Below are 52986 nucleotides of genomic sequence, written 5' to 3'. Positions count from 1 at the left end.
GCGAGGTTGCGCAGCGTGCCGATCCACGACGCCATGTGCGTGTCGTGCCCGCAGGCGTGCATCACCCCGGTTTCCTGCCCCTCGTCGGTGGTGGCGCGGACCTTCGAGGCGAAGGACAGCCCGGTATCCTCGGTGACCGGCAGCCCATCCATGTCGGCGCGGATCAGCAGGATCGGGCCGGTGCCGTTTCTGAGCACCGCGACGACGCCGGTGCCGCCAACCTTCTCGGTAACCTCGAACCCGGCCTTGCGCGCCTCGGCGGCGAGCTTGGCGGCGGTGTTGACCTCGTGGAGGCTGAGCTCGGGATTGGCGTGGAAATCGCGGTAGAAGTCGAGCAGCTGGGGCAGCGCCGCCTGCGTGGCCTGGTGGACCGGATCGGCAGCTTGGACAGGCGTGGCGAGAGTCATGGCGAGGGCTGCCGTCAGATGGATGCGCATGGGAGGGAGGCTAGCAGCGGCGGGGGCGTTGTCGAGGCTTCTATTCCTCCCTCGCGCAGCGGGGGAGGTGGCGCGCGCAGCGCGACGGAGGGGGCACCTCGACGGGCGACATCGCTTGGGGAGAGGCCCCCTCCACCACCGCCTGCGGCGGCGGTCCCCCTCCCCCGCTGCGCGAGGGAGGAATTTGCAGTACGCTAATGTAACGTGGAGGGCGGCGATGAAGCTGAAAGGCTGGGGCTCGACAAAGCGCGCGGCGAGGGCGGACCGCAAGGCGCTCAGCCTGCCGGAGGCGCTGCTCTGGCAGGAGCTGCGGAAGGAACCCGGCGGCTATCACTTCCGTCGCCAGCACGGCGCGGGGCCGTACCGGCTCGACTTCTACTGCGCGAAGGCTCGATTGTGCATCGAAGTAGATGGCGAGGCGCACGGCTTTGGCGATCGGTCGGACCGGGACGCCGAACGAGATCGCTGGCTCGCGGAACGGGGTGTTGCGACGCTGCGGGTTCCGGCAGCCGAAGTGTTGGGCAATCTGGAAGGCGTGCTGGCGCATATTGTCGACGTCGTCGCACGCCGATAGGCCCCCTCCGTCGTGCTTCGCATGCCACCTCCCCCGCTGCGCGAGGGAGGAGTTTACTCAAGATGCCGGCACCAGCTCCATCACGTCGAGCATGCTTTCGAAGCGCGGCTCGGGGAACACCAGCCGCCAGCGCTTCGGGGCGATGCGCTCGACATAGCCGATCATGTCGCGATTGGCGTCGACGCCGTAGCGCAGCGGCGCGGTCTCGTCGCCGAGGACCAGCGTGCCGAGAAAGATCTGGCGGGTGTCGCTGTCGGGGAAGACCAGCCCGGTCGGGCGCTGCGAGCCGGTGAGCTTGTGGAGGCTGCGCACCTCGCCCTCATCGGCGACGGCGCAGTCGAACCACGGATAGGCGGTGAAATCGCGCGTCGCGGTGCCGCGGGCGCCGAGCTTGAAGGTGCGGCAGCGATATTTGCCCTGCGGCAGCGCCGCGTCGGCGAGCGCGCGATCGGGATCGAACAGCAGCGGCTCGGCCGCGATCGCCTGGGGCTCGGCCGCGCGGGCGCGCGGCAGCGCCGCGTCCCACGCCTTGCGCCAATCGCGCAGCCGGTCGCGATCGTCGCTGGTGGCGACGCGTTGCCAGCGGACATTGGTGGGCGGGGAAGAGGCCGTCGCCTCGCGATAGACGCTGCAGCCCCCAAGGCCCAGCGCAAGGGCAACGGTGACCGGCAACATCCATTTCATCATGCGTCCCCTTTGCCCCGGCTTACGCCGCCGTCCAGCCGCCATCCATCGAATAATTGGCGCCGGTGATCGCCGCGGCGTCGTCCCTGCAGAGGAATAGCGCGAGGGCGGCAACTTGTTCCGGCTGGACGAATTGCTTGGTCGGCTGGGCGTCGAGCAGCACGTCGTTGATCACCTGCTCGCGGGTGAGCCCGCGGGTCTTCATCGTGTCGGGGATCTGATTCTCGACGAGCGGGGTCCAGACATAGCCCGGCGAGATGCAATTGACCGTGATGCCGTGGGTGGCGACCTCGAGCGCGGCGGTCTTGGTCAGCCCGGCGATGCCGTGCTTGGCGGCGACATAGGCGGCCTTGTTGGGGCTGGCGACGAGGCTGTGCGCGCTCGCGGTGGTGATGATCCGGCCCCAGTTCCTCGCCTTCATCAACGGGATCGCGGCGCGCATCAGATGGAAGGTCGACGACAGGTTGATCGCGAGGATCGCGTCCCATTTCTCGATCGGGAATTCGTCGATCGGCGCGACATGCTGGATGCCGGCGTTCGAGATCAGGATGTCGACGCCGCCCAGCTCCTGCGCGGCGCGGGCGACCATCGCCGCGATCTGATCGGGCTTCGACATGTCGGCGGCATCGTAGAGCGCCTTCGCGCCGGTGGTCGCCTCCAGCGCGGCGCGCTCGGTCTCGATCGCAGCTGCGTCGCCGAAGCCGTTGATCATCACCGATGCGCCCTCGGCGGCGAGCGCCTTGGCATAGGCAAGGCCGATGCCCGAGGTGGAGCCGGTGACGATCGCGGACTTGCCTTTGAGGAACATGCGAAACTCCTGACTAGCGATGCGTGAGGTCGAAGGCGGCGGTCTTGCCGTCGAGGATGTTCTGCGCGACGAGCTGCGCGCTCGCCATCGTCTCGGCGACCGCGGCGCGGCCGGCCTGCCAATGCTCGTGCATCGAGCGGGCGGAGAATTCGAAATCGCGGCTGCCGCCTTCCCACGCATTGGCGCGGTAGATCAGCTGGACGAGGCTGAGCGGCTTCTCGTCGGCGAGGATGCGCAGCGCGGCGACGTCGGGATCGTCGGCAAGGCTTTCGGGCAGCTTGGCGAGGACGCGGCGGATCGCCTCGCGCTCCTTGCGCAGCCGGAGCCGTTCGTCCGAGACCTGGCGGGTGCGGCTCGAGAAGCGGATCTCCTTCTCGCGGGCGATGACGTCGGTGATCGTGCGCGGCAGATCGGCGGCGGCGGGGAAGAGATCGACCTGGAAGACGAGGGTGTCCTCGCACTGGCGGTCGAGGATGTGCGTGAGCGGCGTGTTCGAGACGAGCCCGCCGTCCCAAAACTGGCGCCCGTCGATCTCGATCGGCGGCAACCCCGGCGGGAGCGCGCCCGAGGCCATGATGTGGCGCGCGTCGAGCCGCTCGTCGGCGGTGTCGAAATAGCGGAAATTGCCGCTGGCGATATCGACCGCGCCGACCGAGAGGCGCACCGGGCCGTTGTTGAGCAAATCCCAGTCGATATGCGCGTCGAGCGTCTCGCGCAGCGGCGCGCTGTCGTAGAAGCTGAGCGCGGCCGGGCTGCCCGGCGTCGCGAAGGCGGGCGGGATCGGGCGCGGGCGGAAGAAGCCCGGGACGCCGCCGATCAGCACCGTGGCGGCGGCCCATTCGTGCGCGAACTCGCGCGCGGTGTCGCTCAGCGGAATCGCGAAATCGGGGAGCGCGCCGGTGACGCCGTCCCAGAATGCCCTGATCGCGGGCAGGCGCTTCTCGGGCGGGTTGCCGGCGAACAATGCGGCGTTGACTGCACCGATCGAGATGCCCGCGACCCAGTCGACTTCGATCCGCGCCTCGCCGAGCGCCTCGATCACCCCGGCCTGGAAGCTGCCGAGCGCCCCGCCGCCCTGCAGCACCAGCGCGACGCACTCCGGCAGCGGCAGTCCGGCGACGCGGCGGCGCGGGCGGGGTTCGGCGTCGGCCATGGAGGGGCATGTGGCTTATCTGCGTGAGGTCTGCAATCCTCCCCGGAACGGGGAGGGGGACCGCCGCGAAGCGGTGGTGGAGGGGGCGTGCCGCCGCCGATTCCCCATGAGGAGAGCCCCCTCCACCAGCCTGCGGCTGGTCCCCCTCCCCGTGCCGGGGAGGAATGGTGCAACGCTCGGCCTTTTCGCGCATTGTTGCGGCGAGCGAACGACGAAAGGGTTTCCATGCGGCTCGACGATCTCGATCCCACCGACAATGCGCGCGACTTCGGGTCGGGCGGCGGCGGGGGCGGCGGCGGCTTCGGGCTGCTCGGGCTGCTGCCGTTGCTGCTCGGGCGCGGCATGGGCTGCGGCGGTGTCGCGCTGATCGGTATCGTCGCTCTGGTCTTCTTCTCGATGGGCGGCGGTGGCCTGCTCGGCGGTGGCGGCACCCAGACCCAGCAGGGCCAGACCCAGGGCGCGCCTAACGTACCGAAGGCATGCGACACCGAGGACGAGCTGTTCGCCTGCCGGGTGATGACGAGCACCGAGCAGGTGTGGGGCGAGATCTTCGCCGAGCATGGCCAGCGCTACAAGCCGGCGACGATCAACTTCTTCCAGAACGCGGTCCAGTCGGCGTGCGGCCAGGCCTCGTCGGCGGTCGGGCCCTTTTATTGCCCGGGCGACAATGGCGTGTTCCTCGATACCGGCTTCTTCGACGAGCTCGACAAGCGCTTCGGCGCGAAGGGCGATTTCGCCCGCGCCTATGTCGTCGGGCACGAGGTGGGGCATCATATCCAGAATCTCGAAGGCACCTCGACCAAGGTCAGCCAGGCGCAGGGCCGGGCCTCGCGCGCCGAGGGTAATCACCTGTCGGTGCTGCTCGAGCTGCAGGCGGATTGCTATGCCGGCGTCTGGGCGAAGCGCAGCGGCCGGCTCGAGCCTGGCGACATCGAGGAAGGTATGGTCGCGGCGAACGCGATCGGCGACGACACGCTCCAGCGTCAGGGGCAGGGCGAGGTGGTGCCCGACAGCTTCACCCACGGCACCTCGGCGCAACGCAAGCAATGGCTCCAGCGCGGGCTCGACAGCGGCGACCCCGCGGCGTGCGACACCTTCAATGCCCAGATTTGAGAAAGATCGGCGCGAAACCCGCGTAAAGCCATGCGGATAGCGGCTTGACGAAATCCCCCTGCCCGGCTCCATTCCCGGCAAGGGGGATTTTCACATGGATCAGGAAACCACGAACGCGCGCGCGTTCGAATTCGACGGCAACTGGCGCGAGTTCGCGCCGATCGCCTTCACCAATCTGCTGCTGACGATCGTCACGCTGGGCATCTACACTTTCTGGGCGCGCACCCGCGAACGGCAATATCTGTGGAGCCACACGCGCTTCATCGACGATCGGCTCGAATGGACCGGCACCGGGCTCGAGCTGTTCATCGGCTATGTCGCCGCGTTCGTGATCTTCATCATCCCGCTCGGCCTGCTCAACTTCACTTTGCAGGCGCTGGCGATGCGCGGCGAGGACGGGCTGGCGGCCTTGCTCTTCGTCGGGATCTATTGCGTCTTCCTCTATCTGGTCGGCTTCGCGGTCTATCGCGCGATGCGCTACCGGCTGAGCCGGACCTATTGGCACGGCATCCGCGGCGGCAGCAACGACCAGGGCTTCGGCTATGGCGTCTCGCATTTGTGGAAGACGATCGTCGGTTCGGTGGTGTTCGGGCTGCTGGTGCCGTGGTCGATGGTCAGCCTGTGGAACGAGCGCTGGAACAAGATGAGCTTCGGGCCGCACGAATTCCATTCGAACGCGAGCGTCACCGGATCGCTGATGGGGCGCTATCTGCTCGCCTATCTGCTGCCGATCGTGCTCTTCGTCGGCGTCGCGATCGTCGCGGTGCTCTTCGGGGCCTCGTTCAGCGGCAACACGCCGCAGGAAATGCAGATCGCCGCGATCCTCACGCTGGTGCTCGGCTATATCGGCTTCTTCGTCGTGCTCGGGCTGATCGCGCTGACCTTCTACGCGGCCTATTTCCGCGAAGTGGTCAGCGGGCTGTCGCTCGGCGGGCTCGATTTCGAGTTCAGCGCGCGGACCACCGACTGGCTCAAGCTGTTCATCGTCAACTTCCTGCTGGTGGTGGGCACGCTGGGGATCGGCATGATCTTCCTCGGCTATCGCAACTGGTCGTTCTTCGTGCGCCACATGCAGGCCTATGGCACGCTGAACCTCGACGATTTCACTCAATCGTCGACGCGCGCCCCGCGGCAGGGCGAGGGGCTGCTGGACGCATTCGATGTCGGCGCCTTCTGAGAACGCGGTCCGCGTCTGGCATTATGACGGGGCGAGCGGGATCCGGCGCGAGCCGCTGATGACGCTCGCCGGCCAGGGCTTCGTGCTGGTCGAGAACGGCTTCGAGCACGGGCCCCATGCCTTCGAGGACCTGATTGCGCAGGGCAACGTCAACGGCCACGCCCGGTACGGCCTCAAGAACCGGCCGGGATGGAGCGTAACGCTGATCGAGGGCGCGCCGTCCGCGCTGGCCGAGCGCCTGCCGGGCTCGCGGCGTTATGGCGGGGTGATCGACCGGATCGGGCTATGGCCCGCGGTGGGCGCGTTCGCCGCGGTATCCGTGGTGGTGCTGATCGGGCTGAGCATGCTCCCCTCGGTCGTGGCGCGGATGATCCCGCGCTCGGTCGAGGCGCGGATGGGGTCGCTGATGGTCGGCGATTTCGGCGAGCGGGCGTGCAACGCGCCGGCCGGATCGGCGGCGCTTCAGACGCTGGCGACGCGGATGGGCATGGCGAAGGACGTCGATCTGCGCGTGGTCGACGTGCCGATGGTCAACGCGGTGACGCTGCCCGGCGGCCATGTCGTGCTGTTCAGCGGGCTACTGCAACAGGCTTCCTCCCCGGACGAGGTCGCGGGCGTGCTCGCGCACGAGCTCGGCCATGTCGAGAATCGCGACGTGCTCGAATCGCTGGTGCGCCAGCTGGGATTGAGCGTGGTGCTCGGCGGGCTCGACGGCAATGTCGGCGGCTATACCAACGCACTGCTCTCGGCGAGCTATTCGCGCGGTGCCGAGGCGCGCGCCGACGGTTTCGCGATCGATGCGCTGGCGCGGGCGCAGGTCTCGCCCAAGCCGACCGCGGCGTTCTTCCAGCGGCTGTCGAAGACCGAGATCAAGACGGAGGGCGCCGGGGCGCTGCTCGGCTATCTGGCGAGCCACCCGATCTCGTCCGACCGCGAACGGCGTTTCGCGGCGAGCGCGGGCAAGGCCGCCTATGCGCCGGCGCTCGACGACGCGCAGTGGAAGGCGTTGCGCGAGATTTGCGGATCGGGCTCGGGCAAATGGAAGCGCAGCCGGATGGGGTTCTGAAGCGCCGAAAATCCTCCCTCGCGAAGCGGGGGAGGTGGCATGCGAAGCATGACGGAGGGGGCGTTTCCGCAAGCGAGGTCGCTCGTGGCGATGCCCCCTCCACCGCTTCGCGGTCCCCCTCCCCCGGTTCCCGGGGGACGATTTTTTTCGTAGTCGCTTCCCTATGACTCAATCCCTCGACACCCCCGGGCTTCCGCGCCTCGCCTATTACTACACCCCGGGGCGCGGGCCGGCGGTGGTGTTCCTGTGCGGCTATGCTTCGGACATGAACGGCACCAAGGCGCTGGCGCTCGAGCAATGGGCGCGGGCGCGGGGGCAGGCGTTCCTGCGCTTCGACTATGCCGGATGCGGCGAGAGCGCGGGTGCGTTCGAGGAGCAGAATCTGGCATCGTGGCGCGACGATGCGCTGCGGGTGATCGACGCGGTGGTCGACGGGCCGGTGGTGCTGGTCGGCTCGTCGATGGGCGGGTGGGTGATGCTGCTCGTCGCCGGGGCGCGGCCGGCGCGGGTCAAAGGGCTGGTCGGGATCGCGGCGGCGCCCGACTTCACCGGCTGGGGCTATAGCGACGCCGACAAGGCAGTGATCCGCGCCGAGGGGCGGATCGAACAGCCCAACGACTATGGCGACCAGCCGACGGTCACCACCCGCGGCTTCTGGGAATCGGGCGAGGCGAACCGGGTGATGGACGCGGCGATCGATTTCGACGGGCCGGTGCGGCTGCTCCAGGGGCAGCGCGACGCCGAGGTGCCGTGGGAGCGCGCGCCGATGCTCGCCGGGCTGCTCCGTTCAGACGCGGTGCAGACTTGGCTGGTCAAGGACGGCGACCATCGGCTCTCGCGCGATGCCGACATCGCGTTGATCCTGCGGGCCGTCGAGGACGTTCTGATTCTATGCTCTTCTTCCTGCTGAGCCTCCAGGCCGCGACCGCCGCGGCGCCGCCGCCGGGCAAGGAACCGCCGCGCTATGCCGAGTGCATGGATCTCGCCACCGGCGATCCCTCGCAGGGGGTGACCGCGGCGGCGAAATGGAAGGTCGAGGGCGGCGGGATGCTCGCGCGCCAGTGCCTCGGCGTCGCCTATGCCAATCAGAAGCGATGGCCATCGGCGGCGGCCGCTTTCGAGGAAGCCGCGCACGACGCCGAGAGCGCGCATGACGTGCGATCGTCCAACTACTGGGCGCAGGCCGGCAATGCGTGGCTTGCCGCCGGTGATCCGGTCAAGGCGCGCGCCGCGCTCGATGCAGCGCTGGCCAGCGGCAATCTGAGCGGGCTGGCGCTCGGCGAGGCGCGGCTCGATCGCGCGCGGGTGCTCGTCGCCGCGGGTGACATGGCGGGGGCGCGAAGCGATCTCGATCGCGCGCTCGCCGACGCCAAGGCCGATCCGCTGGCGTGGCTGCTCTCGGCGACGCTGGCGCGGCGGCAGGGCGACCTGCCGCGCGCGAAGACCGACATCGCCGAGGCGCTCAAGCGCGCCGCGGACGATCCGCAGGTCCAGCTGGAGGCGGGCAACATCGCCGCGGTCGATGGCGACGAGGCGGCCGCGCGCGCGGCGTGGGGGCAGGTGCTGACGCTGGCGCCGGGCAGCGCCACCGCCGAGGCGGCGCGCAAGGCGCTCGCGCAATTCGGGGCCAGCGAGAAGTAGCGGCTGTTCATTCCTCCCTCGCGAAGCGGGGGAGGGGGACCAGCGAAGCTGGTGGAGGGGGAGTGTGGGGTCGAACATGCCCCGCATGTTCGAGGATCGTCCGGGGGACGATCCGACCCCGCACTCCACGAGCGACGTCGCTTGCGGAGGAGCCCCCTCCGTCATGCTTCGCATGCCACCTCCCCCGCTTCGCGAGGGAGGATTTGGGTTGGCGACGCGGCTGGCGCTGCCTATCTCGCGGACGAATGGCCACAAGGACTCCCCATGCGCTATCTCCACACCATGATCCGCGTCACCGATCCGCAAGCGACGGTGCGGTTCTTCGCGCTGCTCGGGCTCGAGGAAGTGCGGCGGATGGAGAGCGAGAAGGGGCGGTTCACACTGATCTTCCTCGCCGCGCCCGAGGATTCGAACGGCCCGGGCAAGCGCGCCGATGCCGAGGTCGAGCTGACGTATAATTGGCCGGCCGAGGACGGCAGCGCGCCCGAGCAATATGGCGGCGGGCGCAATTTCGGGCATCTCGCCTATCGCGTCGACGACATCTACGCGACCTGCCAGCGGCTGGCGGACGGCGGGGTGACGATCAACCGGCCGCCGCGCGACGGGCACATGGCGTTCGTGCGCACCCCCGACAATATCTCGATCGAATTGCTCCAGGCCGGCGAGCCGCTGGCACCGGCCGAGCCCTGGGCATCGATGCCCAACACCGGCGTGTGGTGACGCCCGCAGCCGCGCGTTTCCTCGCGCTGACCGGAGCACGCCTGCCCGTGGTGCAGGCGTCGATGGCGGGGGCGGGCGGCGTCGCGCTGGCGGTCGCGGCAATCCGCGGCGGCGCGCTGGGATCCTTGCCCTGCGCGCTGCTTTCGGCCGATCAGGTCCGCGCGCAAGTCGCCGAGGTGCGCGCGGCGGTGCACGGGCCGCTCAACCTCAACTTCTTCTGCCACAGCCTGCCCGTGCCGCCCGACGAAAGCGCGTGGCGGGCATTGCTCGCACCTTATTATGCCGAAGAGGACGCGGTGGCCGGCGATCCGCCGCCGCTGCGCCGGCCGTTCGACGACGCGATGTGCGCGGTGGTCGAGGCAGTGCGGCCAGAGGTGGTGAGCTTCCATTTCGGATTGCCGGCACCGGCATTGCGCGCGCGGGTCAAGGCAGTCGCGCGCATGTTCGGCAACGCGACCACGCCCGAGGAGGCCGCGTGGCTCGCGGCGCAGGGCTGCGACGCGATCATCGCGCAGGGCGAAGAGGCGGGCGGCCATGCCGGCTGGTTTCTCAATGGGCACCGGCCGACACCGCTGGCCGCGCTGCTGCCCGCGGCCGTAGCCACGGGACTGCCGGCGATCGCTGCCGGCGGGATCGCCGATGCGCGCGATGCCGCCGCCGTCTTCGATGCGGGCGCGGCGGCGGTGCAGGTCGGCACCGCCTATCTCGCCAGCCCCGAAAGCCGGATTTCGGCGCCGCATCGCGCGCTGCTCGGCACCGATGCGGCGGGCGATGCGGCTTTCACCAATCTGCTCTCGGGCCGCGAAGCGCGCGGGATCCGCAACCGGCTGATGCGCGAGCTGGGGCCGATCAACGACGTAGCGCCCGCCTTTCCCTATGCCTCGAACGCGCTGGCCCCGCTGCGGGCGAAAGCCGAGGCGGAAGGCCGGGGCGACTATTCGCCGCTCTGGGCCGGCGCCGGCGCGGCACGGGTGCGCGCGCTGCCCGCCGAGGCGCTGACCCGCGCGCTGATCGAGGAGAAGGACTGATGGCCGAGCTCGAGATCGTGCGGATTCCCGCGCTGAGCGACAATTATATCTGGCTCGTCCATGACTCCGCCTCGGGCGAGACGATGGTGGTCGATCCCGCGCAGGCCGAGCCGGTGCTCGCCGAAGCCGACAGGCGCGGCTGGAGGATCGGGGCGATCTGGAACACGCACTGGCATCCCGACCACACCGGCGGCAACGCGGCGATCAAGCAAGCGACCGGCGCGACGGTGATCGCGCCCGCGGCCGAGGCGGCGCGGATCCCGACCGCCGATCGGCTGGTCGGCGAAGGCGACGAAGTGCGGCTGGGCGCGCACATCGCCACCGTGATGGAAGTCCCGGCGCACACCGCGGGGCACATCGCCTATCATTTCGCGCAGGATCGCGCGGTGTTCGTCGGCGACACGCTGTTCGCGATGGGGTGCGGACGGCTGTTCGAGGGGACCGCGGCGCAGATGTTCGCCAATATGCAGCGGTTGCGGGAATTGCCCGGCGAGACCGTCGTCTATTGCGCGCATGAATATACCCAGTCGAACGGCCGCTATGCGCTGGTCGCCGAGCCCGACAATGCGGCGATCGCCGCGCGCATGATCGACGTGGATCGTGCGCGTGCGGCGGGCGAGTCGACGGTGCCGACGACGATTGCGCTGGAGGCAGCGACCAATCCCTTCCTGCGCGCCGCCAGTGTCGAGATCCTCGCCGAGCGGCGCGCGGCGAAGGATGCATTTCGCGGGTGAAACATGTAGGATGCGCGCCGGGGCATTGAGGAGTATTCGATGATCCGCGTCGCCATCCCGCTCCTGCCGCTGCTCGCGGGCTGCACCACCACCGCCGGCACCGAGCAAAACAATGCACGTGAGCAGGCGCGGCTCGAACGCACGCTCGCGGGCCTCACGCCGGGCGAGCCGGTCAGCTGCATCCGGCGCGACCAGTTCAACGAGATCCGCACTTTCGACGGCACGATCCTCTATGTCGCCGGCCGCAATCGGCTGTGGCGCAACGACGTGGTCGGCGGATGCCCGGGCCTGCGCCGCGGCGACATCGTCGTGACGCGCAGCTTCGGCAGCCAGGTGTGCGACGGCGACATCATCCAGACGCGCGCGCCGACAGGCGGCTTCCTCTCGGGAAGCTGCTCGCTCGGCAAGTTCACGCCCTATACGCGCCAGAACTAGAGGAGACGGACATGCGATCGATGATCATGCTCGGGGCGCTCGCGCTGGCGGGATGCACGACCAGCGCCGAGCTTCAGGCCTCGCGCGAGGCGACCGCGGCGCGCGATCTCGCCGAGGCGCTCGACGGGCGCGTTCCCGGCCGGCCGCAGAACTGCATCTCGTCGACCGGCGTCAACGGCCCGCAGATCATCGATTCGAGCACGCTGCTCTATCGCGAGGGCGGCCGGGTGTGGCGCACCGACCTGCCGGGCAGCTGCCCGTCGCTCAATCGCTTCTCGATCATCGTCGCCGAGCTGCACGGATCGCAGATCTGCCGCAACGACCTGTTCCGCGCGGTCGATCCGGGCAGCCGGATTCCGGGGCCGCACTGCCGCTTCGGGCAATTCGTGCCGTACACGCGGAAATAGTCGAAATCCTCCCTCGCGTAGCGGGGGAGGTGGCGCCGAAGGCGACGGAGGGGGCTTCTCCGCAAGTGAAATCGCCCGCGGAGGCGCCCCCTCCACCAGCTTCGCTGGTCCCCCTCCCCCGCTTCGCGAGGGAGGATCATTCGAGACTTACAGCACGTAGCGGCTGAGATCGGTGTTCCGCGCCACCGCGGCGAGCTGCTTGTCGACATAGCCGGCATCGATCACCAGCGTGCTCCCCGCGCGGTCCTCGGCGTCGAAGCTGACTTCCTCGAGCAGCTTCTCCATCACCGTCTGCAGCCGGCGCGCGCCGATATTCTCGATCTCGCCGTTAACCTCTGCGGCGATTTTCGCGACCGCTCGGATACCATCATCGGTGAAATCGATCTGCACGCCCTCGGTGCCGAGCAGCGCCGCATATTGCTGGACGAGGCTCGCCTTGGTGTCCGACAGGATCGCGACGAAATCCTCCTCGGTGAGCGCCTTCAGCTCGACGCGGATCGGCAGACGGCCCTGAAGCTCGGGGAGCAGGTCCGACGGCTTGGCGACGTGGAACGCGCCCGAGGCGATGAAGAGGATGTGATCGGTCTTCATCGGGCCGTACTTCGTCGCGACGGTGGTGCCTTCGATCAGCGGCAGCAAGTCGCGCTGGACGCCTTCGCGGCTGACCGAGCCGCCGCGCACGTCGCTCACCGCGATCTTGTCGATCTCGTCGAGGAAGACGATGCCGTTGGCCTCGGCGTCGGCGAGCGCCTGGCGGCTGACCTCATCCTGGTCGAGCCGCTTGTCGGCCTCCTCCTCGACGAGCTTGTCCCAGGCCGCGCGGACATTGAGCTTGCGCCGCTTGAGCGGGGTGCCGGCGAGCCCCTTCATCATCTCGCCGAGATTGATCATCTGCGCGCCGCCGCCGGGAATGTCGAACGGCATCTGCGGCGCCTGCTCGATTTCGATCTCGATCTCGGTCTGGTCGAGCACGCCGTCGTGGAAGCGCTGCTTGAACGCCTCGCGCGTTGCGGTGCTGGCGTCCTTGCCGGTCAAGGCATCGAGGAGGCGGCCCATCGCCGCGTCCTCGGCCTTGTCCTTGACCGCGGCGCGGCGGCGCTCCTTCTCGAGCCGGATCGCTTCCTCGACGAGATCGCGGGCGATCTGCTCGACGTCGCGGCCGACATAGCCGACCTCGGTGAACTTGGTCGCCTCGACCTTGACGAACGGCGCGTCGGCGAGCTTGGCGAGGCGGCGGCTGATCTCGGTCTTGCCGCAGCCGGTCGGCCCGATCATCAGGATGTTCTTCGGCGTCACCTCGTCGCGCAGCTCGGGGGCGAGCTGCTGGCGGCGCCAGCGGTTGCGGAGCGCGACGGCGACGGCCTTTTTGGCGTCCTTCTGGCCGATGATGTGCGAATCGAGCGCGGCGACGATCGCCTTGGGCGTGAGAGTCTCGTTCATGTGGGGGAGTGTTTTCCGTGGTTCGTTTCGCCCTAGATGTGGGGGCGAGGCCGCGGCTTCAAGCGGTGCAGCGGAAGCCGGCGAAGAAGGCCTGCTGCTTCGCGATGATCCGGGCGATGGCCTGCGGGTCCGGCGTGGCGTCCCATTCGCCATGTTCGAAGGTGCCGCCGCAGATGATGCCGTCGCCGCGCGGGAACATATAGCCCATCCGGCCGGCAAAGGCGTAGTCGAGCCCGGGCTGGGGCAGCACCACCGCGAGCTGGCCGCGCACCGGCTCGATCTGGCTGTCGCCGAACAGCTTGCCCGCGCCGAGCCCGGTGCAATTGAAGATCAGCGGCTCGGGCAGCGTGGCGAGCTCGGCGGGGCTGGCGAAAGCGCGGACCGCGAACTTGCCGCCGGCGAGCTGGACGTCGCGCATCAGCTGGCGGAGCAGATGGCCTGTCTCGGCATACATGGTGGTGAAGCGCCGCACCCGCGCGACCGGGAAGGGATGCGCGCCGGGGCCGAGGATCGTGACATCGGTCTCGTAGCGATTGGCGAGATCGGGCCCGGGGTCTTCCGCCGGATCGTCGCGCATCTGCAGATAGGTTGGCAGCCAGCGGATGCCATATTCGTCGCCGGTCATGATCTGAAAGCGGCGCCAGCTATAGTCCATCGCCGCCTCGAACTGGGCGATCCATTCGGGCGTGACCTGATCGGGGTCGTAGAGGCTGGCGGGGTGCCATTGGCCGCCAGCGATGTTCGAGGTGGTGTGCGGCGGGAGCTGGGCGGCGTAGAGCGTGACCGCGAAGCCCGCTTCCTGCACCAGCCGCGCCGTGGTGAGCCCGACGATGCCCGATCCGATCACCGCGACCGGGCCGCCATGGCCGGGCAGGCCGAGATCGACGGCGAGGCGCGAAGTGCCCCAGCTCAGCGTGATGCCGGCGCCGCCATGGCCGTAGTTATGGACGAGGCGCTTCCCCCCGAACGGCTCGGCGCGGACGACGAAGCCCGCCGCGCGATAGGGGCGCAGGCCGGCGAGGGTGCGGATCACCCGGGAAGCGGAGATGTTCGCCGGCGGCAGGCAGGCGGGCCTCGCCGCGATCGTCTGCGGCCGGGGCGGCTGGCACGCCGGCAGCGCGAGCACGGGGGCGGCGGCGATCAGCTGGCGGCGGGCAAGGTGCATGCCGGCAGGGTAAGGTCCCGGCCCCTGCGCGCAACCTCGATTGCTTTGTGGGAGCGATGAGCAAAGCTCATGGCTCGCAGGGCGTCTTTACGCGGTGCCCGGATCGGCCTAGCCGGTTTTCGGGCGCGCGTGACTGACGCTGAAGATGGGCAACCATCGGGGAGCCGCGCCGTCGCACCGCCGCGCGTCTGGGCATCTCGCCAAACAGGGAGAATGCCCGATGCCCGATCCAAACAGCCTGCTCGCATTCGCGCTCGTCGCGCTCGGCATGGTCCTGACCCCGGGGCCGAACATGGTCTATCTGATCTCGCGCTCGATCTGCCAAGGGCGCACCGCCGGGCTGATCTCGCTCGGCGGCGTGGCGCTGGGCTTCGTCTTCTACATGCTGTGCGCGGCGTTCGGGATCACTGCGCTGCTGCTCGCCGTGCCCTACGCCTATGACGCGATCCGCTTCGCCGGCGCGGCCTATCTGCTGTGGCTGGCATGGCAGGCGCTGCGGCCCGGCGGGCGCTCGGCGTTCGAGGTGCGGACGCTTCCCGCCGACGGCCCGGCGCGGTTGTTCGCGATGGGGTTCGTCACCAATTTGCTCAATCCGAAGATCGCCGTGATGTATCTGTCGCTGCTGCCGCAATTCCTCGATCCGGCGCGCGGCAGCGTGCTCGGCCAGTCGCTGGTGCTGGGGTCGGCCCAGATCGTCATCAGCCTGTGCGTCAACGCTGCGATCGCCGTGTCGGCGGCGTCGATCGCGCGCTTCCTGACCGAGCGGCCCGGCTGGGCGACCGTCCAGCGCTGGCTGATGGGAACGGTGCTCGCCGGGCTCGCGGTACGGATGGCGGTCGAGGCGCGGCGCTAGGGTCCGTACGCAATACCCGCAATGGTCGTGACGGAGCCGATTTTGGCGCACGGGGAGGAACGAGGAGGGAGCGATGCGGTGTCATCGTGACCCCAAGGACTTGGCTCGTGACGTGGCTGTGCGCCAAAAGCGGCCCGCCGCTGCGCGGTCGCCCGGAGACGCACGCTGGACTGCGTCAGCCCGCTTGCCCGGGCCGCCAGCCCGCGCTGCGCGAGCTTCCTTGCCAGCGCACGTCTCCGGGCGATCCCGGCCGTTGTGGGTATTGCGTACGGACCCTAGGTGGCGCTGTCCAGCGTCTCCACGGTCAGCCGGTCATTGGTGTAGACGCAGAGCTCACCGGCGATCTTCATCGCGGCCCGCGCGATCTTTTCGGCATCGGTCTCGTAATCGACCAGCGCGCGCGCTGCGGCGAGCGCGAAATTGCCCCCCGAACCGATTGCGGCGACGCCGCCCTCGGGCTCGAGCACGTCACCGTTGCCGGTGACCACCAAAGTCACGTCCTTGTCCGCGACGATCAGCATCGCCTCGAGGTTGCGGAGATATTTGTCGGTGCGCCAGTCCTTGGCGAGCTCGACCGCGGCGCGGAGCAGCTGGCCCTGATGGCGTTCGAGCTTGGCCTCGAGCCGCTCGAACAAGGTGAAGGCGTCGGCGGTCGCGCCGGCGAAACCGGCGATGACCTTGCCGTCACCGAGCGGGCGGACCTTGCGCGCATTGGGTTTCATCACGGTGTTGCCCGCCGAGACCTGCCCGTCGCCCGCGATGACCACCTTGCCCGATTTGCGCACGGAGAGGATTGTCGTGCCGTGCCACGCATTGCTGTTTTCGCTCATATGCCGCGGATATGGGATGGCCGCGCGCCGCCGCAAAGGGGCAACGCCAGCGAAACAATCTTCTGGCCTACGCGAAGGCGCGAAAAGGGAGAGCGAGATGACGATCAGGATGTTGCTGCGGGCGATGCTGGCGGCGCTGCTGTGCGCGGGCGGACCGGCGATGGCGCAGGCGCCGCTCAAGGTGATGAGCTTCAACATCCGCTATGCCAACGAGAAGGACGGCGCGAATGCGTGGAGCAAGCGCCGCGACGTGACCGTCGCGATGCTCCGCAAGGCCGCGCCCGATCTGTTCGGAACGCAGGAGCTGCTCAAGGTCCAGGGCGATTATCTGGTCGAAAAGCTGAACGGCTATGCCTGGTTCGGCACCGATCGCCGCGGTGGGCATGACGACGAGCATATGGGCGTTTTCTACCGGACCGACCGGCTCAAGCTGGTCGAATCGGGCCAGTTCTGGCTGTCCGACACGCCTGAAGTGGTGGGCAGCATCACCTGGGGGCATCCGCTGCCGCGGATGGTGACCTGGGGGCTGTTCGAGACGATCGATGGCAAGCGGCGTTTCTATGCCTTCAACACCCATCTTCCTTATCGCGACGAGGACGAGGGCGCGCGCACCAAGGGCGCGGCGCTGATCCTCAAGCGAATCGAGGCGATGGCCGGAAAGCTGCCGGTGGTGCTGACCGGCGACTTCAACACCACGCCCGGTAGCGAGGCGCACAAGCTGCTCGCGACCAGGCTGGTCGATGCGCGCGCGGCGGCGCCGGCGAAGCTGGGGCCCGAGGAGACCTTCCACGCCTTCACCGGCAAGGCCGACAAGAGGATCGACTGGATCTTCACGCGCGGCTTCACGGCGAAGCGCGTGGAGACGATCACCGATCATCGGGGCGAGGTGCAGACCTCGGATCACTTTCCGGTGATGGCGGAGTTGGCGTGGCCGGGGCGGTAATGGATCAAATCCTCCCTCGCTTTAGCGGGGGAGGTGGCATGCGCAGCATGACGGAGGGGGCGTCTCCTCAAGCGATGCCTTTGCGGAGAGACCCCCTCCGTCGCCTTCGGCGCCACCTCCCCCGCTTCGCGAGGGAGGATTTGATTTGCGCTACGGCTTTAAGGCAGAGCCACGGCCATGCCCCATAACGACAATCTCACCACCGATCGCCCCACCTTCGTCAGCCATCTCGAATGCGCGATGACCGGCGAACGCTACGAGGCCGACCAGCTCCACGGCCTGTCGCGCGTCGGGCGGCCGCTGCTGGTGCGGTACGATCTCGAAGGCGTGAAGGCTGCGCTGACCCCGGAGATGCTCGCCGCGCGGCCGGCGGATCTGTGGAAATATCGCGAGCTGCTCCCGGTGCGGCAGACCGCCAACATCGTCAGCCTCGGCGAGACCGCGACGCCGATCGTCCCGCTCGAAAGGGAGCGGGGCAATGTCTGGGTCAAGGACGAGGGACGGCTGCCGACGGGTTCGTTCAAGGCGCGCGGGCTGGTGATGGCGATCGCGATGGCGAAGGAGCTCCGCATCACCACGATCGCGATGCCGACCAACGGCAATGCCGGCGCGGCCGCCGCCGCCTATGCGGCGCTCGCCGGGATCGAGGCAGTGATCTTCTGCCCCGACGACACCCCCGAGATCAACGTGCGCGAGATCGCCGCGCAGGGCGCGCGGGTCTACCGGGTCAACGGGCTGATCGACGATTGCGGCAAGCTGGTCGGCGCGGGCAAGGAAGCGCGCGGCTGGTTCGACCTGTCGACGCTCAAGGAGCCATACCGGATCGAAGGCAAGAAGACGATGGGGCTCGAGCTCGCCGAGCAGCTCGGCTGGGAGCTGCCCGACGCGATCTTCTATCCCACCGGCGGCGGCACCGGGCTGATCGGGATGTGGAAGGCGTTCGACGAAATGGAGGCGCTCGGCTGGATCGGCAGCAAGCGGCCGCGAATGTACGCAGTGCAGGCCGAGGGCTGCGCGCCGATCGTCCGCGCGTTCGATGCCGGCGAGCGCCACGCGGTGCGCTGGGAGGATGCGCACACCGTCGCGGCGGGGATCCGCGTGCCGCAAGCGGTGGGCGACTTCCTGATCCTCGACGCGGTGCGCGCGAGCGGCGGCAAGGCGCTGGCGGTGAGCGACGCGGCGCTGGTTCAGGCGGTCGAGGATGCCGGCAAGAAGGATGGGCTGCTGCTCTGCCCCGAGGGCGGGGCGACGCTGGCGGCGTATCGCGATGCGCTGGCGTCCGGGCTTGCCGATGCCGAGGAGAAGGTTGTGCTGTTCAACTGCGCGACAGGGCTGAAATACCCGCTCGCCGACCAGTCGCGCTTCCTCGACCGGCATGCGCCGGTAGATTGGGCGGGGCTTTAAGTATCCTCCCCCGCCAGGGGGAGGTGGCGCCGAAGGCGACGGAGGGGGAGGACTCACCGCACGCAGTGATTCCTCCCCCTCCGTCAGGCTGCGCCTGACACCTCCCCCTGGCGGGGGAGGATTTAGGTGCCCAGCACCCGCTTCACGAACTTCGCGCCCAGCTCGATGCCGGCGGGATCGACGCCATGGCCGAGGCCGCGCGAGATATGCCCTTCGAGCGGGATGCCGTGACGCTCCAGCTCGGCATAGGCATGGTGATAGGCGCTGAGCGGGACGATGCCGTCGGCATCGCCACGGATCAGCAGCACCGGCGGTTTGCTGCGGACCTCGGCCGGGTCGAGCGACGGGCCGGCGATCATCCCCGAATAGCCGAGAATGCCGGCGACCGCGCGTTCGCGGCGTGGTCCGACATGGAGCGCCATCATCGTGCCCTGGCTGAAGCCGACCAGCACCATCTTGCTCGCGTCGAGGCCGTGCTCGGCGAGCAGGGCGTCGAGATACGCGTCGAGCACCGGCGCGGCGTGACGCGCGCCCGCGGCGAGCGCGGGGCGGCCGAGATCGTGGAGCGCCCACCATTGATAGCCGCCCGGCGCGCCATAGCAGCGCTCGGGCGCATTGGGGGCGACGAACAGCGCATCTGGCAGGAGCTGTCGCCACGCCGGCGCGAGCGAAATCAGATCGGCGCCGTTCGAGCCATAGCCATGGAGCAGCACCACCAGCTGCTTCGGTGCGCCGCCCGACAAGGGCGCGAGGCTGAGGCCGTCGAGTTGCTGCATGATCCTCGTCCTCAGCCTAGCGGGTAGAGCGCGCCGGCGATCCAGCGCAGCTCGGCGCGCAGCACGCCCCAGGCGCGCGCGGCGGCGCGGCTGTCCATCGCCTCGAGTCCGATGCCGCGCGCGGCGAGCGCCTTGACCAGCGCGAGCGGCGGGCGGACGAGCGTCTCGCCGGTGCCGAGCAGCAGGAATTCGGGCTGCGGATCGAGCGACAACAAGGGCGCGAGATCGGCTTCGGTCAGTTCGGCGAGCGGCGGCGGCGACCAGCCATCGGCACGCTTCGGGGTGATCAGCAGCGCGCCGTAGACGCCTTCGTCGACCTTGAACCCGCCGCTCGAGAAGCCGGCGATCACCGGCCCCTCGGCGCTGCGGCGCTCGACTTTCATGTTACGGCAGGTCGCGCGGCGCGACGCGCTCGCCCTCGGGGCCGCTCGCCTTGCGTTCCTCGCGGAAGCCGGGCTTGAGGCCGAGCGTGATCAGCAGTGACGACGAGACGTAGATCGACGAATAGGTGCCGACGACGATGCCGAGCATCATCGCCGCGGTGAAGCCGCGCAGCACGTGGCCGCCCCAGATCAGCAGCGCGGCGAGCGCGAGCATGATCGTGACCGAGGTCATCACGGTGCGGGGCAGCGTCTCGTTCACCGAGAGATCGATCAGGTCGCCCATCGCCATCTTGCGGTATTTGCGCATATTCTCGCGGATACGATCGTCGATCACCATCTTGTCGTTGATCGAATAGCCGATGATCGTGAGCACCGCGGCGACGATGTTGAGATCGAAGGTGAAGAACTCGCGGAACAGCGCGAAGAAGCCCAGCGTCATCAGCACGTCGTGGATGATCGCGACCGCGGTCGAGACGCCGAACTGCCATTCGTAGCGGAACCACGAGAAGATCGCGATGCCGATGATCGCGAGCAGCACCGCGAGGATGCCGTTCTGGATCAGCTCGCCCGAGACCTTGCCCGACACCGTCGAATAGGTGCTGAAGCTGGCGCCCGGGAAGCGCTGGGCGAGCGCCGCCTTGACCGTCTCGACCATCTTGTTCGTGGCGTCGGCATCGTTGGTCTCGGGAACCGGCAGGCGGATGGTGATCGTGTTGGCGCCGCCCAATTGCTGGAGCGCGGCCTCGCCGAAGCCGAGCCGGTTGACGGTCTCGCGGACCTCGTCGAGCGCTGGCGGCGAGGCGAACTTCTCCTCGATCGACACGCCGCCGGCGAAGTCGACGCCCATGTTGAGCCCGCGCGTGGCGACGAGCGCGATCGCGGCGATGGTGAGCAGGGCCGTGATCGCGAAGGCGATGTAACGGATGCGGACGAAACCGATATTGGTGTTGTCCGGAACGATCTTGAGGAGCCGCATGGTTCGGGCGTCCCTTAAATATGGATTTCGGTCGGCCGGTTACGGCGCAACCAGATCGTGACGAGCATGCGAGTGAACACCACGGCGGTGAACACCGAGGTGGCGATGCCGAACAGCAGCACCACCGCGAAGCCGCGCACCGGACCCGAGCCGAGGACCAGCATGATCACGCCGGCGATGGCGTGGGTCACATTGGCCTCGAAGATGGTGCGGCTGGCTTCCTTGTAGCCGAGCTCGACCGACTGCATCACGCTGCGCCCGCGCCGCCGCTCCTCGCGGATGCGTTCGTTGATCAGCACGTTGGCGTCGACCGCGGTACCGATGGTGAGCACGAAGCCGGCGATGCCGGGCAGCGTCAGCGTCGCGCTGATCAGGCCCATCATCGCGATGATGACCAGCACGTTGATGACCACCGCGAGCGTCGCGTAGATGCCGAATCGGCCATAGGTCAGGATCATGAAGGCGATGACCGCGACCACTGCGATGATCGAGGCGGTGACGCCCGCCTTGATCGAATCGGCGCCGAGCTCGGGGCTGACGGTCGATTCCTGGACAACCTTGAGCGGCACCTTGAGCTTGCCCGAGCGCAGCGCGATGGCGAGCTCGTTGGCGCTCTGGACGGTGAAGCCGCCGTTGATCACCGCGCTGCCGCCGAGGATCGGCTCGTTGATGCGCGGCGCCGAGATCACGACGTTGTCGACGATGATCGCGAAGGGCTTGCCCGAATTCTCCTGGGTGACCTTGGCGAAACGACGCGAGCCGGCGCCGTCGAGCTGGAGCGTGACGCCGGGCGCGCCGGTCTGCGGATCATAGGTCTGCGAGGCGTTGACCAGCATGTCGCCGCTGATCATCACCTGCCGCTGCACCGCGACGGGGGCGCCGCCTTCGGCATAGGGCATGATCACCGAACCGGCGGGGGCGATGCCCCTCGCGAGATCGGCGGGATTGGCGGTGGTGTCGACCAGTCGGAACTCGAGCTTGGCGGTCTTGCCGATCAGGTTCTTGAGCGCGGTCGGATCGTTGAGGCCCGGGACCTGCACGACGATGCGATTGTCGCCTTCGCGCACCACGGTCGGCTCGACCGTGCCGAGCGCGTTGATGCGGCGCTCGACGACTTCGCGGGCGTCGTCCATCGCGGTTTGCACCGCCTGGTCGAGCCCGGCCTGGGTGGGGGTGAGCTCGAAGCGGCTCGAATCGCGGACCGCGATGTCCCATTCGCGCTGGCCGGTGGTGCCGACGCCGCTGCCGGTGATCGGCAGCAGCCGCTCGCGCACCGCGTCGACCTTCGACGGATCGCGGACCATGAAGCTCAGCTTGCCGCCCTGCACCGAGACGTCGCCGATCTCGATCCGCGGATCGCGGCGCATCTCGGCCTTCACCTGATCGGCCATCTGCGCGATGCGCGATTTGGCGACGTCGGCGGTATCGCCCTCGAGCAGCAGATAGGAGCCGCCGGCGAGATCGAGGCCGAAGTTGATCGCCTTGGCCGGGATCCACGACGGCCACGTCTCGCGCACGCTCTTGGGCACGAGGCTCGGGATCGAAAGCAGGACCATCACCGCCAGGAACAGCGAGATGGTCAGAACCTTCCAGCGCGGGAAATCGAGCATCAGTCGTTCGCGGGCTTGGTGCTGCCGAGCGGGCGCACTTCGGCGAGCGTCGCCTTGATCGCGCGGACCTTGGTGTTGGTCCCCAGCTCGATCTCGACCTCGCTCTCGTCGACCTTGGTGACCTTGCCGATCAGCCCGCCGGCGGTGACGACGGTGTCGCCCTTCTTCACCGCGGCGACCGAATCCTGCAGCGCCTTCATGCGCTTTTGCTGGGGACGGATCATCAGGAAGTAGAAGACCACGAAGATCAGGACGAGCGGCAGCAGCGAAACGATCGCGCCTGCGCTGCTTCCACTCGATGCCGCGCCGGCGGCCTGTGCATATGCTGGGGTGGCGAACATGGGTTTCCGGTTGCCTGGATTGCGGGGCGCGGAACGGCCCCGTTCAAGCGGCGCGCGCTAACATGCGACAGAAAGCGGCGCAACTATTGTCACAGTGCCTTGCATCCCGCGCCGGACCGGAATAGAGGGCGCACCCTTGGTCGGGGCGTAGCGCAGCCTGGTAGCGCATCACACTGGGGGTGTGGGGGTCGCAGGTTCGAATCCTGTCGCCCCGACCAGTCTTTCCAAAGACTTCAACGCGATCCGCCGGCACCCCGGGTGCCGGCGCTCGCTTTGTCGCGTGCGCGCGCCTTGCACGGAACCCGAGCGCCGCGCCTTCCGTTTTGGGACAGCAGCGACAGGGGTGAGCCAGCATGTTCGAACCGGGGATCGTCGCGGTGGCCATGGTCGCCCTCGCGGGAGCGAATCCTATGACCGATCAGAACGAACGTGCGGCATTACTCGATGCGGCGCGCGCGCCGATGCGTGCCGAATTGGGCAAGGAACCGAAATTCCGGGTCGACCGGCTCAACCGCGACGGCGACTGGGCGTTTCTGCTCGCCACGATGCAGGAGGCCGATGGCCGGCCGCTGGACTTCGCCGGAACGCCGCTCGCCGAGGCCGCGAAGCAGGGCATGGTCTCGCGCACCTATGCCGCGCTGCTGCGGCATCGGCCCGGCGGCTGGGAAGTGGTGGCGAAGGCGATCGGGCCGAGCGATGTCGCGTGGGAGGATTGGCCACAGCGCTATGGCGCGCCGGCGAAGCTGTTCGGCGGGAGCTGAGCTTCAGTAGGTGCCGTGCGCGTTGCGCGGATACCACCAGGCGAAGCGCGTGCCGAGATCGGTGGTGCTGTAGACGACGTTACCGCGGTTGCGCTCGAAGCCCATTGCCGGGCGGCCGTTGAGCTGGCCCGACCACCAGCCGCTATTGGCGCGCCCCACGAAGGTAACCCGAATTCCCGGGCCGGTGAAGGTCATGCGATGCGCCCCGCCGCGGCCTGCCTGATCGGTGAACACGCAGGCGCGTTCGGGACCGTCGTTGAACGCGCAGCGCACCGTCTCGCGTGCGGCCGTGCCTTGCGCGGTGGCGGCGCCGGGGAGCAGCGCCGCTGCGGCGAGAGTCGGAAGGATGGCAATTCGCATGCCGCCTCGAACGCCGCGCATGACGCGCCGTTCCCCGATCAACGCGCCATTTCGGCGGCGTGATTGCCGCGGCGGACCGCCTCGCCGGCGGTATCGGCCGGGCGCTCGTAGAGCCGGGTGACGATCTCGGCGGCCGAGCGCGCATCGGTGGCGCCGCGCAGGGCGCGGCCGGCACCGGCCTCGCTGTGGGTCAGCTCGTACTGCACGAAGCGGAGCTGCTCGGCGAAGGACGAGCCATGGATGTCGTGGCCGGCCCAGGCGGCGAAGTCGCGCTGGCGCGGGCCTTCCCACTGCGCGAGGCCATAGCCGGGACCCCCGCCATGCTGGCGGATGCCGGCGTCCATGTTGCTCTCGGCATCGAGGTTGGCGACGATGCCGATCGCCTGGGCGCGGCTCCAGCCCTGGCTCTGGAAATAGCTGATCGCCTGATCGATCCGCGCCTGCTGGCCGCCCTGGCCGGTGGGGACCACGCCGCCGGTCTGGGTGCCCTGCGTCTCGCCGCCGCCGCTACCGCCGGGCGCGCGCAGAATCACCGCGCCATGGCTGAGCGCCCAGCTGAGATTGTTGTGCGAGATCCGCTGGGTGCCGTCGGCATTGACATTGTTCGAGCCGATCATCTGGCCGGGACCCGAGACGATCTCGGTGTGCGAGACGCCGCCGCCCTGGATGATCACCACGTCGCCGGGCTTGGCCTCGGACGCGGGGACGGGCGTCCAGCCGCGCGCGCGCAACGTCGTGTTGAGCTGCGCGACCGAATCGGTGTGGAGATTGGCGGGGAGCTTGCCCGCCTCGGTGAGCACCGCCGAGACGAAATTGGCGCAGCAGATGTTCGAGGGCACGCCCGCGTTCATCGGCAGATTGTCGTTGCGGTTGCCCTTGAGCGACGAGGCGTTCTGGCCGAGATATTTCTCGGCGATCGCCGCGACATCGCTCGATCCGCTGCCCGCAGCGCCGCCGACCGGACCGCCGCCGCCGACGCCGCCGGTTCCCCCGGTGCCGCCGGTCCCGTTGGGAATGGTCAGCGTGCGGTTGGGGAAGATCAGGTTCGGATTCGAGATGTTGTTGGCCTGCGCCAGCGCCTGCCACGTCGTGCCGAACTGCGCGGCGATGGCGGAGAGCGTGTCGCCGGGCTTGATCGTGTATTCGCCCGGGGCTTCGCCGGCGCTGCCGCCGGCGGGGATGTTGAGATGCTGGCCGGGACGGATCAGATCGGGATGGACGATCTGCGGGTTGGCCTTGATCAGCGCCGAGAGCGAGACGCCTTTCTCGCGCGCGATGGCGCTCATCGTGTCGCCGGTCTTGACGAAATAGCCGCGATCGCCGCCACCGCCCGCGCTGGTGCTGGTCTGGCTCTGCTGAACCGAAGAAACGCCCGTCATGGCCCTTACTCCGCCGGAAGCTGTGCTGGTTCAGCCTGATAGCGGCAGGGTGCAGGCGGGTCGCTAATCGGAACGCTTAGAGCGGGGGATCGAGCGCGATGCGGTAGCGCATCTCGGCGGAGAAGCTGCGCGCCACGGCCTTGAGGTTGGCGTCGGTCGCAGGATCGTGCTGGATCGATTCGAGCGCCGCGAACGCGGCGTCGCGATGCTGCTTGCTGCGGAACAGCGGCGTCGCCAGCTCGGGAACGCGGCGCTCGCCCGCCGGCCAGCTCGCCATGCAGGCGAGATCGGCGGTCAGGCGCCGCATCTCGCCTGGGCCAAGGGTCACCTTTTTGAGCGTGCCGGTGCGGCGATACGCCTTGGGCCAATCGCGCTCGAACGCGTCGAGCGCCCGCGCCTGATCGGCGGCGGTTACGGCGTTGGCCGACTTGCACGGCGATGCCATGGTCGTCTGTGCCGGCGCCATCGTTCCGGCGCCCTGGGTGAGCGCGGGCGCGGCCGAGTGCATGCGGCCATTGGCGTAGTGGAAGCGGACGAGCGGTCCGCCCGCGGCGGTGGCGGGCATCGCCACGCTAAACTCGCCGCGCCGCAGCCGGGGCTGCGCCGCCGTGCTGCAGGTGCCGAAGCTCTGGCCGATCCGCGGCTCCTCGCCGGGGCGGGTGACGATCACGGCATAGCGTGCCGGGCATTGCGCGCCGCCGCTGCCGCGAATCAAATGGAGCCGGGCGCCCTTGATCGAATAGCTGCCGACCACCGAGAGCCGATCGACCAGCTCGGCGCCGAAGGGGCGCGAGATCACGGTCTTGCCGAGGCGGATCGCCTGCTCGCTGCCCGCGGAGACGACGGTGGCTTTCTGATCGGCGGCATGCGCCGCGCCGCCGATGGCGAGCGCAATGGGAACGAGCAGCATCAGCGGCCGGTGCATCGATTACCCTCCCGAATGGATCGTGCGGCTAGCACGCGCGAGGCCGCGCGGAGTTCCGCCTCAACCGCGATTTTGCGCGGAAAGATCGGCGGTCGCCGCCTCGAAGCGGGCGATGACGCCGTCGAGCCCGGCCGGGGCATCGGCGCGCGCGGCGCCGTCGAGCGCGGCGCGGACGCCGCTGACCTGCTGGTCGCCGCTCGCGCCCGAAAGGCCGGCGATCTGGATCACCGCCGCGCGAGTGAAATCGTCGATCGCGCGACGCAGCGCACCTTCCTGCGCGGGGCTGGCGCCGAAGCGCGCCGAAAGATCGCTGGTCAGCTCGCCAAGGCCATAGACGTCGCCGCGGCGGGCGAGCTCGCCCATGTCGGGCGCGAAGCCGCTGCCACTGCCGGCGGTCTGGCTCCATGCCTGCGCGCCGCTGCCCCCATTGTTGTTGGCGCCGCGGCTCGCGGCGTCGACCCAGGCGAGCACGCGGTGGCCGATCTCGCCCATCGTCTCGATCGCCGCGCCGCGCGCGTCGGTCGACGCGGCGTTGGTGGGCGAAAGGGGCGAGAGCCCGGAGATGCGATCGATGCTCGTCATGATCCTGATCCAAAAATCTGGGCATGGCTCGCGCCATGTTCCCGAACCAGATGGCGATTGGCGGCCGCGCGCGCCATAATCGCAACGACTAGCCCGGTCTTCCCCTGCCCGAACGCCCGCGTGCGAGCCACACGCCGCCGCCCAGTGCCGCCGCGGCGATCGCAGCGACGGCATAGAGCGCGACGCCGCCGGTCGCCGGGACTGCGGGATCCTCGATCGCGCCGGTGCGGCGCGGCACGAAGCCCTGATCGGTGAGGTCCATCGTGTCGAGGTCGAGGCCCGCGGCACGCGCGCCCTGACGTACCGCCGCCGCGATGCGTTGCAATTGGGCCGGATCGTCCTTGGCATGTTCGAGCGACGCGCCGATCAGCAGCGACTGGAGCAGATTGGCCTCGGCCATTTCCTGTTTCGCGGCGTCGCCGGCATTGGCGATCTCCGGGATCGCGGCCATCGCCTCGGCGGCCTGCGCGCGCACCGCGGCGATCTGCCGCAGCGGTGGCGTGTCGGTGCGCTGGCGCGCGGCGAGCCAGGCGTTGAGCCACCACGCCGCATAGGCATCGCCGACATGATCGATGCGAAAGCCATAGCGGGCGAGCTCGGGGGCGGCTCTCGCGATGAGATCGTTGGCCGCGAGATCCTTTTCGAGCGACGCGGCGCCCTGCGGATCGCGCGCCCGCGCCTTCGCGACGAAGCGCGCATAATTGGCGCGCCGCCGCTCGAGCGAGGGCGTGAAGCGCAGGCTCGCGGTTGGGCGCGGCTTCGATGCCTCGACGCGGCGATCCTTCGTCACCGATTCCTGCGCGGCCTCGTCCATCGCGGTGCCATGGGCGATGCCCATCATCAGCCCGCTCCAGTCGACGCCTTCCTGCGCCGCGGCGGGTGTCGCACCGCCGATCAGCAAGGGGGCGATCAGGCCGATCGCGCGGTTTCGCGCCGCCACTAGCGCGCGGTCTTGCCGAGGCGATCGAGCGGGCTGGGCTGCTGGGCCAGCCGATCGAGCGGGCCGTCGGCGTCGAGCGCGGGACTATGGTGCCGCGCCAGCCCCTGCGACAGGCTTTCGGTCGCCGCATCCTGCGCGGCGCAGGCGTCGTCGGTCTGACGCTCGCGCGGGCTGGCGATCTCGGCGTCGACTCCGCGCGCCTTCGCGCCGCCCACGGACACTCCAACCGATATCGACACGCGGGCGCTCCTCATCCCGTGATTCAACAGCCCAATATCTCCCCGCGGCCGCGCAAGTTCCATAATCGCTCCGACTACCCGCCGGATCGCCGCGCCGCCGCCCGGCCGACTAGTCGGTTTGACTAGGTGATCTAGTCGAAACGCAGAGCGCGGGGGCGCCCGCTTTGGTGTCTTATGGTCATCGACGGTGGCCCGGCGGCCGACCGGCACATGATCCGGGCCCGAGGGCTCACGAACCAGGAGGAAGATTATGTCGATTCTCAGTTCGCTCGGCGGCATCGCTACCAATCCGCTTTCGATCGCGCAGCTCGCCATGGGCCCTGCCGGCTGGGCTTCGCTCGCCGCGCGCACCCTGATGTCGGCGATCGGCCAGCAAGTCATCCAGCAGCTCGGCGAGAAGCTCGGCCTGCCGCAGTCGACGATCGACATGGCGCAGGGCGCGTTCTGCGCCTCGATGGGCGACAAGGCCGGCGTCCGCCAGAATCTGCAGGAAGCGATCGGCGGCTTCGCCGAAGCCTTCAACGCTTCGCCCGCGGAGCAGGGCGATGCCACTCGCGAGATGGAAGACGCCGTCAACAAGATGGTCTCGGGCATGGCCGACGGCGAAGACGCCAAGGCGGCGCGCGCCGGTGGCAAGGGTGCCAAGGGCACCAGCGGCCAGAGCTGGCTGATGGCGCTGGCCGAGGCGCTCGGCAAGAAGCTCGACAAGCAGGCCGCGGAAATGTCGAAGATGGCCGATCAGATCACCGACAAGACGCCGTCGCTCACCGCGAAATTCGGTGCCAAGTCGCAGGAATTCGGCATCCTGATGAACGCCACCACCAACGCGATCAAGACGATCGGCGAAGGCCTCGCCAACTCGGCGCGCAAGGGCTGATCCCTTTCCCGCCACGTCTCAAAGCAAAGGGGCTGGCTCCGCCGGCCCCTTTGTGCGTTGCACTCTCCGAAACCTGAAACAACCGGAGTAAAGTCATGCGAAAGATGCTGCTTCGTGTTCTGCTCTGCCTTCCCGCAGCGGCGATGCTCGCGCCGGGCGGTGCCGCGGCGCAGGGCGTCTTCAACATGGGCATGCTGACCAACACCCTGTCGCAGGGCGGCAGCACCCAGTCGGAGAACGCGCGGGCGAGCACCAGCAGCGTGTTCCGCTCGATGGCGCGCGCGCCGCGATCGGCGGCGGTCAATCACGCCGCGATCACCTATCGGCCGAGCACCGCGGTGCGCCAGCGCAACATGCAGGGGTTCGTCGCCCGGCTCAGCAAGGTCGATCCGAAGGGCGCCGCGGATCTGCAGCGCACCTTCGCGCGCCGCGACGTCGTCGCCGAAGTCGGCGGGGTGATGCGACCGGTCGGGCTCAACCCCAACAATGTCGCCGATGCGATGGCGATGTATCTGGTCGCCGCCTATTACGGCGTGCGCGGCTCGGTCGACAGCAAGCCCGCCGATTACAAGGCGGTCAGCGCGCAGATGGCGCGCGCGATCAGCACCACGCCGGGCTTCGCCAATGCCAGCGATGCGCTGAAGCAGGAAATCGCCGAATCGATGCTGGTCCAGGCGGTGCTGGTCGATCAGGCGGTGCAGGCGGCGCAGAAGCAGCCTTCGGCGATGCCGTCGATCAAGGCGGCGATCGCCAAGGGGTCGCGCGCCGCGTTCGGCTTCGACGTGACGAAAATGCAGCTCGGGCCCAACGGCCTGAGCTGAGGCCCGCGCCTCAATCCGACGGGTAGAAGAGCAGCCCCGCCAGCGCTGCGAGCTCGCGCATGCCGTCGAGCTCGAGCTTGCGCGCGACATTGGACAGATGCACCCGCACGGTGTTCTCCGCCATCAGCAGCAAGGTGGCGATGTCGCCGTTCGAGCGGCCCCAGCCGAGGAATCGGATGCAGGTGATCTCGGTCGGGGTCAGCCGGAGCAGCGCCTCGCGGTGGCGCCTGGGCACGCGCGCCGCCTCGATCATATGCTCGCCCAGCGCGACTCGCTCGGGCGCGCCCGGCATCGCATCGGCCTTGCGCAGCAGCTCGGCGATCGCGGCGAGGCGCTCTTCCTCGGTCATCGGCTGCGGGGCGGGGGCGGCGGCATTCAATGGACCAGCCCCCGGAGCAGCCCGAGGATCGTGTCGGGGCGGCTGAGGATGTCGCGGGTGATCGCCTCGACGAAAGAGCCGACGAGCAGCAGGATGATCGCGGTCGCGGCGAACGCCTTGATCGACATCGACAGCGTGAAGACGTTCAATTGCTGGGCGAAGCGGTTGATCAGCCCGAGCCCCAGATCGATCAGGAACAGCACGGTCAGCACCGGCGCGGCGAACAGGGTGGCGAGCACCATCAGCCGGCCGAACTCGCGCTCGAACAGCCCCAGCCCGCGCGCGTCGAGCGTCGGCATCGGCGCCGCCACCGGCCACAGCGCATAGCTCTCCATCAGCACATGGACGAGCAGCGAGAGCCCGCCCGAGAAGATGAAGACGATCCCCGCCAGCCGGGCGAGAAAGGCACCGTTGAGCGAGGTCTGGTGGCCCGAGAGCGGATCGACGATCTGCGCCATCGTCGCGCCGACCTTGGTGTCGATGATCTGCCCCGCCGCCTCGAGCGCCCAAAGCACCGAGCCGAAGAAGAAGCCGATCAGCAGCCCGACGAACACTTCCTTGGCGAACATCGTCGCCCATTGGCCGGGGCCGAGCATCGACACGTCGAGCGTCGGCTGGAGCGACAAAGAGATGATGCCGAGCGACACGAGGATCGAATTGCGCACCATCGCGGGGATCAGATCGGGCGAGAAGATCGGCATCAGCATGAACGCCACCGCGATCCGCGCGGTCGCGACGGCGAGCAGGAGCATCGGATCGCTCCAGCCGGTCACCGCCGGATCATCGCCGGAAATTCGCTGAAGATGCGGTCGCTGTAGCGATAGAGCGACGCGCCGATCAGTGATGCGGTGACGAACAGGGTGAGCACGATCGCGAAGAACTTTGCGGTATATTGCAGCGTCTGTTCCTGGATCTGGGTCGCCGCCTGCACGATCGCGACCAGCAGCCCCGCCACCGACGCGACGATGATCGGCGGCGCCGACAGGATCAGCACCAGCCACAGCGCGTCGTTGGTGAGGCTGACGAAGTCGCCGTTCATGGCCGTTCGTCCTCAGGCATAGGACAGCACCAATCCGTGGCTCAATTTCACCCAGCCGTCGACGAGCACGAAAAGCAGCAGCTTGAACGGCAGCGATATCGTCGTCGGCGACAGCATCATCATCCCCATCGCGAGCAATATGTTCGAGATGACCAGATCGATGACGAGGAAGGGCAAGAAGATCAGGAAGCCGATCTGGAAGGCGAGGCTCAGTTCCTTCACCACGAAGGCGGGGATGACGATGATCAGATCGCGATCGGTCATCTCGCGGGCATGGGCCGGATCGCCGACGCGCTGCGCAGTGCGCAGGAAGAAGGCGCGCTCATTCGCGTCGCTGTGCTTGATCAGGAACTCGCGCAGCGGCTCCTTGCCGACATCGATCGCAGTCGAGATCGAGGCGGTCGATTGCAAGACGCTGCCATCGCTCTGCTGCGCCGCGATCCGGTCCTGCATCTGCTGGCCGACCGGGTACATGACGTAGAGCGTCAGGATCAGCGCGAGGCCGTTGAGCACGATGTTGGGCGGCACCTGCTGCAGCCCGAGCGCGTTGCGCAGCAGGCTCAGCGTCACGACGATCTTGGTGAACGAAGTGACCATCACCGCGAAGAAAGGCGCCAGCGCGAGCGCGACGACGACGACCAGCGCCGAGCCGGGCGTGAAGCTCGAAAGTTCCATCAGGCGTCCCCGTCGGCAGCGACTCCGGTGATCAGCACGCCGAAGCCTTCGCCAACCGCGACGATCTCGCCCTCGGCGACGCATTGCTCGCCGGCGATCACGCGCACCGGCAAGGTTCCGCCGGCGGCGGGGAGCGGCAGCACGCTGCCCTTGCCGAGCGTCGCCAGCTCGGCGGCGGTCATTCCCGCGCCAATGATCTCGATCGTCGTCGGAATCCGCACATCGGCCCAGCCGGGGTCACCGGCGGGGGAGACAGGCACGGACGCCTCCTGCGATCCCTCCATCGCAACATCATCCTGCAAAACGAGCATCCCATCGTTGAAGGCGATTCGCGCGCGTGGCGCGTCGTTGCGACCCGGCAATGACAACTTCGCGACCGGCGCGCCGGTTCCGAGCAAAAGCAGATCGCCGCGCGCAAGCCCGGCGAGGCCCGCGGCGCGCACCTGCGGACCGTCGAAGCGCGCCGTCCAGCGCAGCCGGAGCCCGCCGATCGCGGTCGCGGCGAGCTCGATCTCGGCGAGCGGCTCGACCGCCATTTCGGGTGGGATCGCGAGCAGCAGCCGGTGCTGGATCACGCCCTGGCCGCTCGTCGCGTCGAGGCGCAGCAGCACCGGGTCGCCGGCATAGCTCTTGTGCAGTCCGGCGGGCTGGAGCTCGCAGCCGAGCACCAGCTCGAGCGCGCCGAGCAGCGGCTCGATCCGGCCGAGCGTGGCGGCCGCGGCCGCGGCATCGACGCTGCCCTGCGCGCCCGAGACGCGCGCGAGCGTGCCGTCGACGAGCAGCGGCGCGATCTGGACGAGATGGCCGCCGCTGCGGAACTGGATCCACGCGATCGCGGCGCGGCGATCGCGCTCGGTGGCGAGGCGCACCCCGGTCTGGAGGCCGCCGATCAGCCGGCGGTTGAGCGCGCCGATCAGCATGGTCTGGAGCTGGGCGCGGTTCTGGTCGATCGCCGGCAGGCGCGTGCGAAGCTGCTCCGGGGGCGCGTTCATCGCGCCGGCTCCGGCGCCGGCGGCACCGCGATCTCGGCCTCGGGCGCCCCCCAGTTGCGGAGCAGCGAGATCGCGCCGCCGGAGACCCCGATCAGCATCAGCTCGCCTTCCGCCTCGATCAGCACTAGCCGCTCGCGCTGGCCGACCGGCAACGCCCGCACGAAGCGCAGCTGGCGCTCGGCACCGTTCTCGCGGCCGCCCAGCCCGCGATCCTGCCAGCGGCGCAGCGCGCGCAGGCTGATCCAGGCGAGCCCCAGCACCACCGCCAGCGCGATGATCATGCCGAGCAGGCTGGAAAGCGCCGTGCCGATCGTCGAATCCATCAATGCGACCCCCTGTTCGTGTCCATCAGTTCGGGTTCGGTGAGATCGGGGGCGGGCTGGCCGTCGCGGACGCGCTTCGCCCAGAGGATGATCTGGGCGATCGCATCGAACATGTCGCGCGGGATGAGCTCGTCGGGGGCGCCGTCCTCATAGAGTTTGCGCGCCACCTGGACGTGGCGGATGATCGGAATGCCCGCCTCCTCGGCCGCCGCGCGCATCGCCGCGGCGAGCGGGCCTTCGCCCTTGGCGGTCATCATCGGGACCGGGCAGCTCTCCGGATCATAGGCGAGCGCGATGGCGATGTGAGTCGGGTTGACGACGAGCACGTTCGCGTCGCGGACCGCGCCGACGGCGTTCTGGCTCGCCCATTCCTCGTGGAGCTGACGGCGGCTCGACTTGATGAGGGGGTTGCCCTCATTCTCCTTATGCTCCTCGCGGATGTCGCGCATGCTCATCCGCAGCTTCTTGGTGTAGCTGTGCTTCTGCCACGCCATGTCGAGCACGGCGACGAGCAGGAAGGCGCCGAAGGTCCAGAGCAACGCCGTGCGGACGAGCCCGCCGGTGAAGAGCAGGACCGAGGCGGCGGCCGAGCGGCCGTCGGTCTCGGCGACGGGGAGCAGCACCGGACCGGTGCGCTCGATGATCTCGGCGAGCGAGCCGCGCAGCACCAGCCAGACGACGAAGACGATCAGCGCCGCCTTGGCGAGCGTCTTGGCGAGCTCGACGAGGTTGTCCATGCTGAACATGCGCTTGAAGCCCTCGGCCGGATTGAGCTTGTCGAGCGTGGGCTTCATCTTCTCGGTGGTGAACACGCCCCCGGCCTGGAGGAATTCGGCGAGCACGCCGGTGATCGCGGCGGGGAGCAGGGCGATCGCGGTGATGCCGAGCAACGCCCAGAGCGCGCTGCGGCCGAGCTGCGAGAGCGCGGTGGCGAAGGGGGCATTGCCGCCGATCAGCACGAAGCCGTCGTCGAACAGCGCGATGACCTGGTTGCCGGCATAGCCCGCGCCGAACAGCAGCACGATCAGCCAGACGAACAAGGTCGCGACGGCGGTGACGTCGCGCGACTTGGCGACATCGCCTTTCTTGCGCGCGTCGGCCAGCCGCTTGGGCGTCGGCTTCTCTGTCTTGTCGCCGCCGTTGTTCTTCTCGGCCAAACGCACCTCCGGCAATACGCATGCCTCGCCCGAACGCTGGACGAGAGGAGAGCGCCGGATGCGCCCGGCCACCGCGCCCGAAGGCACGCGGCGGCAAGGTTTTCAGGTTGGACCGCAGGACCCTGTTGCGTACCAAACGGGCACATTTTCCCAGAAGCCTTAAGGTCGGTCAACTCACGAAGCATGTGCAAAGCGGTCACTAAAGCGAAGTAATTTGGTAATTAAATCTACCCGAATCACTTAAATCGCGACGGCATTCTGCCGACTGTTTCGTTGCCGACACGAATGTTTGCGGTACGGTGAAGCGCCATTTGGCCGGGGTGGGTCGGTCCAAATCCGCGATGACTTGACGAAACGGGGGGGTGTCCTGCGACGAACGATCGTCGTAGTTTTTACTGGCCGGATGAAAGTCCGGATCGCAGGACCCATGCGAACCAAACGATCGTCAGCAACGCCCCTTGCCCGGGGCTTGCAGGGAGGATCGTGTATGCGCTTTTTCGGCTCCGCTCCGTTGCCCGGCTTCGCGTTGAAGCTGGTGTTGTTCGGAAGCGCGACCGTGGCGGCAGTTCCCGCGCAGGCGGGCAATTGCGATGCCGCGGCGATCGGTACGCGTTATGTCGAGGCGTTGCGGTTCTGTGGGCCGCAGGCGTCCGAACCCCAATCGCAACCCCGGTTCGAGGCGCCGCCCGAACCCGAGATGCTGCCCGAGCGCAGTTCGGTGAGCGTGAGCATGCCGGGCTTCCAGAAGCGGCTCGTCGCGGCGACGCGCGCGGTGCGCGCCCGGAGCGGCGGCGGGGCCAATGACGCATTGATCACTTCTGTAGCCTATCGCTACCGGATCAACCCGCATCTGCTCGCCTCGATGGTCAATGCCGAGTCCGCCGGGCGCCAGCGCGCGGTGTCGAACAAGGGCGCGTTGGGGCTGATGCAGGTGATGCCGGCGACGGCGCGGGGGCTCGGCGTGCGCGATCCGCGCGCGCTGCTCGACGATCCGGTCCTCGCGATGCACACCGGCGCCAAATATCTCAAACAGCTCCAGAGCCAACTCGGAAACGACGTGACCCTGGTAGTCGCGGCGTACAATGCCGGGCCGGGCGCAGTGATCAAATCGGGCCGCCGCGTGCCGCGGTATCGCGAGACGCAGGACTATGTCCGCAAGGTCGTGGGCCGCTACCAGGCCTCGCAACGCGGCGCGGCGCGCTGAGGCCGGCATGAGCGTCGAGCGGTATCTCGCCAGCAGCAACGCGGCAAAGCCCCTGCCGCTCTCGGCGCGCGTCGCCGATCTGTTCCTGATCGTCGGCGTGATCGCGATCGTCGGGCTGATGATCCTGCCGCTGCCGACGCTGATCATCGACATGCTGGTGGGAGTGAACATCACCTTCGGCGTGATGCTGCTGCTCACCACGCTCTACATCCGCGGCCCGCTCGACTTCTCGTCCTTCCCGTCGATCCTGCTCGTCTCGACGCTGTTCCGGCTGGCGCTGTCGATCGCCACCACCCGGATGATCCTCGTCGAGGGCCATGCCGGGCACATCATCCAGACCTTCGGATCGATGGTCGCGGGCGGCAACATCGTCGTCGGGCTGGTCGTGTTCCTGATCATCACGATCGTCCAGTTCATCGTCATCGCCAAGGGCGCCGAGCGCGTCGCCGAGGTCGCGGCGCGGTTCAGTCTCGATTCGATGCCGGGCAAGCAGCTGTCGATCGACAGCGATCTGCGCTCGGGCCTGATCGACAAGGACGAGGCGCGCCGCCGCCGCCGCACGCTCGAGCTCGAGAGCAAGCTCCACGGCAGCCTCGACGGCGCGATGAAGTTCGTGAAGGGCGATGCGATCGCCTCGGTCGTGATCGTCATCGTCAATCTGATCGGCGGCCTCGCCATCGGGGTGATGCAGCAGGGCATGGAGATCGGCGCGGCGACCTCCAAATATTCGATCCTGACGATCGGCGAGGGGCTGGTCGCGCAGATCCCGGCACTGCTCGGCGCGATGGCGGCGGGCCTGATGGTCACCCGCTCGACCGACGAGGAGAACGACGCCAATCTCGGTCAGGCGATGCACCGCCAGCTCGTCGCCAATCCGCGCGTGCTGCTCGCGGTGGGCGGGATCTGCTTCCTGATGGCGCTGATCCCGGGCTTCCCCGTCGCGGTGTTCATCGGGCTCGGCTTCGTCTCGCTCGTGTCGGGCGCGGCGATGCATCCGCGGCTCAAGCCGCACATGGTCCGCCACTCGGGGCCGATGCGCAAATTGCTCACCGGCGGGCGCGAGGCACCGCGCGCGGTGACTCTGCTCGCCGAGCCCGAGGCACCGCGCCCGGTGGTGCCGCTGCTGCTTCAGATTTCGGGTCCGCAGCCGCCGGTCGACGAAGAGGCCGCGCTCTCCGCCGAGCTCACCGCGATGCTCGAGCGGCTGCAATATCGCAGTGGCGTGCCGCTGCCCCGGCTGGCGATCCATTTCCTCGCGCCCGAAGGACCGCGCGCATGGCGGCTGCTTGCCTTCGAGCTGTCGATCGGCGCCGGCGAAGGCAGCGATGCCGAGACGGTGGTGGCGGGCGTCGAGGCGCTGATCCGCCGCAATTTGCCGCGCTTCCTCGGCGTGCAGGAGGCGGTCGGGCTGCTCAACCGCATCGGCGACGACTATCCCGAAGTGGTCAAGGAAGCCGTGCGCGCGGTGCCCGCGGCGCGGATCGCCGAGGTGCTCCGCCGGCTCGCCGAGGAGGAGGTGCCGCTGCGCAACATGCGCGACGTGCTCGAAGGCCTCACCGAGGCGGCGAGCCAGGAGCGCGAGATCGCCCGGATCGCCGATCAGACCCGCATTTCGCTCAAACGCTATCTGCTCGACGCCGTCGCGCAGGGCGGCGGCATCCGCGCGCTGGTGGTCACGCCCGAGCTCGAGACGCTGGTGCGCGAGGCGACGCGGCTGGTCGACGGAGTCGAGCGGCTCGCGGTCAAGCCCGAGGTCGCGCGCGAGCTGGTTGCGACGATCGGCCGGACCGCGGCGGAGACCGGCGCCAACGCGCTGGTAACGTCGTTCGAGGTCCGCCGCTCGATCCGCAAGCTGATCGAGCCCGATTTGTTCGAGTTGCCGGTGCTCGCCTTCAACGAACTTTCGCCGACCATTTCCGTCGAGATGGTCGGCCAGATCGGACTGCCGCCAGGGGCATTGGCGGAAGAACCACAAGTCGCGCTCGCTGCGGCCGAATGAAAACGGAGGGCTGATTGAAGCTGAACCAGAACTCGTCGATGCTGTTCATGGCCGTTGCCGCCGCGTTGCCGGTGCCGTTCGCCGCCAGCGCGCAGACACCGGCCGCCGCACAGGCGGCCCCCCAGGGCAACCAGGTCTCGATCGTCGCGCGCGACCAGCCGATCGCGGCGTTCCTGCGCGATCTGTTCGGCCGCGCCGGCCGGCCGGTGGTGCCGAGCGCGCGGCTGACCGGCACGGTCAACGGTGTGTTCAACGGCACCGTCGAGAAGATCTATGGCGACATCGCCAAGGCCTTCAATCTGATCTCCTATTATGACGGCGCCGCGCTCTACGTGTACGCGCCGACCGAGCTGGGCGTGCAGAACCTCCAGCTCGGCCGCGCCGCCGCCGATCGCGTGGCGCGCCAGGCGCGGGCGCAGCGGCTGCCCGATCGCCGCAACATGCTGCGCGTCACCACCGACGGGCTGGTGGTCAGCGGCACGCCGCGCTTTCTCGAGCAGGTCGCGGCGATGGCGCGCGGCGAAGGCGTCGCGGATAGCGGGCCCGCCGCGCCCGGCGGCGCCTATCCCGGCGGTGGCGGGGGCCGCGGCTATTACGACGCGCCGCGCGCGATGCCGGCACAGCCGGTCGAGTTCCGCGTCTTCTATCTGCGCTATGCCCGCGCCGAGGACACGCTGATCACCGCGGGCGGGCGCGAGACGCGCGTGCCGGGGCTCGCGACGATCCTGCAGAATCTCGTGCTCGACCAGAAGCCGGGCGGCAGCGCCAACGCCCCGATTCTCGGCGCGCGGATGGTGCGGCAGAGCCAGCCGCGATTGCGGGGGCAGGGGCTCGATTCGGTCGCTCCCGACGCGGCGCAGGGCGGCGCCTATGCCGCGACCGAGATCCTCGGCGGCGGCGACGGTGGCGGGCTCGCCGCGCCGCTGACCGCGGACGTGGTGCGGATCGAGCCGAGCGCGTATCTCAACGCGATCATCGTCCGCGACGTGCCCGAACGGATGGCCGCTTATGATTCGCTGATCCGCGCGCTCGACGTCGAGCCGCAGATCGTCGAGGTCGAGGCGACGATCATCGACATCAACGTCGATCGGCTGCGCAAGCTCGGGATCAACTGGCGCTTCGGCAGCGGCGGCTTCGGCGCGCTGTTCGGCAGCGGCAATGCCGATAGCGACACGCGGCTGCTGCCGGTGCCGGGGCTGAACCGCCGCGACAATGTCAGCAACATCACCCCTTCGGGCGCCGGCGGGACGATCTCGACGATCATCGGCAGCCAGCGCGAGTTCCTCGGCCGGGTCACCGCGCTCGAGAACAAGGGCGCCGCGCGCATCGTCTCGCGGCCGCAGGTGATGACGCTGTCCAATGTCGAGGCGGTGTTCGATCGCACCCGGACCTTCTACGTCCGCGTCGCCGGGCGCGAGGAAGTCGATCTGTTCAACGTCACCGCCGGCACCGTGCTGCGCGTCAATCCGCACGTCTTCCGCGATCACGACCAGACCCGCATCCGCATGCTCGTCAATATCGAGGACGGCAGCATCAGCCCCGATTCGATGGTGGAGAACATCCCCGTGGTCGATCGCGCCAGCGTGGCGACGCAAGGCATGGTGCTCGACGGCGAGAGCCTGTTGCTCGGCGGCATGACGATCGACGCCGACATCAACGACGAGACCAAGGTGCCACTGCTCGGCGACATCCCGCTGCTCGGCGAGCTGTTCAAGTTCCGGACCAAGCAGAAGGGCCATACCGAGCGGCTGTTCCTGATCACGCCGCGGCTCGTCCCGCTCGCCTCGCGCGCGCCGATGGCGGCGTCCGCGGCGCCGATCCCCGAAGGTACGCAGCCCGCGCGGATCCCGGTGCCCGCCAAGGCAGGGGAGCGCCAGACGCAATGACTTCGCCGTCCGTTCTTCGCGTGCTCAACGGCCGGCTCGCCGGCACCGAGAAGCCATTGCCGACGAGCGGAACCGTGTCGATCGGGCATCAATTCTGGCAGGACGTCGTCATCCGCGACCCGGCCACCAAGGGCGTCGCGATCGACCTGCAGGTCGATGGCGAAACCGGTGCGCGGATCACGGTGCTGACCGGCGAGGCTTTGCTGCTCGGCTCGCATATCGGCGAAGGGCAGACCGCCATCCTGCCCGCTTATGTGCCTTTCTCGATCGGCGGCGTCGCGCTTGCCTGGGGCGACCCGGCGAGCGGCCGCTGGGCGGAGGCGAGCGACATTGCCGACAGCTCCCCCGCGCCGTCGCTCCCTCCGCCATCGCCGCAGGACGAGGCCTTCGCGATGCTCGGCAAGGCAGGCGAGCATGTCAGCGGCTGGTTCACCCGCAAGCGCGCGATCGCGCTCGGCGCGGTGGCGACGCTGGTCGCCGGCGCGGCGGTGGCGGTGCCGACGATGGACGCGCTCGGGCTGCGCGGCGACGCCGCGACCCGCGCCGACCATGTCCTCGACGGCGCCGGGCTGGCGCCGCTGACCACCGCCAACGATCCGGCGACCGGCGCGGTGATCGTCAGCGGGGTGGTGTCGAACGACGCCGAGCGCCTCAAGGCGCAGGAGGTGCTGCGCGATCACGGCATCGACGCCGCGGTCAACGTCCAGACCAGCGCCGAGCTCGCCCAGGCCGCAGCCGATGTCGCGCGCATCCACGGGCTGCAGGCGATGGGCAAGCCGATCTCGCGCACCGGCGTCGAGCTGCGCGTGACCCGGCTCAACAGCGATCAGCGGCTCAAGCTCGCCCAGGCGATCCGCACCGATGTGAAGCAATTGGGCCGGCTGGTCTTCCGCGACGATCTGCCGCCGCGTGACGACACGCCGCTGCGCACGGTGGCCGACGCGACGCGCAAGGTGTCGACCGTCGTCACCGGCGACCCCGCCTTTATCCAGACGGTCGACGGCGCGCGCTATTTCGCCGGCGCGATCATGCCGAGCGGCCACCGCCTCATCACCATCACCGGCGACACGGTGTTCTTCGAGAAGAACGGCCGGGAGACGCAGTTGAAGTTCTGAATTTTAGTGTGAGTGAAGGAGTAGAGTCATGTCGAACACGATCACCACCGGGCTTACCAACATCTCGCTTTCGCCGCTGACCGGCAACAAGATGAACAAGGGCTCGGCGCCCGGCACCTGGTTCGAGGCGCTCGCCGACAGCTGGGGCCAGACGCTCGACAAGCAGGCGACCCGGATCGAGGCGATGTCGAACGAAGTCGGCAACAACGGCAGCGACAATCCCTCGCAGATCGTCAAGCTCACCGCCGAATCGATGCGGATGTCGTTCATGGCCAATAGCTCGTCGAGCTCGATCGACAGCGTCGGCAAGGCGCTCGAGACCATGGCCCGCAAGAACTGACGGAGGCGATCATGTCGATCGAAGCCATTGCGGGGGCCATGGCGAGTTCCGCCTTCGCGCCCTCGCCGGACATCGTTCAGGCGGGGCCGGCAGCCTCGACCGCCGACGTCACCAGCTTCCAGGGCTCGCTTTCGGCGATGGGTTCGGGGGGAGTCGGCGGCGCCGACGCGCTCGGCCCGGCGATGCAGGCGATGTTCTCGCAGATCGAGCGCGTCAACGGCGAGGCCAAGAGCGTGTCCGAATATGCGAAGGCCGCGCAGGCGAGCGGATCGGAGATGACCCCGGGCGAAGTCGTCGACCTGACGATGAAGTGCCACGAGTTCATGTTCCACTGCCAGCTGACCTCGAACATCGCCAACCGCACCTCGGACGGCATCCAGCAGCTGTTCCGGCAGCAATCGTGACGCCTGTGGCGGCAGGCGTGGAGAACTGAGATGGGCGATCTTGCCCGAAAGCTGCGCCCGGCCCTGATCGGGCTCTGCCTGCTGCTCGCCGCGTGCGGGCGGGCCGAGCTCTATTCGAAGCTGACCGAGGCGCAGGCCAACGAGATGATCGCGGTGCTGCAGAGCGCCGGGATCGGCGCCACCAAGCAGGCGAAAGGCGAAGAAGGCTGGATGCTGCTGACCGAGAAGGGCGATTTCAGCCGCGCGGTCGAAGTGCTCCACTCCCAGGGCTATCCCCGCGAGGAATTCGCCTCGCTGGGGACGGTGTTCAAGCGCGAGGGGCTGGTCTCCTCGCCCACCGAGGAGAAGGCGCGGCTGGTCTATGGCATGAGTCAGGAACTGTCGCACACCATCTCGGAGATCGACGGGGTGGTGCAAGCGCGCGTCCATCTGGTGCTGCCCGACACCCAGCCGCTCGCCGAGACCGGCCAGCCCGCTTCGGCATCGGTGTTCATCAAATATCGGCCGGGCACCAATATCGACACCCAGATCGGCAAGGTGAAGGCGCTGATCGTCAATTCGGTGCAGGGCCTCAAATACGAGAATGTCTCGGTCGAGACCTTCCCCGCCCAGCCGCTGCCGACGGTGGCGCCCAAGGACGGCGGGACCGCGCTCAACGCCAATCTGATCGGTCTCGGCATCGCCGGGCTGCTGCTGCTCGTCGCGGCGCTCGGCTATCCGGGCCTGCGACGCTGGCAACAGCGCCGCGCGGCGGTGGCGCGGCGGGAGGGCAGCGCATGAGGGCGTCCGAGCAACGCGCGACGCTGGCGGCGATCGGCAACGATCTCGTCGCGGTCGAGGGCGGCCCCGGCGAGCGCCGGGCGGCGCTGCTGCTGCGGCATCTGGGCGGGTGCGACGATCCGGTGGCGTGCTTCACCGATCTGCCGAGCGCGCCGCCTTGGCTGCGGCTTCCCGCCGCGGCGCAGCGCCGGCTCGCGCTGCGCGTCGCGCTGCTCTGGATGGGCGACGCGCTGGCGGGATCGATCGACGGGGCGTGGCTCGGCGGGCTCGCCGAGGTTGCCGGCGAGGATCTGCTCGACTGGGCGATCGCGACCAGCCCGGGCCTGCCCGCGGCCCCGGCGCGCCGGCTCGCGCCCGACGCGCTCGAGATCTACGGCTTCTCGCTGCTGCGCGAGCAATTGCCGATGCCGCTCCGCGGTTATCTGCCGTGGCGCGCCGATCATCTCGCTTTGTCGTGCCCGCGCGAGACGCTCGATGCCTTGGTCGGCGCGGCGGTCGATGCGGCGATGCGCGCATGACCTTCCTCGTCCTCCACGCCGACCGGCTGGCGACCGCGCTCGCCGATGATCCGCTGGTGCCCGCCGCCGATGTCGGCCGGATGCAGGATGCGATGGCGCTGCTCGCCGAGGCGGGCGCGCTGCGCAGCGGGGCGGACGCGGCGATCGCCGCCGCGCGCGAGGCAGCACGCGCCGAGGGTTTCGCCGCCGGGCGCGCGGAAGGGCTCGCCGCGGCCGAGGACGAGCGGCGCGCCGAGCTGTTCCGCATCGCGCTGCGCGACGGCGAGCTCCAGCGCGCGCGGCAGAAGGACGTCGCGCGGCTGGCGGTCGAGGTCGTGCGCCGGATCGCCGGTGTGCTCGACGACGGCGCGGTGGTGGCGGGGCTGGCCGAGCGCGCCGCGGCGCAGCTCGCGCCCGACAGCGTCGGGGTGGTGCGCGTCGCGCCGGACGCCGTGGCGGCGGTGCGCGCGCGGCTCGATGGCCGTGCGGGACTCAGCGTCGAGGCCGACCCGGCGCTTTCCGGGCAGGATTGCGTGATCGAGACCGCGCTCGGCCGCACCCATGCCGGGCTCGACACCCAGCTCGCGCAGATCGCGCGGATGTGGGGCGAGGCGCTCGATGACTGAGGGGCCCGCCAACACCGTCGACCAGCTGCTCGCCGGGCTCCAGCGCAGCCCGACCGTCGAGCGGCGCGGCCGGCTGGTCGAAGTGCTCGGCACCACGCTCAAGGTCACCGGGATCGCGCCGCGCGTCGGCGATGCCTGCGAAGTGGTCGAGCCGTCGACCGGGCGGGTGGTGCCGGTCGAGGTGGTCGGCATCGCGGGCAATGCGACGATCCTGACCCCGCTCGCCGATGTGCGCGGTCTCTCGGTCGATGCCGAGGTGATCGTGCGCAGCGGCGAGGAACTGGTGCCCTGGGGCGAGGGGCTGCTCGGCCGCGTGCTCGACGGGCGCGGCCGGCCGATCGACGGCAAGGGTGAGCTTCCCGCCGGACTCCACCGCCGTCCGCTCCACGCCCCGGCGCCGCAGCCGATGGAGCGTGCGCTGATCAACACGCCGCTGCACACCGGGGTACGCGCGATCGATACGCTGCTCACCGTCGGGCAGGGTCAGCGGCTCGGCGTGTTCGCGATGGCGGGCGGCGGCAAATCGACTCTGCTCGGCATGCTCGCGCGCTTCGCCGAGGCCGATGTCATCGTCATCGCGCTGATTGGCGAGCGTGGCCGCGAAGTGCGCGAGTTCATCGAGGACGCGCTGGGCGAGACGGGGCTGGCGCGCTCGGTGATCGTCTGCGCTACTTCGGACCGCGCCGCGATGGAGCGGGTGCGCGCGGCGCATCATGCCACCGCGATCGCCGAGGGGTTCCGCAGCGAGGGCCGCAACGTGCTGCTGCTGATGGATTCGGTGACGCGCTTCGCCCGCGCGCTGCGCGAGATCGGGCTGGCGGCCGGCGAGCCGCCGGTGCGGCGCGGCTTCCCCCCTTCGGTCTTCGCCGAACTGCCGCGGCTGTTCGAGCGCGCCGGCAACGATGCGGTCGGATCGATCACCGGCATCTACACCGTGCTGATCGAGGACGAGGAAGGCGACGATCCGATCGGCGAGGAAGTTCGCTCGATCCTCGACGGGCATGTCGTGCTCTCGCGCAAGCTCGGCGCGGCGGGCCATTATCCGGCGATCGATGTGCTCGGCAGCCTGAGCCGGTTGTTCCCGCGGCTCGCCGATCCGGCGCATCGCGACGCGGCGACGCGGGTGCGCGCGCTGCTCGCCAAACATGCCGAGATCGAGTTCCTCGTCCAGGTCGGCGAATATCGCGCCGGCGCCGATCCGCTCGCCGATCGCGCGATCGCGGCGAAGCCCGAGATCGACAGCCTGTTGCGGCAGGACGCCAATCGCGCCGAGGATTTCCACACCTCGCTGATGCTGCTGCGCGGAGTGGCGGGCTGATGGCGCGCGAGCAGCAACGCCAGGCGAGGGCGCTGGTGCGGCTGCGTGCGGTCCGGATGCAGAGCGCGGCGGTCGCGTTGGCCGAAGCCCGCGCCGCGACGCTGGCAGCCGAGCGCGAGACTGCGGCCGCCGATGCCGGCGCCATGGCCGCCGACGCCGCGATGGCGGCGGCGCGCGCCGATCTCGCGACCGATCCGGCCGAAGCCGAGCGGCTGCTCGCTGTGGTCGATTCGAGCCATTTCCGGCGCTCGGTGGCGCGCAGCGCGCTCAACGACGCACGCGAGGCCGAGCGGCTGTGCGGCGACGCCGAGGCCGAACGGCGCAAGGCAATGATCGTCGCGCGCGCCCGGCACGATCGGCTCGCCGAGCATGCCGGGCAGGCGGCGCGGCACTGGGAGCGGCGGCACGAGGAGCGTGCCGCGCTCGACACACTCGAGGCAAGGAAGCGATCATGACCAGCGTCCGCTCATCCGAGGCGCAGCCCGTCCGCCAGCTGCGGCAGGGCCCGATCGACGGGCGCGCCCAGCCCCAGCCCGACGACGTCCGCGCGATGAAGGACGCGTTCGGCGCCGCGCGCGTGAAGCTGCTTGGCAAGGAGCAGCCGGGCAAGGAACCAGCCGGCGGTCTCGCGCAGCCCAAGCTCGGCAAGGGGCTCGCCCAGCCCGAGCGGCGCGGCGAGGTGCCGGTGCAGGAACGCGCGGCGCTCGGCGACTATCGCGAGGCGAGCCTGAAGCAGGAGCGCGAGGCGCGCGAGCGGCAGGACGGACTGTTCGGCTTCACCGGCCAGGCGCAGGCGCAACCCATGGGGATGCCGGCGATGCCCGCGGCGCATGTCGATCCTAGCGCGTTCGCCCAGCTGCTCGCCGATCTCTGGACGCGCGAGAATGGCAAGGGTGCGAAGGAAGTCACCGTGACCTTCGGCGACCGCGCCTGGCCCGCCACCGGCGCGCGTCTGGTGCGCAATGCCGCGGGAACGCTCGACGTCGCGCTGCTCGTGGGAGACGGCGCGCCGCCCTATGACGCCACGCTGCGCCAGCTCGAGGCGCAGCTGCGCGATGCGGGCGTGGCGCTGGGAAGCTTGTCGATGGAGACGGCCTGACCTCGCGAAATGAGACCGTCACCCCCGCGAAAGCGGGGGCCCATCTCCTGCATATGCAAGAACTACGACAGCTGTCGGGCGCGCGACTCGTTCGGGAGATGGGTCCCCGCTTTCGCGGGGGTGACGAAGAGGGAGGTCAGTGCGCCGCGTTGGCCTTGATCAGCGCAAGCACTTCCGGCTGTACCGGCTTTGCGCCCGCGGCGCCCGCCGGCGGCCAATTCCCTGCGGCGGCCGCGGCGCGCACGTCACGCGAAGACGGCGCCGGATCGGGCCAGCCGAGCTTCGCCAGCCGCGCCGCCAGCCGGTGCTGCGCCTGCGCTTCTTCCGCCGAATCGGTGAGCATCGGCGTCGTCGCCGCGGTGCCGAGATTGGCGCCGCCGCTGTCGATCGCCCACGGATCCGCGCCGCGATCGAGCAGCAATTCGGCGATGCGGAAATGCTCCATGTCGAGCGCGGTGTGGAGCGGGCGGTTGCCGGTCGCCTCCATCACGTTCGGATCGGCACGAAAATCGAGCAGCATCCGCACCGCGCCGAGCGAATTGAGCGCGATCGCGGTGCGCAGCGGGCCGATCGGATTGCCCCTGGGATTGGGGCTCGCGCCGGCGCTGAGCAGGCGATGCGCGAAGCCGGGATCGCCGGCGCGTAGCGCGAGGCGCAGCGGCAGGCCCTTGTCGTCGACGCCGTCGAGCGTTGCGCCGCCGTGGATGACGAGATCGACCGCTTCGGCGCGGCAGGTGGCGAGCGCGACCGAGAGCATATCATATTGCGCCCCGACCCGCCGGCGCGCGAGCCCGGGATCGGCGCGGAGCAATTCGCCGGCGCGGGCAAGATTTCCGTCGTAGAGCGCCTCGGCGAAATCGCGCGCGGCGGCGCCGAGCCGCTGATCGGTGAGCGTGTCGCGGCGCTTGGGCAGCTCGGTGCCCGGCGCGAAGCAATCGGCGCGCGCATCGCTCTCGCAGCCCATCGTCATGAGCGCCAGCGCGGGGGTGAAGAGGAGGAAGCTGCGCACACGCCGCACCCTGTGCCGATCATAGGGGACGCGTCAACGATTCAGCGGCCGGCCTGTGCCGCGGTTCCGGCGAGCACCCAGTCCATGCTGTGGCGGTCGACCGGATTGATCGAATCCCACCAATGCGCGCCTTCGGGGCGGACATTGGGCAAGTCGTGCTGCGCGCCATAGGCTTCGGGCAGGTCGGTGACGGCACCGCCGACGATCGCGCCGCCCAGCCCACCGGTGATCAGCCCGCCCAGCCCCGCGCCGACCGCGCGGTCGCCGCCTTCCTGCAGCGTGGTCAGGATCTCGCCCTGGACGCGATAATTGTTGATCGACGAGAAGCCGCGGCCATTGGCCTGCGCGACGGCCTGCGCCTTTTCGATCGTGTTCTGGTGGAGCCCGGCGGCGTTGAAGGTGTCGGCCGGACGGCCCGAGGCGATCGCCGCCTCGGCAGCGAGCCCGCCGCCCAGCGAATGGCCGACCAAGGTGACGTCGGCGTCGGTGCGCGCCAGCTTCTTCCCGATCTCGAGCGCATTGGCATAATGCGTCGAGTTGAGGCCGAGCCCCTGCTGCGCGTTGCTCTTCCAGTCGTCGCCCGACTGGCTGCCGCGGAACACGACGGTGTAGCGCTCCTGCCCGGCCTCGCCGCTAACATAGACGCGCGCACGGAAGCTGCTCTCGCCGGGTTGCTCGAGCATCTCCGGGGTGAGCCCTAGCCGCGCGAGATCGGCGTCGTTCGCGGCGCGATAGCCCGAAGGCGGACTCGGCACGTCGTTATAGACGTCCTTGGCGAGCAGCGCGTTGGTGTGGACCTGCTGGAGATCGGGCGCGTCGTTCGCCGCGAGCCGCGCTTCCGATGGCGCGCCCGAAGCGACGATCGCCGACGGCGTGGCGAGCGGCGCGGACTGTGCGTCGCGCGTGCCGGGGGCGAACGGCACGATCGCATCCTGATCGTTGGCGACGCGCTGCTGAAGGGAGTCGACGCCATCGGCTCTGGGGGGAGATGAGACCGATGGCGTCGCATGCAGCGCCGGCGTGACGCCGGGAGACTGCCAATCCGATCGATAAGCCTCGGCGCCTTTGCTGGACGCCGAAGACGCCGTCGACGGGGGAGTCGACGCCGGGGAAGCGGGGGCTGCTCGGTTGACCTGCATCGCGCGCTGTCCTTCGATCGGAGACAGTGCAGATGCGCCGCGCGGCACGCGCACGCCATAATCGATCCGATTATCGCGGCGCCCGCGCGCGACGCGCATATCCCCCGTGCAACTATGGGAGAGTCGGCATGCTCGAGGCCGCGGGCGCCGCAGCAGGCGTTGCTAGTCGTTTCAATCTGGATTCGCTGCTCGCCGGCAGCGCGGTGTCGATTCCGGGGTTCCGCATCCCGATCGACGGCATGGGCGGCGGCGTCGCCAAGCCCGCCGAGGTCCGCTTCGACGCCGCCGACCTCTATGGCGCTCAGGGACCGCAGGCTGCCGACATCCGCCAGGACGCGCTGGGCGATTGCTATTTCGTCGCGACGCTCGGCGCGGTCGCGCGCCAGCAGCCCGATGCGATCCGCAACATGATCAGCTTCGACGCGCGCACCGGCAATTTCACTGTCCAGCTGCACGATGGCGACGGCAATCCGCAATCGGTGCAGGTCACGCAGGCCGAGCTCGAGGACAATCTCGCGCGCTCGGGCGGGTCGACCGCCGACAACACCGGGCTCGACGGCCCGATCTGGCCCGCGGTCGCCGAGACCGCCTATGCCAAGGTGCACGACAGCAATCCCGCCGACGGGTTGGCCGAGGGCTATAACGCGATCGCCAATGGCGGCTGGCCGCAGGACGCGATGCAGGCGATCACCGGCGATCGCGGCGACGAGATCCGCTATTCGGAGGGCTTTTTCGAGAGCGAGAATTCGGCGCTCGACCGAATGGCAGGGCAAGTCGATGCGGCGCTGTCGAACGGCCGGCCGGTGACGCTGTGGACGGTGCCCGAGAATCGCAGCCTGTGGGACAAGATTCGCGGCAACGAAGGCACACAGGACGGGCTGGTCGACAATCACGTCTACACCGTCGAAGGCGTCCACAAGAATGCCGATGGCGAGTGGATGGTCAGCGTGCGCAATCCGTGGAGCACCAACATGAATGTCGGCGAGGGGCACGACACCGCGTCGGCGACGATGGAGGTTCCGCTGCGCACGCTCGTCGATACCGGCGGCGCCGAGGCGTTCACGGCTGGCCCCGCGCCACGCTGAAGCCATCGCAACGGGGTTGAGCGCCCCTGGCAAAGCGGGCAAGCTCGGCTGCGAGGGACATATTTTTGCTGAAAGCGGCGCTCTTGAGTCTGTTGGCCTTTCTCGGGCTGGTGCGCGGGTTCGATCTCGCGGCGCTGCCTGCCCCCGCCGGCGCGCAGAACGGCGCGAGCGCAACCGAACGGCAGGCGCTGCGCGCGCTGACGAGCGACGTCTCGAAGGGCGGTGTCACGATCGAGGGCGAACGGCTGTTCACCGTCGGCAAGGATCTGCCGTGGAACGCGATCGCCAAGCGCATCGACAATCTCGCGCGCGAGCGCGGCGCGAAGCCGGTGGCGCTGCCCGGCGCCGATCCCGGCAAGAAGCTCGCCCAGGCGTGGCGCGCCGGCGACGGGCGCGGCGTGATGGTGGCGATGGTGCGCACGCCGGGCGGCGGCGCGGTGGCCTATTTCGGCGTGCGTTTCACCGGCGATTGAGGCCGGAGCGCGGCGTCAACCCTGCGGGTGCAGTCGCTGGAGCAGCATCCGCCAGAGCGGGATGCTGATCAGCGCGGGCTGGCCGAGCCACGGCACGAACAGGCTGACGACGAAGCCGGTGAGCGCGCCGAGAAAGGTCGCATAGCCGCGCTGGCGGATCGCGGCGCGCTGCGCGAGCGGAACCTCCTCGCCGACGAGTGGCGCATTGGTGACGAGCCGCTGGACGCGGATCGCCGCGAGCGCGGCCAGCGCCAGCCAGCCGCAATAAAAGGCGACGGGGACGCGGTGGCCATAATATTCCGAGGCCAGCGCGGTGAAGAACGGCATCGCCGCTATCGTGCAGAGCAGCAGCAGATTGGGCAGGATCAGCCGCGAGTCCCAATGCCGCGCGCAATCGAACGCCCGGTGGTGCCCGGCCCAGAAAGCGCCGATCACGAAGAAGGAGACGAGAAAGCTGACGAAGTGGGGGATGATCTGCGCCAGCGCGACGAGGAAGGCGTGATCGGTGCGCGGAGCATGCACCTCGGGGACATGGATCTCGATGATCAGCAAGGTGATCGCGATCGCGAACACCGCGTCCGAGAAGAATATCATCCGCTCGAGCGCGTGGCCGGGGCCATGCAGCTCGGGTGCACGTGGAATCCTCGGCATCTTTCCCCCTCGACGTTCGCTCCCGTCCGCCCGTTAGCAGAGGATCAGGTGTCCGTCTTGGGGGGCGTCGGCTTTTTGGGTGCCGGCCGCCGCGCGGCACGCGGCTTGGTCGCGCTGCTCTCGGCCGGCTTGCGGCTGCGACGGGCAGGGGGCTTCGCGGCCGACTCCGCGGCGGGCGCCGCCGGCTTGCGCGCACGCGGCGCAGCCGCCGTGGCGGAAGGCGTCGCCGGCTTGCGGGCGCGGCGCGCCACCGGCTTGGCATCGGCGCCGGCCGGCTTGGGCGCGGCGGCTGCCTTGGCCGGGGCCTTGCGGGTGCGCTTCGCGGCGGGTTTTGCAGCCGGCGCGGCGATCGTCGCGGCGACGTCGGCGGCGTTCTGCGCCACGCTCTGAACCGCGTCCTCGACGGCATCGGCAGCCCTGGCCGCGCCCTGCTTCACTGCGGGCTCGTTCTTGAGCTTCGCCGCGATCGCGACCAGCCCCGCCGCGAGAATGTCCGCGACGATCGGATGCTTCGCCAGATCGGTCAGCTTGTTGCGTACGCCCTTGGGAAACTTCACGCCCGCGATGCTCTTGGGAAGAAACGAGCCCTTGCCGGCCGTGCTCTTTTCTTCCTTCTTCTTCTTGCCCGCCATCGACAACCTCCGCGTTCCGTGACGCCAGTGTCACGGATCATCGCCGGGTGGTCAACGCGGGATTGCGCCATCGTGTCCTCAATGCGCGCCGTTGGCCGGCTCCTCGCGCTCGAACACGATGTCGAAGCCTTCGCATTCCTCGGCTTCGGCGGTTCCGTCGACGGTGCCGCCGGCGCGCTCGGAGGCGGTCCGGGCGCGCTGGTCGAGCAGCGCGTCGCCGCGCGCGGCATCGGCGTCCCGGCCGATGATCGAAGTGTCGGGTTTGCGGTCGTAGTCGGCCATTTGCGTCTCTCCGTACCCGCCCGAAGGGCCTCAACGGTGCGCGGCGCGAGCCGTTCCGCCGGTGTCGCCCCGGCTCAGGCGGCGGCGCGCTGGCGATCGGCGACGAGACGCGCGAGAAAGCCCTGCAAGCGGGCGCTGTTGGCGGCCCAGGTGAAGGGCTCGACCGAGGCGCGGACCGCAGCGGCTTCGGGCGGCGCGGCGATCAGCGCGGTCAGGGCTGCTGCAAAGGCGTCGGGCGTGCGCGGCACGATGCGGCCGCCGACGGCGTCGCGCACCACCTGCCGCGCCCCGCCGACATCGGGGATGACCACGGGCGTGCCGCTGGCGAGCGCTTCGAGCCACGCATTGGCGAGCCCCTCGCGTTCGGAAGCGAGCGCCATCGCGTCGGCGGCGGCGAGCATCGGCGGAAGCTCGGCATGCGCCACCGAGCCGAGCAGGCGCACGCGATCGCCGAGCCCGAGGCGGGCGATCTGTGCCGCAAGCTGGGCGCGATACGGGCCTTCGCCGGCGATCCACAGCGCGACGCCGGGCATCGTCGCGATGGCGTCGATGACGATCTGATGCCCCTTGAGCGGGATCAGCGCGCCGACCGAAAGCACCAGCGGGCCGGTGACGCCGAGCGCGGCCTTGGCCTCGCCGCGGTCGCGCGGGGCGAAGCGCGCGAAATCGACGCCGGTGACGATGCATTCGGTGCGATCGCCGGGCAGGCCGAGCGCGGTCATGTCGTCGCGCATCGCCTCGGAGACCGCGAGCAGCCCGTCGGCGGCGTGCGCGGCGGCGCGGATCTGCCCGCCGACCGCCGGCTTCCCGCTCCAGCTATGGATGTCCGAACCGCGCGCCTTGATCGACACCGGCACGCCGAAGCGGCGGCCGAGTTCGACCGCGGCGACGCCGTCGGGAAAGAAGAATTCGGCGTTGATCACGTCGAACGCAAAGTCGCGGCGGATCTCGCGGAGCAGGGGCGTGACCGCGTCGGCGAGCGCGCGGGCATGGAAGCGGCCGCCGGTGCCGGGATAATTGGCGAAGCGCGGGCGGTAGACCTGCAGGCCCTTCCACGTTTCGCGCTCGGGAAGCCGGGCAAGGCCGCGATAGTGCGGTAACCGGTCGAGCGGGGCGGGGGGAAGCCCGCGCGGCGCGACGATGCGCAGCGCGACATCGGGCCGCTCGGCGAGCGCGAGCGACTGGCGCTCGACGAAGATGCCGAAATTGGGACGCGTGGCGTCGGGGAAGAGCGTGGAGAGAACGAGCACGCGGAGCATGACGGCGCTTTTACCGCGCCAAGGTTAATGCTCCGCGTGCGTTTTCAGGCGTTAGCGGCAGCGGCTACGGCTGCTGCTGCGCTCGACCTCGCGGCCGACCAGCGCGCCGGCGGCGGCGCCGAGCAGCGTGCCGGCGGCGCGGTCACCGCGGGTGTCGATCGAGCGGCCGACCAGCGCGCCGGCGACGCCGCCGACGACCAGACCGGTGGTGCCGTTGGGCTTGCGGCAATAGCGGCGGCCGTCGCGGCCGCGCCATTCGCGATAGGCATAGCGACGGCGCTGGGTGTCGGCATTGTAGCCGGCCTTATAGTCATAGGCCTTGGCTTCGGCCTTGGGGGCCGGCAGGGCCATGGTGGTGGGGATCGCCACCGCAACCGCGCTCAGCGCGACAATGAACTTCCGCATGATATCACTCCCGTATGTTGTTCTAGTTGCAGAAACCGGTAGCGAAACGTCCCGTGAGGGCAGGCAGTTTCATGAACCTGAAACTACGTTCCGCTCATCTGACGTTGGGATTTTCGAGATGAACGACCCACGAACGATCATCGACCGGCTCAACCTTTCACCGCACCCGGAGGGCGGTTGGTACCGCGAAACGTGGCGCGCGGCGGCGGCGGAGGGGGAACGAGCCGGCGGGACGGCGATTCACTTCCTGCTCGAGGCCGGCCAGCGATCGCATTGGCACCGCGTCGATGCCGACGAGCTCTGGCTGTGGCATGCCGGGTCGCCGCTCGACGTGCTGGTCGAGCAGGCGGACGGCGGCATCGCGACGATCGCGCTTGGCGGCGACGTGCTGCGCGGCTATGCGCCCCAGTGCGTCGTGCCGGCGAATCGCTGGCAATCGACCGCGGCACCCTCCGGCTGGGCGCTGGTGAGCTGCGTGGTCGTCCCGGGCTTCGAATTCGCCGGCTTCGAGCTCGCGCCACGGGATTGGGCGCCCGACCGGGCCTGACCCCCGATCTTTCCCCGTTATTCACGTTATCCACAGGCACGGGGCGCGATTTCGTGCTTTGCGCGACTCGGGATCGATGACAGCATCAG

64 protein-coding genes, 1 tRNA gene and 1 riboswitch (1 of these 66 cut by a window edge) are annotated in these 52986 nt (G+C 69.3%); of the genes, 33 read left to right on the top strand and 32 right to left on the bottom strand.

The features are described from left to right. Positions 1-437, bottom strand: the 5' end (the start) of a protein-coding gene (locus E5A74_RS15265; protein ID WP_135986456.1) for an amidohydrolase. Its footprint begins 874 nt before the window's first position; the window shows 437 of its 1311 coding nt (coding positions 1-437); its start codon is at positions 435-437; the stop codon falls past the left edge of the window. A 217-nt stretch (positions 438-654) separates the two neighbouring features. Between E5A74_RS15265 and E5A74_RS15260 the strand changes: the two genes are divergently transcribed. Beyond that, positions 655-1011: an endonuclease domain-containing protein gene (locus E5A74_RS15260; protein ID WP_135986455.1), complete on the top strand. Its 357-nt coding sequence runs from the start codon at positions 655-657 to the stop codon at positions 1009-1011. A 57-nt stretch (positions 1012-1068) separates the two neighbouring features. Here E5A74_RS15260 and E5A74_RS15255 read toward each other — a convergent pair whose 3' ends face one another. Genes E5A74_RS15255 through E5A74_RS15245 form a run of 3 tightly spaced genes read right to left on the bottom strand, consistent with a single transcriptional unit; the run spans position 1069 to position 3656 of the window. Beyond that, a complete protein-coding gene (locus E5A74_RS15255) occupies positions 1069-1698 on the bottom strand; it encodes a DUF4893 domain-containing protein (protein ID WP_240699830.1) in 630 nt (209 codons plus the stop codon). Positions 1699-1717: 19 nt separating this feature from the next. Continuing rightward, entirely contained in the window at positions 1718-2503 is a 786-nt protein-coding gene (locus tag E5A74_RS15250; protein ID WP_135986454.1) for a 3-hydroxybutyrate dehydrogenase, read from the bottom strand. Positions 2504-2516: 13 nt separating this feature from the next. After that, positions 2517-3656, bottom strand: coding sequence for a patatin-like phospholipase family protein (locus tag E5A74_RS15245; RefSeq protein WP_135986453.1), 1140 nt, complete (start codon positions 3654-3656; stop codon positions 2517-2519). 225 nt (positions 3657-3881) lie between these two features. On the opposite strand from E5A74_RS15245, the gene ypfJ reads away from it, so the two are divergent. The 10 genes from ypfJ (at position 3882) to E5A74_RS15195 (ending at position 11977) form a co-directional block, all read left to right on the top strand. Beyond that, the gene (gene ypfJ, locus E5A74_RS15240) at positions 3882-4769 is read left to right on the top strand and encodes a KPN_02809 family neutral zinc metallopeptidase (protein ID WP_135986452.1); all 888 of its coding nucleotides are present in this window, start codon (positions 3882-3884) and stop codon (positions 4767-4769) included. 94 nt (positions 4770-4863) lie between these two features. Continuing rightward, positions 4864-5946 carry a YjgN family protein gene (locus tag E5A74_RS15235; protein WP_135986451.1) on the top strand — a complete coding sequence of 361 codons (1083 nt, stop codon included), beginning with the start codon at positions 4864-4866 and terminating at the stop codon, positions 5944-5946. Next, the gene (locus E5A74_RS15230) at positions 5930-7012 is read left to right on the top strand and encodes a M48 family metallopeptidase (protein ID WP_135986450.1); all 1083 of its coding nucleotides are present in this window, start codon (positions 5930-5932) and stop codon (positions 7010-7012) included. The genes E5A74_RS15235 and E5A74_RS15230 overlap by 17 nt, the downstream gene beginning before the upstream one ends. Before the next feature lie 163 nt (positions 7013-7175). Then, positions 7176-7922, top strand: a complete 747-nt coding sequence (locus E5A74_RS15225; RefSeq protein WP_135986449.1) for an alpha/beta hydrolase — start codon at positions 7176-7178, stop codon at positions 7920-7922. Continuing rightward, complete coding sequence (locus tag E5A74_RS15220) at positions 7904-8653, top strand: tetratricopeptide repeat protein (protein WP_135986448.1); 750 nt, start codon at positions 7904-7906, stop codon at positions 8651-8653. The genes E5A74_RS15225 and E5A74_RS15220 overlap by 19 nt, the downstream gene beginning before the upstream one ends. Before the next feature lie 264 nt (positions 8654-8917). Then, positions 8918-9373 (top strand): VOC family protein, encoded by a 456-nt coding sequence (locus E5A74_RS15215; RefSeq protein WP_135986447.1) that lies wholly within the window; start codon positions 8918-8920, stop codon positions 9371-9373. Beyond that, positions 9370-10401 carry an NAD(P)H-dependent flavin oxidoreductase gene (locus tag E5A74_RS15210; RefSeq protein WP_206365886.1) on the top strand — a complete coding sequence of 344 codons (1032 nt, stop codon included), beginning with the start codon at positions 9370-9372 and terminating at the stop codon, positions 10399-10401. The genes E5A74_RS15215 and E5A74_RS15210 overlap by 4 nt, the downstream gene beginning before the upstream one ends. Next, positions 10401-11135, top strand: a complete 735-nt coding sequence (gene gloB, locus E5A74_RS15205; protein ID WP_135986446.1) for a hydroxyacylglutathione hydrolase — start codon at positions 10401-10403, stop codon at positions 11133-11135. Before E5A74_RS15210 ends, gloB begins: the two co-directional genes overlap by 1 nt. Positions 11136-11174: 39 nt before the next feature. Beyond that, a complete protein-coding gene (locus E5A74_RS15200) occupies positions 11175-11570 on the top strand; it encodes a hypothetical protein (RefSeq protein ID WP_135986445.1) in 396 nt (131 codons plus the stop codon). Between the two features lie 11 nt (positions 11571-11581). Next, the gene (locus tag E5A74_RS15195; RefSeq protein ID WP_135986444.1) at positions 11582-11977 is read left to right on the top strand and encodes a DUF6491 family protein; all 396 of its coding nucleotides are present in this window, start codon (positions 11582-11584) and stop codon (positions 11975-11977) included. Positions 11978-12124: 147 nt separating this feature from the next. Here E5A74_RS15195 and hslU read toward each other — a convergent pair whose 3' ends face one another. Both hslU and E5A74_RS15185 read right to left on the bottom strand, forming a co-directional pair. Continuing rightward, positions 12125-13417, bottom strand: coding sequence for an ATP-dependent protease ATPase subunit HslU (hslU, locus tag E5A74_RS15190; protein ID WP_135986442.1), 1293 nt, complete (start codon positions 13415-13417; stop codon positions 12125-12127). A gap of 58 nt (positions 13418-13475) precedes the next feature. Continuing rightward, a complete protein-coding gene (locus E5A74_RS15185) occupies positions 13476-14582 on the bottom strand; it encodes an FAD-dependent oxidoreductase (protein WP_135986440.1) in 1107 nt (368 codons plus the stop codon). 119 nt (positions 14583-14701) lie between these two features. Beyond that, positions 14702-14783: riboswitch (ZMP/ZTP riboswitch) on the top strand. 19 nt (positions 14784-14802) lie between these two features. Here E5A74_RS15185 and E5A74_RS15180 point away from each other — a divergent pair. Continuing rightward, the gene (locus tag E5A74_RS15180) at positions 14803-15435 is read left to right on the top strand and encodes a LysE family translocator (protein WP_135986438.1); all 633 of its coding nucleotides are present in this window, start codon (positions 14803-14805) and stop codon (positions 15433-15435) included. 275 nt (positions 15436-15710) lie between these two features. Here E5A74_RS15180 and hslV read toward each other — a convergent pair whose 3' ends face one another. Further along, entirely contained in the window at positions 15711-16265 is a 555-nt protein-coding gene (gene hslV / locus E5A74_RS15175) for an ATP-dependent protease subunit HslV (protein WP_135986436.1), read from the bottom strand. A 97-nt stretch (positions 16266-16362) separates the two neighbouring features. Here hslV and E5A74_RS15170 point away from each other — a divergent pair, with 97 nt between their 5' ends. Together E5A74_RS15170 and E5A74_RS15165 are read left to right on the top strand one after the other, a co-directional pair. After that, on the top strand, positions 16363-17208 hold the full coding sequence (locus E5A74_RS15170; protein WP_240699829.1) for an endonuclease/exonuclease/phosphatase family protein: 846 nt from the start codon (positions 16363-16365) through the stop codon (positions 17206-17208). A gap of 177 nt (positions 17209-17385) precedes the next feature. After that, the gene (locus tag E5A74_RS15165; protein WP_135986434.1) at positions 17386-18612 is read left to right on the top strand and encodes a threonine synthase; all 1227 of its coding nucleotides are present in this window, start codon (positions 17386-17388) and stop codon (positions 18610-18612) included. 122 nt (positions 18613-18734) lie between these two features. Here E5A74_RS15165 and E5A74_RS15160 read toward each other — a convergent pair whose 3' ends face one another. Genes E5A74_RS15160 through yajC form a run of 5 tightly spaced genes read right to left on the bottom strand, consistent with a single transcriptional unit; the run spans position 18735 to position 22698 of the window. Then, positions 18735-19388: an alpha/beta hydrolase gene (locus E5A74_RS15160; RefSeq protein ID WP_135986432.1), complete on the bottom strand. Its 654-nt coding sequence runs from the start codon at positions 19386-19388 to the stop codon at positions 18735-18737. Positions 19389-19399: 11 nt separating this feature from the next. Next, positions 19400-19771 carry an Mth938-like domain-containing protein gene (locus E5A74_RS15155; protein WP_135986429.1) on the bottom strand — a complete coding sequence of 124 codons (372 nt, stop codon included), beginning with the start codon at positions 19769-19771 and terminating at the stop codon, positions 19400-19402. Position 19772: 1 nt separating this feature from the next. After that, entirely contained in the window at positions 19773-20747 is a 975-nt protein-coding gene (secF, locus tag E5A74_RS15150) for a protein translocase subunit SecF (RefSeq protein ID WP_135986427.1), read from the bottom strand. A gap of 14 nt (positions 20748-20761) precedes the next feature. Beyond that, positions 20762-22357, bottom strand: coding sequence for a protein translocase subunit SecD (gene secD / locus E5A74_RS15145; protein WP_135986425.1), 1596 nt, complete (start codon positions 22355-22357; stop codon positions 20762-20764). Next, positions 22357-22698 carry a preprotein translocase subunit YajC gene (yajC, locus tag E5A74_RS15140; RefSeq protein WP_135986423.1) on the bottom strand — a complete coding sequence of 114 codons (342 nt, stop codon included), beginning with the start codon at positions 22696-22698 and terminating at the stop codon, positions 22357-22359. The genes secD and yajC overlap by 1 nt, the downstream gene beginning before the upstream one ends. A gap of 141 nt (positions 22699-22839) precedes the next feature. On the opposite strand from yajC, the gene E5A74_RS15135 reads away from it, so the two are divergent. Next, positions 22840-22916 (top strand) — tRNA-Pro (locus E5A74_RS15135). A 192-nt stretch (positions 22917-23108) separates the two neighbouring features. Then, positions 23109-23459: a helix-turn-helix domain-containing protein gene (locus tag E5A74_RS15130; protein ID WP_135986421.1), complete on the top strand. Its 351-nt coding sequence runs from the start codon at positions 23109-23111 to the stop codon at positions 23457-23459. A gap of 3 nt (positions 23460-23462) precedes the next feature. Here the strand turns inward: E5A74_RS15130 and E5A74_RS15125 are convergent, their stop codons facing one another. The 6 genes from E5A74_RS15125 to E5A74_RS15100 form a co-directional block, all read right to left on the bottom strand. Then, positions 23463-23819: a hypothetical protein gene (locus E5A74_RS15125; RefSeq protein WP_135986419.1), complete on the bottom strand. Its 357-nt coding sequence runs from the start codon at positions 23817-23819 to the stop codon at positions 23463-23465. 38 nt (positions 23820-23857) lie between these two features. Next, entirely contained in the window at positions 23858-25198 is a 1341-nt protein-coding gene (locus E5A74_RS15120) for a phage tail tip lysozyme (RefSeq protein ID WP_135986417.1), read from the bottom strand. Between the two features lie 76 nt (positions 25199-25274). Continuing rightward, positions 25275-26123 carry a hypothetical protein gene (locus E5A74_RS15115; protein WP_135986415.1) on the bottom strand — a complete coding sequence of 283 codons (849 nt, stop codon included), beginning with the start codon at positions 26121-26123 and terminating at the stop codon, positions 25275-25277. Positions 26124-26183: 60 nt separating this feature from the next. Next, entirely contained in the window at positions 26184-26705 is a 522-nt protein-coding gene (locus E5A74_RS15110) for a hypothetical protein (protein WP_135986413.1), read from the bottom strand. Between the two features lie 88 nt (positions 26706-26793). Continuing rightward, entirely contained in the window at positions 26794-27645 is an 852-nt protein-coding gene (locus tag E5A74_RS15105) for a DUF6683 family protein (RefSeq protein WP_135986411.1), read from the bottom strand. Further along, positions 27645-27884: a hypothetical protein gene (locus E5A74_RS15100; RefSeq protein ID WP_135986409.1), complete on the bottom strand. Its 240-nt coding sequence runs from the start codon at positions 27882-27884 to the stop codon at positions 27645-27647. The genes E5A74_RS15105 and E5A74_RS15100 overlap by 1 nt, the downstream gene beginning before the upstream one ends. Before the next feature lie 250 nt (positions 27885-28134). On the opposite strand from E5A74_RS15100, the gene E5A74_RS15095 reads away from it, so the two are divergent. Continuing rightward, the gene (locus E5A74_RS15095) at positions 28135-28761 is read left to right on the top strand and encodes a hypothetical protein (protein WP_135986406.1); all 627 of its coding nucleotides are present in this window, start codon (positions 28135-28137) and stop codon (positions 28759-28761) included. A gap of 104 nt (positions 28762-28865) precedes the next feature. After that, entirely contained in the window at positions 28866-29582 is a 717-nt protein-coding gene (locus E5A74_RS15090; RefSeq protein ID WP_135986404.1) for a DUF6683 family protein, read from the top strand. Between the two features lie 10 nt (positions 29583-29592). Here the strand turns inward: E5A74_RS15090 and E5A74_RS15085 are convergent, their stop codons facing one another. Genes E5A74_RS15085 through E5A74_RS15055 form a run of 7 tightly spaced genes read right to left on the bottom strand, consistent with a single transcriptional unit; the run spans position 29593 to position 34147 of the window. Next, entirely contained in the window at positions 29593-29931 is a 339-nt protein-coding gene (locus E5A74_RS15085; protein WP_135986402.1) for a helix-turn-helix domain-containing protein, read from the bottom strand. 26 nt (positions 29932-29957) lie between these two features. Then, complete coding sequence (gene sctT, locus E5A74_RS15080; protein ID WP_240699828.1) at positions 29958-30734, bottom strand: type III secretion system export apparatus subunit SctT; 777 nt, start codon at positions 30732-30734, stop codon at positions 29958-29960. After that, the gene (gene sctS / locus E5A74_RS15075) at positions 30731-31000 is read right to left on the bottom strand and encodes a type III secretion system export apparatus subunit SctS (RefSeq protein WP_135986400.1); all 270 of its coding nucleotides are present in this window, start codon (positions 30998-31000) and stop codon (positions 30731-30733) included. The genes sctT and sctS overlap by 4 nt, the downstream gene beginning before the upstream one ends. Positions 31001-31012: 12 nt before the next feature. Then, positions 31013-31675 carry a type III secretion system export apparatus subunit SctR gene (sctR, locus tag E5A74_RS15070; protein ID WP_135986398.1) on the bottom strand — a complete coding sequence of 221 codons (663 nt, stop codon included), beginning with the start codon at positions 31673-31675 and terminating at the stop codon, positions 31013-31015. Beyond that, positions 31675-32667 (bottom strand): FliM/FliN family flagellar motor switch protein, encoded by a 993-nt coding sequence (locus tag E5A74_RS15065; RefSeq protein WP_135986396.1) that lies wholly within the window; start codon positions 32665-32667, stop codon positions 31675-31677. The genes sctR and E5A74_RS15065 overlap by 1 nt, the downstream gene beginning before the upstream one ends. Continuing rightward, positions 32664-32990 (bottom strand): FliO/MopB family protein, encoded by a 327-nt coding sequence (locus tag E5A74_RS15060; protein WP_135986394.1) that lies wholly within the window; start codon positions 32988-32990, stop codon positions 32664-32666. Before E5A74_RS15060 ends, E5A74_RS15065 begins: the two co-directional genes overlap by 4 nt. Then, the gene (locus tag E5A74_RS15055) at positions 32990-34147 is read right to left on the bottom strand and encodes an EscU/YscU/HrcU family type III secretion system export apparatus switch protein (protein WP_135986392.1); all 1158 of its coding nucleotides are present in this window, start codon (positions 34145-34147) and stop codon (positions 32990-32992) included. The genes E5A74_RS15060 and E5A74_RS15055 overlap by 1 nt, the downstream gene beginning before the upstream one ends. Positions 34148-34634: 487 nt before the next feature. Between E5A74_RS15055 and E5A74_RS15050 the strand changes: the two genes are divergently transcribed. The 12 genes from E5A74_RS15050 to E5A74_RS14995 are packed head-to-tail and all read left to right on the top strand — an operon-like array spanning position 34635 to position 45415. Next, a complete protein-coding gene (locus tag E5A74_RS15050; protein WP_166745793.1) occupies positions 34635-35351 on the top strand; it encodes a lytic transglycosylase domain-containing protein in 717 nt (238 codons plus the stop codon). Between the two features lie 7 nt (positions 35352-35358). Continuing rightward, on the top strand, positions 35359-37350 hold the full coding sequence (locus E5A74_RS15045) for a flagellar biosynthesis protein FlhA (RefSeq protein WP_135986388.1): 1992 nt from the start codon (positions 35359-35361) through the stop codon (positions 37348-37350). A gap of 14 nt (positions 37351-37364) precedes the next feature. Beyond that, on the top strand, positions 37365-39236 hold the full coding sequence (sctC, locus tag E5A74_RS15040) for a type III secretion system outer membrane ring subunit SctC (RefSeq protein ID WP_135986386.1): 1872 nt from the start codon (positions 37365-37367) through the stop codon (positions 39234-39236). Then, positions 39233-40351 (top strand): hypothetical protein, encoded by a 1119-nt coding sequence (locus tag E5A74_RS15035; protein ID WP_135986384.1) that lies wholly within the window; start codon positions 39233-39235, stop codon positions 40349-40351. The genes sctC and E5A74_RS15035 overlap by 4 nt, the downstream gene beginning before the upstream one ends. Positions 40352-40379: 28 nt before the next feature. Further along, a complete protein-coding gene (locus tag E5A74_RS15030) occupies positions 40380-40691 on the top strand; it encodes a hypothetical protein (RefSeq protein WP_025494913.1) in 312 nt (103 codons plus the stop codon). Positions 40692-40702: 11 nt separating this feature from the next. Next, positions 40703-41095, top strand: a complete 393-nt coding sequence (locus E5A74_RS15025) for a hypothetical protein (RefSeq protein WP_135986382.1) — start codon at positions 40703-40705, stop codon at positions 41093-41095. A gap of 30 nt (positions 41096-41125) precedes the next feature. Then, on the top strand, positions 41126-41875 hold the full coding sequence (gene sctJ / locus E5A74_RS15020) for a type III secretion system inner membrane ring lipoprotein SctJ (protein ID WP_135986380.1): 750 nt from the start codon (positions 41126-41128) through the stop codon (positions 41873-41875). Beyond that, on the top strand, positions 41872-42393 hold the full coding sequence (locus E5A74_RS15015; RefSeq protein ID WP_135986378.1) for a hypothetical protein: 522 nt from the start codon (positions 41872-41874) through the stop codon (positions 42391-42393). The genes sctJ and E5A74_RS15015 overlap by 4 nt, the downstream gene beginning before the upstream one ends. Continuing rightward, complete coding sequence (locus E5A74_RS15010; protein WP_135986376.1) at positions 42390-42998, top strand: FliH/SctL family protein; 609 nt, start codon at positions 42390-42392, stop codon at positions 42996-42998. Before E5A74_RS15015 ends, E5A74_RS15010 begins: the two co-directional genes overlap by 4 nt. Next, positions 42991-44316: a FliI/YscN family ATPase gene (locus tag E5A74_RS15005; protein ID WP_135986374.1), complete on the top strand. Its 1326-nt coding sequence runs from the start codon at positions 42991-42993 to the stop codon at positions 44314-44316. Before E5A74_RS15010 ends, E5A74_RS15005 begins: the two co-directional genes overlap by 8 nt. Continuing rightward, positions 44316-44771, top strand: coding sequence for a hypothetical protein (locus tag E5A74_RS15000; RefSeq protein ID WP_135986372.1), 456 nt, complete (start codon positions 44316-44318; stop codon positions 44769-44771). The genes E5A74_RS15005 and E5A74_RS15000 overlap by 1 nt, the downstream gene beginning before the upstream one ends. Next, positions 44768-45415 carry a hypothetical protein gene (locus E5A74_RS14995; protein WP_135986370.1) on the top strand — a complete coding sequence of 216 codons (648 nt, stop codon included), beginning with the start codon at positions 44768-44770 and terminating at the stop codon, positions 45413-45415. Before E5A74_RS15000 ends, E5A74_RS14995 begins: the two co-directional genes overlap by 4 nt. Before the next feature lie 136 nt (positions 45416-45551). Here E5A74_RS14995 and E5A74_RS14990 read toward each other — a convergent pair whose 3' ends face one another. Further along, positions 45552-46424 carry an ankyrin repeat domain-containing protein gene (locus tag E5A74_RS14990; RefSeq protein ID WP_135986368.1) on the bottom strand — a complete coding sequence of 291 codons (873 nt, stop codon included), beginning with the start codon at positions 46422-46424 and terminating at the stop codon, positions 45552-45554. A 41-nt stretch (positions 46425-46465) separates the two neighbouring features. Then, positions 46466-47347 (bottom strand): Tle-like phospholipase domain-containing protein, encoded by an 882-nt coding sequence (locus E5A74_RS14985; protein WP_166745795.1) that lies wholly within the window; start codon positions 47345-47347, stop codon positions 46466-46468. A gap of 344 nt (positions 47348-47691) precedes the next feature. Between E5A74_RS14985 and E5A74_RS14980 the strand changes: the two genes are divergently transcribed. Further along, positions 47692-48648 (top strand): C2 family cysteine protease, encoded by a 957-nt coding sequence (locus E5A74_RS14980; protein WP_166745796.1) that lies wholly within the window; start codon positions 47692-47694, stop codon positions 48646-48648. Between the two features lie 83 nt (positions 48649-48731). Then, positions 48732-49121: a hypothetical protein gene (locus E5A74_RS14975; protein ID WP_135986362.1), complete on the top strand. Its 390-nt coding sequence runs from the start codon at positions 48732-48734 to the stop codon at positions 49119-49121. Between the two features lie 15 nt (positions 49122-49136). On the opposite strand, the gene E5A74_RS14970 is transcribed toward E5A74_RS14975, so the two are convergent. The 5 genes from E5A74_RS14970 to E5A74_RS14950 form a co-directional block, all read right to left on the bottom strand. Further along, positions 49137-49772: a TMEM175 family protein gene (locus E5A74_RS14970; protein ID WP_135986360.1), complete on the bottom strand. Its 636-nt coding sequence runs from the start codon at positions 49770-49772 to the stop codon at positions 49137-49139. 44 nt (positions 49773-49816) lie between these two features. Next, positions 49817-50404: a hypothetical protein gene (locus E5A74_RS14965; RefSeq protein ID WP_135986358.1), complete on the bottom strand. Its 588-nt coding sequence runs from the start codon at positions 50402-50404 to the stop codon at positions 49817-49819. A 78-nt stretch (positions 50405-50482) separates the two neighbouring features. Continuing rightward, entirely contained in the window at positions 50483-50686 is a 204-nt protein-coding gene (locus E5A74_RS14960; RefSeq protein ID WP_135986356.1) for a hypothetical protein, read from the bottom strand. 74 nt (positions 50687-50760) lie between these two features. Next, entirely contained in the window at positions 50761-51945 is a 1185-nt protein-coding gene (locus E5A74_RS14955; RefSeq protein WP_135986354.1) for a glycosyltransferase, read from the bottom strand. Between the two features lie 51 nt (positions 51946-51996). After that, a complete protein-coding gene (locus E5A74_RS14950) occupies positions 51997-52350 on the bottom strand; it encodes a glycine zipper 2TM domain-containing protein (RefSeq protein ID WP_135986352.1) in 354 nt (117 codons plus the stop codon). A gap of 118 nt (positions 52351-52468) precedes the next feature. Between E5A74_RS14950 and E5A74_RS14945 the strand changes: the two genes are divergently transcribed. After that, the gene (locus E5A74_RS14945; protein ID WP_135986350.1) at positions 52469-52897 is read left to right on the top strand and encodes a cupin domain-containing protein; all 429 of its coding nucleotides are present in this window, start codon (positions 52469-52471) and stop codon (positions 52895-52897) included. Positions 52898-52986: the final 89 nt, after the last annotated feature.

The sequence above is a fragment of the Sphingomonas naasensis genome (assembly GCF_004792695.1).
GTDB lineage: Bacteria > Pseudomonadota > Alphaproteobacteria > Sphingomonadales > Sphingomonadaceae > Sphingomonas > Sphingomonas naasensis.
This window is presented reverse-complemented; position numbering and strand designations above follow the sequence as displayed.

What these genes read in the sequence shown, in the direction of transcription:
- E5A74_RS15000 (WP_135986372.1), top strand. Translation starts at nt 44,316, where the DNA reads ATGGCGCGCGAGCAGCAACGCCAGGCGAGGGCGCTGGTGCGGCTGCGT.
- E5A74_RS15065 (WP_135986396.1), bottom strand. Translation starts at nt 32,667, where the DNA reads ATGAACGCGCCCCCGGAGCAGCTTCGCACGCGCCTGCCGGCGATCGAC.
- E5A74_RS15125 (WP_135986419.1), bottom strand. Translation starts at nt 23,819, where the DNA reads ATGCGAATTGCCATCCTTCCGACTCTCGCCGCAGCGGCGCTGCTCCCC.
- E5A74_RS15115 (WP_135986415.1), bottom strand. Translation starts at nt 26,123, where the DNA reads ATGCACCGGCCGCTGATGCTGCTCGTTCCCATTGCGCTCGCCATCGGC.
- E5A74_RS15165 (WP_135986434.1), top strand. Translation starts at nt 17,386, where the DNA reads ATGCCCCATAACGACAATCTCACCACCGATCGCCCCACCTTCGTCAGC.
- E5A74_RS14960 (WP_135986356.1), bottom strand. Translation starts at nt 50,686, where the DNA reads ATGGCCGACTACGACCGCAAACCCGACACTTCGATCATCGGCCGGGAC.
- E5A74_RS15030 (WP_025494913.1), top strand. Translation starts at nt 40,380, where the DNA reads ATGTCGAACACGATCACCACCGGGCTTACCAACATCTCGCTTTCGCCG.
- E5A74_RS15050 (WP_166745793.1), top strand. Translation starts at nt 34,635, where the DNA reads ATGCGCTTTTTCGGCTCCGCTCCGTTGCCCGGCTTCGCGTTGAAGCTG.
- E5A74_RS15220 (WP_135986448.1), top strand. Translation starts at nt 7,904, where the DNA reads ATGCTCTTCTTCCTGCTGAGCCTCCAGGCCGCGACCGCCGCGGCGCCG.
- E5A74_RS15180 (WP_135986438.1), top strand. Translation starts at nt 14,803, where the DNA reads ATGCCCGATCCAAACAGCCTGCTCGCATTCGCGCTCGTCGCGCTCGGC.
- E5A74_RS15200 (WP_135986445.1), top strand. Translation starts at nt 11,175, where the DNA reads ATGATCCGCGTCGCCATCCCGCTCCTGCCGCTGCTCGCGGGCTGCACC.
- E5A74_RS14965 (WP_135986358.1), bottom strand. Translation starts at nt 50,404, where the DNA reads ATGGCGGGCAAGAAGAAGAAGGAAGAAAAGAGCACGGCCGGCAAGGGC.
- E5A74_RS15215 (WP_135986447.1), top strand. Translation starts at nt 8,918, where the DNA reads ATGCGCTATCTCCACACCATGATCCGCGTCACCGATCCGCAAGCGACG.
- E5A74_RS15095 (WP_135986406.1), top strand. Translation starts at nt 28,135, where the DNA reads ATGTCGATTCTCAGTTCGCTCGGCGGCATCGCTACCAATCCGCTTTCG.
- E5A74_RS14970 (WP_135986360.1), bottom strand. Translation starts at nt 49,772, where the DNA reads ATGCCGAGGATTCCACGTGCACCCGAGCTGCATGGCCCCGGCCACGCG.
- E5A74_RS15235 (WP_135986451.1), top strand. Translation starts at nt 4,864, where the DNA reads ATGGATCAGGAAACCACGAACGCGCGCGCGTTCGAATTCGACGGCAAC.
- E5A74_RS15155 (WP_135986429.1), bottom strand. Translation starts at nt 19,771, where the DNA reads ATGAAAGTCGAGCGCCGCAGCGCCGAGGGGCCGGTGATCGCCGGCTTC.
- E5A74_RS15170 (WP_240699829.1), top strand. Translation starts at nt 16,363, where the DNA reads ATGACGATCAGGATGTTGCTGCGGGCGATGCTGGCGGCGCTGCTGTGC.
- sctS (WP_135986400.1), bottom strand. Translation starts at nt 31,000, where the DNA reads ATGAACGGCGACTTCGTCAGCCTCACCAACGACGCGCTGTGGCTGGTG.
- E5A74_RS15045 (WP_135986388.1), top strand. Translation starts at nt 35,359, where the DNA reads ATGAGCGTCGAGCGGTATCTCGCCAGCAGCAACGCGGCAAAGCCCCTG.
- E5A74_RS15035 (WP_135986384.1), top strand. Translation starts at nt 39,233, where the DNA reads ATGACTTCGCCGTCCGTTCTTCGCGTGCTCAACGGCCGGCTCGCCGGC.
- gloB (WP_135986446.1), top strand. Translation starts at nt 10,401, where the DNA reads ATGGCCGAGCTCGAGATCGTGCGGATTCCCGCGCTGAGCGACAATTAT.
- E5A74_RS15260 (WP_135986455.1), top strand. Translation starts at nt 655, where the DNA reads ATGAAGCTGAAAGGCTGGGGCTCGACAAAGCGCGCGGCGAGGGCGGAC.
- E5A74_RS15245 (WP_135986453.1), bottom strand. Translation starts at nt 3,656, where the DNA reads ATGGCCGACGCCGAACCCCGCCCGCGCCGCCGCGTCGCCGGACTGCCG.
- E5A74_RS15160 (WP_135986432.1), bottom strand. Translation starts at nt 19,388, where the DNA reads ATGCAGCAACTCGACGGCCTCAGCCTCGCGCCCTTGTCGGGCGGCGCA.
- E5A74_RS14955 (WP_135986354.1), bottom strand. Translation starts at nt 51,945, where the DNA reads ATGCTCCGCGTGCTCGTTCTCTCCACGCTCTTCCCCGACGCCACGCGT.
- E5A74_RS15120 (WP_135986417.1), bottom strand. Translation starts at nt 25,198, where the DNA reads ATGACGGGCGTTTCTTCGGTTCAGCAGAGCCAGACCAGCACCAGCGCG.
- E5A74_RS15185 (WP_135986440.1), bottom strand. Translation starts at nt 14,582, where the DNA reads ATGCACCTTGCCCGCCGCCAGCTGATCGCCGCCGCCCCCGTGCTCGCG.
- E5A74_RS14950 (WP_135986352.1), bottom strand. Translation starts at nt 52,350, where the DNA reads ATGCGGAAGTTCATTGTCGCGCTGAGCGCGGTTGCGGTGGCGATCCCC.
- E5A74_RS15090 (WP_135986404.1), top strand. Translation starts at nt 28,866, where the DNA reads ATGCTGCTTCGTGTTCTGCTCTGCCTTCCCGCAGCGGCGATGCTCGCG.
- E5A74_RS14980 (WP_166745796.1), top strand. Translation starts at nt 47,692, where the DNA reads ATGCTCGAGGCCGCGGGCGCCGCAGCAGGCGTTGCTAGTCGTTTCAAT.
- E5A74_RS15130 (WP_135986421.1), top strand. Translation starts at nt 23,109, where the DNA reads ATGACCGATCAGAACGAACGTGCGGCATTACTCGATGCGGCGCGCGCG.
- E5A74_RS15005 (WP_135986374.1), top strand. Translation starts at nt 42,991, where the DNA reads ATGACTGAGGGGCCCGCCAACACCGTCGACCAGCTGCTCGCCGGGCTC.
- E5A74_RS14945 (WP_135986350.1), top strand. Translation starts at nt 52,469, where the DNA reads ATGAACGACCCACGAACGATCATCGACCGGCTCAACCTTTCACCGCAC.
- E5A74_RS14995 (WP_135986370.1), top strand. Translation starts at nt 44,768, where the DNA reads ATGACCAGCGTCCGCTCATCCGAGGCGCAGCCCGTCCGCCAGCTGCGG.
- E5A74_RS15015 (WP_135986378.1), top strand. Translation starts at nt 41,872, where the DNA reads ATGAGGGCGTCCGAGCAACGCGCGACGCTGGCGGCGATCGGCAACGAT.
- sctJ (WP_135986380.1), top strand. Translation starts at nt 41,126, where the DNA reads ATGGGCGATCTTGCCCGAAAGCTGCGCCCGGCCCTGATCGGGCTCTGC.
- E5A74_RS15010 (WP_135986376.1), top strand. Translation starts at nt 42,390, where the DNA reads ATGACCTTCCTCGTCCTCCACGCCGACCGGCTGGCGACCGCGCTCGCC.
- E5A74_RS15195 (WP_135986444.1), top strand. Translation starts at nt 11,582, where the DNA reads ATGCGATCGATGATCATGCTCGGGGCGCTCGCGCTGGCGGGATGCACG.
- hslU (WP_135986442.1), bottom strand. Translation starts at nt 13,417, where the DNA reads ATGAACGAGACTCTCACGCCCAAGGCGATCGTCGCCGCGCTCGATTCG.
- E5A74_RS15085 (WP_135986402.1), bottom strand. Translation starts at nt 29,931, where the DNA reads ATGACCGAGGAAGAGCGCCTCGCCGCGATCGCCGAGCTGCTGCGCAAG.
- yajC (WP_135986423.1), bottom strand. Translation starts at nt 22,698, where the DNA reads ATGTTCGCCACCCCAGCATATGCACAGGCCGCCGGCGCGGCATCGAGT.
- E5A74_RS15250 (WP_135986454.1), bottom strand. Translation starts at nt 2,503, where the DNA reads ATGTTCCTCAAAGGCAAGTCCGCGATCGTCACCGGCTCCACCTCGGGC.
- E5A74_RS15255 (WP_240699830.1), bottom strand. Translation starts at nt 1,698, where the DNA reads ATGATGAAATGGATGTTGCCGGTCACCGTTGCCCTTGCGCTGGGCCTT.
- E5A74_RS15110 (WP_135986413.1), bottom strand. Translation starts at nt 26,705, where the DNA reads ATGACGAGCATCGATCGCATCTCCGGGCTCTCGCCCCTTTCGCCCACC.
- ypfJ (WP_135986452.1), top strand. Translation starts at nt 3,882, where the DNA reads ATGCGGCTCGACGATCTCGATCCCACCGACAATGCGCGCGACTTCGGG.
- secF (WP_135986427.1), bottom strand. Translation starts at nt 20,747, where the DNA reads ATGCGGCTCCTCAAGATCGTTCCGGACAACACCAATATCGGTTTCGTC.
- E5A74_RS15025 (WP_135986382.1), top strand. Translation starts at nt 40,703, where the DNA reads ATGTCGATCGAAGCCATTGCGGGGGCCATGGCGAGTTCCGCCTTCGCG.
- hslV (WP_135986436.1), bottom strand. Translation starts at nt 16,265, where the DNA reads ATGAGCGAAAACAGCAATGCGTGGCACGGCACGACAATCCTCTCCGTG.
- secD (WP_135986425.1), bottom strand. Translation starts at nt 22,357, where the DNA reads ATGCTCGATTTCCCGCGCTGGAAGGTTCTGACCATCTCGCTGTTCCTG.
- sctR (WP_135986398.1), bottom strand. Translation starts at nt 31,675, where the DNA reads ATGGAACTTTCGAGCTTCACGCCCGGCTCGGCGCTGGTCGTCGTCGTC.
- E5A74_RS15225 (WP_135986449.1), top strand. Translation starts at nt 7,176, where the DNA reads ATGACTCAATCCCTCGACACCCCCGGGCTTCCGCGCCTCGCCTATTAC.
- E5A74_RS15230 (WP_135986450.1), top strand. Translation starts at nt 5,930, where the DNA reads ATGTCGGCGCCTTCTGAGAACGCGGTCCGCGTCTGGCATTATGACGGG.
- E5A74_RS15060 (WP_135986394.1), bottom strand. Translation starts at nt 32,990, where the DNA reads ATGGATTCGACGATCGGCACGGCGCTTTCCAGCCTGCTCGGCATGATC.